This window comes from Clostridium sp. 19966, assembly GCF_032335695.1.
Classification (GTDB): domain Bacteria; phylum Bacillota; class Clostridia; order Clostridiales; family Clostridiaceae; genus JACTOJ01.
On sequence record NZ_JACTOJ010000005.1, the window covers coordinates 173015 to 230685 of the forward strand.

At 31.5% G+C, this 57671-nt stretch carries 62 protein-coding genes (2 of these 62 running past the window's edge); 4 read left to right on the plus strand and 58 right to left on the minus strand.

Features of this window, described 5'->3' with window-relative positions:
* The 24 genes from IAI10_RS07090 to IAI10_RS07205 all read right to left on the minus strand — a co-directional run.
* A protein-coding gene (locus IAI10_RS07090) for a polyribonucleotide nucleotidyltransferase (protein ID WP_315672594.1) crosses the window boundary here: on the minus strand, positions 1-1213 show its 5' portion. Its footprint begins 902 nt before the window's first position; the window shows 1213 of its 2115 coding nt (coding positions 1-1213); its start codon is at positions 1211-1213; the stop codon falls past the left edge of the window.
* A gap of 90 nt (positions 1214-1303) precedes the next feature.
* Complete coding sequence (rpsO, locus tag IAI10_RS07095) at positions 1304-1567, minus strand: 30S ribosomal protein S15 (RefSeq protein ID WP_315672595.1); 264 nt, start codon at positions 1565-1567, stop codon at positions 1304-1306.
* 119 nt (positions 1568-1686) lie between these two features.
* Entirely contained in the window at positions 1687-2616 is a 930-nt protein-coding gene (locus IAI10_RS07100) for a bifunctional riboflavin kinase/FAD synthetase (RefSeq protein WP_315672596.1), read from the minus strand.
* A gap of 10 nt (positions 2617-2626) precedes the next feature.
* A complete protein-coding gene (truB, locus tag IAI10_RS07105; protein WP_315672597.1) occupies positions 2627-3493 on the minus strand; it encodes a tRNA pseudouridine(55) synthase TruB in 867 nt (288 codons plus the stop codon).
* 2 nt (positions 3494-3495) lie between these two features.
* On the minus strand, positions 3496-4440 hold the full coding sequence (locus IAI10_RS07110) for a bifunctional oligoribonuclease/PAP phosphatase NrnA (protein ID WP_315672598.1): 945 nt from the start codon (positions 4438-4440) through the stop codon (positions 3496-3498).
* Between the two features lies 1 nt (position 4441).
* Positions 4442-4789, minus strand: a complete 348-nt coding sequence (gene rbfA, locus IAI10_RS07115; protein ID WP_315672599.1) for a 30S ribosome-binding factor RbfA — start codon at positions 4787-4789, stop codon at positions 4442-4444.
* Positions 4790-4804: 15 nt separating this feature from the next.
* A complete protein-coding gene (infB, locus tag IAI10_RS07120) occupies positions 4805-6895 on the minus strand; it encodes a translation initiation factor IF-2 (protein WP_315672600.1) in 2091 nt (696 codons plus the stop codon).
* A complete protein-coding gene (locus IAI10_RS07125) occupies positions 6883-7218 on the minus strand; it encodes a ribosomal L7Ae/L30e/S12e/Gadd45 family protein (protein WP_315672601.1) in 336 nt (111 codons plus the stop codon). The genes infB and IAI10_RS07125 overlap by 13 nt, the downstream gene beginning before the upstream one ends.
* Positions 7208-7477: an RNase P modulator RnpM gene (gene rnpM / locus IAI10_RS07130; protein WP_315672602.1), complete on the minus strand. Its 270-nt coding sequence runs from the start codon at positions 7475-7477 to the stop codon at positions 7208-7210. Before rnpM ends, IAI10_RS07125 begins: the two co-directional genes overlap by 11 nt.
* A 30-nt stretch (positions 7478-7507) precedes the next feature.
* Entirely contained in the window at positions 7508-8557 is a 1050-nt protein-coding gene (gene nusA / locus IAI10_RS07135) for a transcription termination factor NusA (protein WP_315672603.1), read from the minus strand.
* Positions 8550-9017 (minus strand): ribosome maturation factor RimP, encoded by a 468-nt coding sequence (gene rimP / locus IAI10_RS07140; RefSeq protein ID WP_315672685.1) that lies wholly within the window; start codon positions 9015-9017, stop codon positions 8550-8552. The genes nusA and rimP overlap by 8 nt, the downstream gene beginning before the upstream one ends.
* A gap of 244 nt (positions 9018-9261) precedes the next feature.
* Positions 9262-10311 carry a flavodoxin-dependent (E)-4-hydroxy-3-methylbut-2-enyl-diphosphate synthase gene (gene ispG / locus IAI10_RS07145; RefSeq protein WP_315672604.1) on the minus strand — a complete coding sequence of 350 codons (1050 nt, stop codon included), beginning with the start codon at positions 10309-10311 and terminating at the stop codon, positions 9262-9264.
* Positions 10312-10322: 11 nt separating this feature from the next.
* A complete protein-coding gene (gene rseP, locus IAI10_RS07150; protein ID WP_315672605.1) occupies positions 10323-11318 on the minus strand; it encodes an RIP metalloprotease RseP in 996 nt (331 codons plus the stop codon).
* Positions 11309-12481: a 1-deoxy-D-xylulose-5-phosphate reductoisomerase gene (locus IAI10_RS07155; RefSeq protein WP_315672606.1), complete on the minus strand. Its 1173-nt coding sequence runs from the start codon at positions 12479-12481 to the stop codon at positions 11309-11311. The genes rseP and IAI10_RS07155 overlap by 10 nt, the downstream gene beginning before the upstream one ends.
* Positions 12482-12611: 130 nt before the next feature.
* Positions 12612-13421, minus strand: coding sequence for a phosphatidate cytidylyltransferase (locus IAI10_RS07160; RefSeq protein ID WP_315672607.1), 810 nt, complete (start codon positions 13419-13421; stop codon positions 12612-12614).
* Between the two features lie 16 nt (positions 13422-13437).
* The gene (locus IAI10_RS07165; protein WP_315672608.1) at positions 13438-14196 is read right to left on the minus strand and encodes an isoprenyl transferase; all 759 of its coding nucleotides are present in this window, start codon (positions 14194-14196) and stop codon (positions 13438-13440) included.
* Positions 14197-14256: 60 nt separating this feature from the next.
* On the minus strand, positions 14257-14814 hold the full coding sequence (gene frr / locus IAI10_RS07170; RefSeq protein ID WP_315672609.1) for a ribosome recycling factor: 558 nt from the start codon (positions 14812-14814) through the stop codon (positions 14257-14259).
* Positions 14815-14825: 11 nt separating this feature from the next.
* On the minus strand, positions 14826-15536 hold the full coding sequence (gene pyrH, locus IAI10_RS07175; protein ID WP_315672610.1) for a UMP kinase: 711 nt from the start codon (positions 15534-15536) through the stop codon (positions 14826-14828).
* Between the two features lie 77 nt (positions 15537-15613).
* Entirely contained in the window at positions 15614-16537 is a 924-nt protein-coding gene (gene tsf / locus IAI10_RS07180; RefSeq protein ID WP_315672611.1) for a translation elongation factor Ts, read from the minus strand.
* A gap of 71 nt (positions 16538-16608) precedes the next feature.
* On the minus strand, positions 16609-17310 hold the full coding sequence (gene rpsB, locus IAI10_RS07185) for a 30S ribosomal protein S2 (protein WP_315672612.1): 702 nt from the start codon (positions 17308-17310) through the stop codon (positions 16609-16611).
* 157 nt (positions 17311-17467) lie between these two features.
* Positions 17468-18241 (minus strand): GTP-sensing pleiotropic transcriptional regulator CodY, encoded by a 774-nt coding sequence (codY, locus tag IAI10_RS07190; protein ID WP_315672613.1) that lies wholly within the window; start codon positions 18239-18241, stop codon positions 17468-17470.
* Positions 18242-18391: 150 nt separating this feature from the next.
* A complete protein-coding gene (gene topA, locus IAI10_RS07195) occupies positions 18392-20467 on the minus strand; it encodes a type I DNA topoisomerase (protein ID WP_315672614.1) in 2076 nt (691 codons plus the stop codon).
* Positions 20468-20525: 58 nt separating this feature from the next.
* Positions 20526-21596 carry a DNA-processing protein DprA gene (gene dprA / locus IAI10_RS07200; protein ID WP_315672615.1) on the minus strand — a complete coding sequence of 357 codons (1071 nt, stop codon included), beginning with the start codon at positions 21594-21596 and terminating at the stop codon, positions 20526-20528.
* Between the two features lie 41 nt (positions 21597-21637).
* A complete protein-coding gene (locus tag IAI10_RS07205) occupies positions 21638-21997 on the minus strand; it encodes a YraN family protein (RefSeq protein ID WP_315672616.1) in 360 nt (119 codons plus the stop codon).
* A gap of 234 nt (positions 21998-22231) precedes the next feature.
* Here IAI10_RS07205 and IAI10_RS07210 point away from each other — a divergent pair, with 234 nt between their 5' ends.
* Entirely contained in the window at positions 22232-23752 is a 1521-nt protein-coding gene (locus IAI10_RS07210) for a YifB family Mg chelatase-like AAA ATPase (RefSeq protein ID WP_315672617.1), read from the plus strand.
* A gap of 111 nt (positions 23753-23863) precedes the next feature.
* Here the strand turns inward: IAI10_RS07210 and IAI10_RS07215 are convergent, their stop codons facing one another.
* The 21 genes from IAI10_RS07215 to pta all read right to left on the minus strand — a co-directional run bounded on the left by IAI10_RS07215 (position 23864) and on the right by pta (position 42177).
* Complete coding sequence (locus IAI10_RS07215) at positions 23864-24664, minus strand: class I SAM-dependent methyltransferase (RefSeq protein WP_396334355.1); 801 nt, start codon at positions 24662-24664, stop codon at positions 23864-23866.
* A 21-nt stretch (positions 24665-24685) separates the two neighbouring features.
* Positions 24686-25501 carry a ribonuclease HII gene (locus IAI10_RS07220; RefSeq protein ID WP_315672619.1) on the minus strand — a complete coding sequence of 272 codons (816 nt, stop codon included), beginning with the start codon at positions 25499-25501 and terminating at the stop codon, positions 24686-24688.
* An 18-nt stretch (positions 25502-25519) separates the two neighbouring features.
* Positions 25520-26362 (minus strand): ribosome biogenesis GTPase YlqF, encoded by an 843-nt coding sequence (gene ylqF, locus IAI10_RS07225; RefSeq protein WP_315672620.1) that lies wholly within the window; start codon positions 26360-26362, stop codon positions 25520-25522.
* A gap of 117 nt (positions 26363-26479) precedes the next feature.
* Positions 26480-26824 carry a 50S ribosomal protein L19 gene (rplS, locus tag IAI10_RS07230; RefSeq protein WP_315672621.1) on the minus strand — a complete coding sequence of 115 codons (345 nt, stop codon included), beginning with the start codon at positions 26822-26824 and terminating at the stop codon, positions 26480-26482.
* Positions 26825-27011: 187 nt separating this feature from the next.
* Positions 27012-27728 (minus strand): tRNA (guanosine(37)-N1)-methyltransferase TrmD, encoded by a 717-nt coding sequence (trmD, locus tag IAI10_RS07235; protein WP_315672622.1) that lies wholly within the window; start codon positions 27726-27728, stop codon positions 27012-27014.
* Complete coding sequence (gene rimM, locus IAI10_RS07240; RefSeq protein ID WP_315672623.1) at positions 27718-28215, minus strand: ribosome maturation factor RimM; 498 nt, start codon at positions 28213-28215, stop codon at positions 27718-27720. The genes trmD and rimM overlap by 11 nt, the downstream gene beginning before the upstream one ends.
* Before the next feature lie 64 nt (positions 28216-28279).
* Complete coding sequence (locus IAI10_RS07245) at positions 28280-28507, minus strand: KH domain-containing protein (protein ID WP_315672624.1); 228 nt, start codon at positions 28505-28507, stop codon at positions 28280-28282.
* A gap of 49 nt (positions 28508-28556) precedes the next feature.
* Entirely contained in the window at positions 28557-28814 is a 258-nt protein-coding gene (gene rpsP / locus IAI10_RS07250; protein ID WP_315672625.1) for a 30S ribosomal protein S16, read from the minus strand.
* Between the two features lie 35 nt (positions 28815-28849).
* Positions 28850-30202 (minus strand): signal recognition particle protein, encoded by a 1353-nt coding sequence (gene ffh / locus IAI10_RS07255; protein ID WP_315672626.1) that lies wholly within the window; start codon positions 30200-30202, stop codon positions 28850-28852.
* Positions 30203-30213: 11 nt separating this feature from the next.
* Positions 30214-30561: a putative DNA-binding protein gene (locus IAI10_RS07260; protein WP_315672627.1), complete on the minus strand. Its 348-nt coding sequence runs from the start codon at positions 30559-30561 to the stop codon at positions 30214-30216.
* Between the two features lie 78 nt (positions 30562-30639).
* A complete protein-coding gene (gene ftsY, locus IAI10_RS07265; RefSeq protein ID WP_315672628.1) occupies positions 30640-31557 on the minus strand; it encodes a signal recognition particle-docking protein FtsY in 918 nt (305 codons plus the stop codon).
* A gap of 64 nt (positions 31558-31621) precedes the next feature.
* On the minus strand, positions 31622-35179 hold the full coding sequence (smc, locus tag IAI10_RS07270; protein ID WP_315672629.1) for a chromosome segregation protein SMC: 3558 nt from the start codon (positions 35177-35179) through the stop codon (positions 31622-31624).
* A 296-nt stretch (positions 35180-35475) separates the two neighbouring features.
* On the minus strand, positions 35476-35736 hold the full coding sequence (locus IAI10_RS07275; protein ID WP_315672630.1) for a stage V sporulation protein S: 261 nt from the start codon (positions 35734-35736) through the stop codon (positions 35476-35478).
* A 49-nt stretch (positions 35737-35785) separates the two neighbouring features.
* Positions 35786-36871: a radical SAM protein gene (locus IAI10_RS07280; RefSeq protein WP_315672631.1), complete on the minus strand. Its 1086-nt coding sequence runs from the start codon at positions 36869-36871 to the stop codon at positions 35786-35788.
* A gap of 4 nt (positions 36872-36875) precedes the next feature.
* Positions 36876-37568, minus strand: a complete 693-nt coding sequence (gene rnc, locus IAI10_RS07285) for a ribonuclease III (RefSeq protein ID WP_315672632.1) — start codon at positions 37566-37568, stop codon at positions 36876-36878.
* 66 nt (positions 37569-37634) lie between these two features.
* Complete coding sequence (acpP, locus tag IAI10_RS07290) at positions 37635-37868, minus strand: acyl carrier protein (RefSeq protein WP_315672633.1); 234 nt, start codon at positions 37866-37868, stop codon at positions 37635-37637.
* Positions 37869-37953: 85 nt separating this feature from the next.
* Positions 37954-38961, minus strand: coding sequence for a phosphate acyltransferase PlsX (gene plsX, locus IAI10_RS07295; protein WP_315672634.1), 1008 nt, complete (start codon positions 38959-38961; stop codon positions 37954-37956).
* A gap of 55 nt (positions 38962-39016) precedes the next feature.
* Positions 39017-39199, minus strand: a complete 183-nt coding sequence (gene rpmF / locus IAI10_RS07300; protein WP_315672635.1) for a 50S ribosomal protein L32 — start codon at positions 39197-39199, stop codon at positions 39017-39019.
* Between the two features lie 12 nt (positions 39200-39211).
* The gene (locus IAI10_RS07305) at positions 39212-39712 is read right to left on the minus strand and encodes a DUF177 domain-containing protein (protein ID WP_315672636.1); all 501 of its coding nucleotides are present in this window, start codon (positions 39710-39712) and stop codon (positions 39212-39214) included.
* Between the two features lie 252 nt (positions 39713-39964).
* Entirely contained in the window at positions 39965-41155 is a 1191-nt protein-coding gene (locus IAI10_RS07310; protein WP_315672637.1) for an acetate kinase, read from the minus strand.
* Positions 41156-41172: 17 nt separating this feature from the next.
* A complete protein-coding gene (gene pta / locus IAI10_RS07315) occupies positions 41173-42177 on the minus strand; it encodes a phosphate acetyltransferase (protein WP_315672638.1) in 1005 nt (334 codons plus the stop codon).
* Between the two features lie 251 nt (positions 42178-42428).
* Between pta and IAI10_RS07320 the strand changes: the two genes are divergently transcribed.
* Positions 42429-43649: a nucleotidyltransferase gene (locus IAI10_RS07320; RefSeq protein WP_315672639.1), complete on the plus strand. Its 1221-nt coding sequence runs from the start codon at positions 42429-42431 to the stop codon at positions 43647-43649.
* An 84-nt stretch (positions 43650-43733) separates the two neighbouring features.
* Complete coding sequence (ylbJ, locus tag IAI10_RS07325; RefSeq protein ID WP_315672640.1) at positions 43734-44918, plus strand: sporulation integral membrane protein YlbJ; 1185 nt, start codon at positions 43734-43736, stop codon at positions 44916-44918.
* Here ylbJ and IAI10_RS07330 read toward each other — a convergent pair.
* The 6 genes from IAI10_RS07330 to IAI10_RS07355 all read right to left on the minus strand — a co-directional run bounded on the left by IAI10_RS07330 (position 44901) and on the right by IAI10_RS07355 (position 50731).
* Positions 44901-45425: an ATPase gene (locus IAI10_RS07330; RefSeq protein ID WP_315672641.1), complete on the minus strand. Its 525-nt coding sequence runs from the start codon at positions 45423-45425 to the stop codon at positions 44901-44903. The two genes, ylbJ and IAI10_RS07330, sit on opposite strands and share 18 nt — an antisense overlap.
* A gap of 11 nt (positions 45426-45436) precedes the next feature.
* On the minus strand, positions 45437-45919 hold the full coding sequence (gene coaD / locus IAI10_RS07335; RefSeq protein WP_315672642.1) for a pantetheine-phosphate adenylyltransferase: 483 nt from the start codon (positions 45917-45919) through the stop codon (positions 45437-45439).
* A 15-nt stretch (positions 45920-45934) separates the two neighbouring features.
* A complete protein-coding gene (rsmD, locus tag IAI10_RS07340; protein WP_315672643.1) occupies positions 45935-46495 on the minus strand; it encodes a 16S rRNA (guanine(966)-N(2))-methyltransferase RsmD in 561 nt (186 codons plus the stop codon).
* Between the two features lie 135 nt (positions 46496-46630).
* The gene (gene recG / locus IAI10_RS07345; RefSeq protein ID WP_315672686.1) at positions 46631-48655 is read right to left on the minus strand and encodes an ATP-dependent DNA helicase RecG; all 2025 of its coding nucleotides are present in this window, start codon (positions 48653-48655) and stop codon (positions 46631-46633) included.
* Between the two features lie 74 nt (positions 48656-48729).
* Positions 48730-50370: a DAK2 domain-containing protein gene (locus IAI10_RS07350; RefSeq protein ID WP_315672644.1), complete on the minus strand. Its 1641-nt coding sequence runs from the start codon at positions 50368-50370 to the stop codon at positions 48730-48732.
* A 13-nt stretch (positions 50371-50383) separates the two neighbouring features.
* Entirely contained in the window at positions 50384-50731 is a 348-nt protein-coding gene (locus tag IAI10_RS07355) for an Asp23/Gls24 family envelope stress response protein (RefSeq protein WP_315672645.1), read from the minus strand.
* A 286-nt stretch (positions 50732-51017) separates the two neighbouring features.
* Between IAI10_RS07355 and rpmB the strand changes: the two genes are divergently transcribed.
* On the plus strand, positions 51018-51209 hold the full coding sequence (gene rpmB, locus IAI10_RS07360) for a 50S ribosomal protein L28 (protein ID WP_315672646.1): 192 nt from the start codon (positions 51018-51020) through the stop codon (positions 51207-51209).
* A gap of 304 nt (positions 51210-51513) precedes the next feature.
* Here the strand turns inward: rpmB and IAI10_RS07365 are convergent, their stop codons facing one another.
* From IAI10_RS07365 to rsmB, 7 genes are all read right to left on the minus strand, one after another.
* The gene (locus IAI10_RS07365) at positions 51514-51678 is read right to left on the minus strand and encodes a hypothetical protein (protein ID WP_315672647.1); all 165 of its coding nucleotides are present in this window, start codon (positions 51676-51678) and stop codon (positions 51514-51516) included.
* Positions 51679-51766: 88 nt separating this feature from the next.
* Complete coding sequence (locus tag IAI10_RS07370; protein ID WP_315672648.1) at positions 51767-52402, minus strand: thiamine diphosphokinase; 636 nt, start codon at positions 52400-52402, stop codon at positions 51767-51769.
* Between the two features lie 12 nt (positions 52403-52414).
* On the minus strand, positions 52415-53284 hold the full coding sequence (gene rsgA, locus IAI10_RS07375) for a ribosome small subunit-dependent GTPase A (RefSeq protein ID WP_315672649.1): 870 nt from the start codon (positions 53282-53284) through the stop codon (positions 52415-52417).
* Positions 53285-53303: 19 nt separating this feature from the next.
* Entirely contained in the window at positions 53304-55427 is a 2124-nt protein-coding gene (gene pknB, locus IAI10_RS07380) for a Stk1 family PASTA domain-containing Ser/Thr kinase (protein WP_315672650.1), read from the minus strand.
* Positions 55427-56146, minus strand: coding sequence for a Stp1/IreP family PP2C-type Ser/Thr phosphatase (locus IAI10_RS07385; RefSeq protein ID WP_315672651.1), 720 nt, complete (start codon positions 56144-56146; stop codon positions 55427-55429). The genes pknB and IAI10_RS07385 overlap by 1 nt, the downstream gene beginning before the upstream one ends.
* Before the next feature lie 15 nt (positions 56147-56161).
* Positions 56162-57199, minus strand: a complete 1038-nt coding sequence (gene rlmN, locus IAI10_RS07390; RefSeq protein ID WP_315672652.1) for a 23S rRNA (adenine(2503)-C(2))-methyltransferase RlmN — start codon at positions 57197-57199, stop codon at positions 56162-56164.
* Between the two features lie 9 nt (positions 57200-57208).
* Positions 57209-57671 carry the 3' end of a 16S rRNA (cytosine(967)-C(5))-methyltransferase RsmB gene (gene rsmB / locus IAI10_RS07395; RefSeq protein ID WP_315672687.1) on the minus strand. The gene runs 866 nt beyond the window's last position, so the window shows 463 of its 1329 coding nt (coding positions 867-1329); its start codon lies beyond the right edge, outside the window; the stop codon is at positions 57209-57211.

Below are 57671 nucleotides of genomic sequence, written 5' to 3' on the forward strand. Positions count from 1 at the left end.
CAGCCAAAGCACCGTGACCAATCTCTCTTCTTCCTGGTCCTCTTAAAGGTTTAACCTCTCCTACACTGTATGATGGAAAATTATAATGGTGCATGTATCTTTTAGATACTTCTTCACCTAGTCCATCTAATATCTGAACATCTCCCAGTGCTCCTAAAGTAGCTACTGTCATTACCTGAGTTAATCCTCTGGTAAACAGTCCAGTTCCATGTGTTCTTGGAAGTATTGATACCTCACAGCTTATTGGTCTTATTTGATCAAATCTTCTTTCATCAGGACGTCTCTTATCTCTTAAAATCATATTTCTTACAATTTCTTTTTGCATTCTATAAATCACATCTGCAATATCCGCTAGATTATCAGAATACTTTTCAGCAAAAGCTTCACTGATTTTTTTCTTTACTGAATCCATTGCTTCATTTCTTTTGTCTTTGTCAGCTATGTACATTGCTTCCTTTACCATATCGAAAGCGAATTCTCTTATTTCTTTTTCGATGTCTTCACTTACATGATAAACCTCAAAATCAGCTTTAGGTTTTCCTGCTTCTGCCATAATTTTCTTCTGGAATTCAACAATTTTTTTACACTCATTAAACCCAAATATTATAGCATCATACATTACATCTTCAGGAATTTCATCACCACCAGCTTCTATCATCATTACTCTCTCTTCAGTGGCACATACTGTAAGCGCTAATTTACTTTGTTCTCTTTCTTTTGAAGTAGGGTTTATTACAAAATTTCCATCAATAAGTCCTACTGATACGGCAGCTACTGGAGTTGTAAATGGAATACTAGAAATGCTTAATGCTATAGAAGCAGCATTAATAGCTAGAATATCTGGTAGGTTATCAGCTTCTACAGATAAAACTGTACAAACAATTTGAACATCATTTCTATATCCTTTAGGGAATAATGGCCTTAAAGGTCTATCTATAGCTCTTCCATTAAGAATAGCTTTTTCTGAAGGCTTTCCTTCTCTCTTGATAAATCCTCCTGGTATTTTTCCCACTGCATACAGTCTTTCTTCGTATTCAACACTTAACGGGAAAAAATCAATACCTTCCCTAGGTTGTTCAGATGCATTAACATTTGCTAATACAACTGTATCACCATAGCTTACAAAAATAGCACAATTTGATAGCTTACCTATCTTTCCATATTCAACCTTTAGCTTTCTTCCAGCAACTTCTGTTTCAAATATATAGCTCATAAATATACCTCCCCTCGAGCATTTATATTATTTACAAAAATATTCTAATTATTAATTTTTTAAAATAATAGAGCGGTTTAACCGCTCTAGCTATTTTCTTAAACCTAATTTTGCAAGTATATCACGATATCTTTCAATATCCTGTGACATTAAATAATTTAAAAGTCCTCTTCTCTGACCAACCATCATAAAAAGACCTCTTCTTGAGTGATGATCTTTCTTATGAACCTTTAAATGCTCATTTAAGTGATTGATTCTTTCAGTAAGTAAAGCTATCTGTACTTCTGGTGAACCAGTATCTCCTTCATGTCTTGCATAAGTACTTATAATTTCATTTTTTCTTGCCTTATCCATTAATAACACCTCCAAAAATAATCCCCTTACTCCAAGAATATAGTTGGCAATTCTAATTTCTTAGGGCGAGGCTCACAATTTAAATTATATCAAATTAATTACAAAATGTAAAATGTTTTTTATAGATCAACTTTGTTTTTACCTTGTACATACCCGCAGTCTTTATTCATTTGCAATATAAGCTCTTCTATACTGTCAAATTTTACTTCATCTCTAATTCTATTAATGAAAAATAATTCTATATTATCATTGTATATATTCCCATTAAAATCAAGTATAAATGTTTCTATTTTGATTGTGTTATCTGAGGACACCGTAGGATTAAATCCTATATTTGTCATTCCCTTATAAAGTGTATTATTATGTCTAACCATAGTATAATATACTCCAACTTTAGGTATTGCATAACACTTCTCCACTAATATATTAGCAGTTGGATAGCCTATTTTTCTTCCTAGTTTTTTACCATCTATAACTTTTCCACTCAATTTGAAAGGTTCATATAAAAGTTTATTGGCGTCTTCTATCTCACCCTGTTCTAACAAAGATCTTATTCTTGAACTGCTAATCAACCCATTGCTATCATTGTGCGGGGTAATAACTGTTACAGAAAATCCATATTTTATAGAAAGTTCTTTTAACAAATCAACGTTCCCTGTATTTTTATATCCAAATTTATAATTAAATCCAATTATAACACCGCTCATAGAGAAATTATTTAAGAGTTTCAAAACAAATTCTTCTGGACTTAATTTCATGAGCTCAGTATTAAATTCTGCCAAGCAAGTTATATCAATACCAGCTCTATTTAATATATCTAATTTAGTATCGTTACTCATTAATAGCTTAGGTACAAAATCAGGATTAACTACTGTACGTGGATGGTTTCTAAATGTATATACCATACTATAAGCTTCATTAGCCTTAGCAATTTCTATACAACCTTTTATAAGTTTCATATGTCCTAGGTGCAGTCCATCAAAGCTTCCTAATGCTATATAGGTTTTCTTACTTAATTTATCATGAAAATTGCCATCAATAATTAACATATTGCTACTCCTAAATTAATAATGTTTGTAATTTAAATTGATTTTCCCCCATTTTTCCGATACCGACTAAATTATTTTCTTCATCATATACTCTATATAGTCCATCTTGCAAATTGGCAATAAGTGATTTATCCGATACTTTTACACCATTCTTTAAAAGAGTGTAAAATTTTTTATTTACTGTAATTGGAGTGTATATCTTTAATACTTCCTCCATAGATATAATACTATCATAAATGTTATTTTCGTTCAAATCTAATACATTTATAGAATTTTCAATATTAAAAATCCCACTACTCTTTCTTTTTAAATTTCCCATCATAGCACCGCAGCCTAGCATATTTCCTATATCAAAACATAGACTTCTTATATATGTTCCTTTAGAGCATACTACATCAAACTTTACTGTTTTATTTTTTATGTTAATTATATTTATATCATATATAGTAACTTTTCTTGCTTGCCTTTCTACCTCTATACCCTTTCTAGCTAATTCATAAAGCCTTTTCCCATTGACTTTGAGGGCGCTATACATGGGAGGAACCTGCATAATTTCACCTTTAAAAGAATTTATTAAGCCTATTATCTCATTTTCACAAACTTCTACATCTTTAGTTTCTATTATTTTTCCTTCTTTATCATATGTATCTGTAACAGTACCAAGTATCAATTCTACTTCATACTTTTTATTTCCATTCATTATCAAATCAATTAATTTTGTAGCCTTACCTAAGCAGATAGGTAGGACACCACTGGCTGCAGGATCTAAAGTCCCAGTGTGCCCTACCTTCTTTTCTTTAGAAGTTTTTTTAATTTTTGCTACGGCATCAAAAGATGTTATACCTTCAGGTTTATAACAATTAATTATACCATTCATTTTCAAATTCCCTCATATATTTTTTTCATCAATTCATCTTTTAGTTTTGATAGTTCTCCTTCATATGTAAAGCCTGCAGCTTTTATATGACCACCACCGCCATAAAGTTCTGCAATTTTCCTCACATCGAAATAAGTTTTTGATCGTAAACTTACCTTGATTCTATCAGTTTTACACTTAAAGAACACTACTACCTCAACACCTTCGATTTGAGTACCCACTGATATAAGTTCAGACACATCCTCAGGATAATAATCTATACTTTTTTGCATTTCCTCATCTACTTGCATAAAACATACTTTTCCTAAAAAATGCAAAGTCATATCTTCAATCACTTTTGCAGATAGTTTTACCATCTGATATTTCTTATTTTCATACATGGATCTATGAATTGCTGAAAAATCAATACCTGTACTTATAAGTTCTCCTACTACATCGTGAGTAAGCTTTGTGGTATTCGAAAATCTGAATGAACCTGTATCAGTCATAATAGAAGTATACATGCAAATAGCCATTTCTTGATTAATATCTAAATTCAATTCTTTCATGAGCAAAAATACTATTTCACCCATGGAAGAATTTTTATCATTTACATAATTTATATCACCATATTTATCATTAGATATATGATGATCTATATTAACCAAAACATAATTTCTATCATTAATTAAATTGCAATTTACTCTTTCAACATTACCACAATCCAATATTATTAAGCAATCTGTATCAGAGGGAATATCTCCATTTTGTATAGAGTTGCTTCTAGGTAAAAATTTAAAATCCTCTGGTATTGCCTCATTGCATCTTATAGATACGTTTTTCCCAAGTTTTTCAATTCCCTGCATTAAAGCTAGGGAGCTTCCCAAACTATCTCCATCAGGTGATACATGAAAACTTATAGCAATATTATTACTATTTGTTATTATGTCAACTATTTGTTCAAACATTTCATTCACCCTTTATTTTATGCAATATTTCTTCTATGTGCATACCATTTTCTATAGAATTATCTTTTTCTATAATTAATTGAGGAATGTATCTAATATTTATTCTATTTCCCAATTCTTTTCTCATAAAGCCAGCAGAATTTTTTAGTGCAGCAAAAGTACCATCTATTTCTTCAGCATTTCCAAATATACTTACATATACTTTTGCATATCTTAAATCTTTAGTTACATTTACGTCAGTAATACTAACCATAGCTGTGATTCTTGGATCTTTAACATTATTTCTTATTATATCGCTTAATTCTTTTTTTATTTCTTCATTTATTCTACTATTTCTATAGTTTGCCATATTAATCACCCCTTTTTATAGATGATCTCTTTTTATTTCTTCCATTGTAAAAGCTTCAACAATATCTCCTTCTTTAATATCATTGAATCTTTCTAAGCTCAATCCACACTCATATCCTGCATTAACTTCTTTTACATCATCTTTAAATCTTTTTAAAGATGCTAATTTTGATTCCAACAATACTATACCATCTCTTATAAGTCTAACATCACTATTTCTTGTTACTTTACCATCCAAAACATAACAACCTGCTATTGTTCCTACATTTGATATTTTGTATATTTGTCTTATTTCTACTTTTCCAAGTATAACTTCTTTATATTCAGGATCCAACATACCTATCATTGCTGACTTTACGTCTTCAATAGCATTATAAATGATTCTATATGTTTTAATCTCAACTTTTTCTTTTTCGCTAGCTATTACAGCATTACCATCAGGTCTTACATTAAAACCTATAATTATGGCATTTGAAGCAGATGCTAGAGTAACGTCCGTTTCAGTTATTGCTCCTACTCCACTATGAAGTACTCTAACTTTTACATCATCGGTAGAAAGCTTCTCAAGAGACTGTCTAATAGCTTCAGAAGAACCTTGAACATCGGCTTTTACTACGATATCGAGTTCTTTTATTTTTCCTTCTTTTATTTGATTATACAAATCTTCAAGAGAAACCCTATGAGATTGCATTGCATTTTTTTGTTTCTCTTTTCTTGCTTCAGCCATATTTCTCGCAGTTTTTTCATCTTTTACTACATTAAATCTATCTCCAGCTTCAGGCACTTCAGACAATCCCAATACTTCTACTGGTATAGAAGGTCCTGCTGATTTTATCTTTTTTCCCTTATCATCAAACATAGCTCTAATTCTGCCGTAAGTTGATCCTACAATAATAGAATCTCCAGCGTTTAATGTACCATTTTGAACTAAAAGAGTTGCAACAGCTCCTCTGCCTTTATCAAGTTTAGCTTCAACTACAGTACCTTTCCCTTTTCGTTTCGAATTAGATTTTAGTTCTAATATTTCAGCCTGAAGTAAAACCATCTCTAAAAGATCATCTATACCTTGTTTATTACGTGCAGATACTGGTACAACTATAGTATCTCCACCCCAATCTTCTGAAACAAGCCCGTATTCTGTAAGTTCTTGTTTAACTCTATCAGGATTTGCATCTGGTTTATCCATTTTATTAACAGCAACTATCATAGGAACGTTAGCTGCTTTACAATGACTTATAGCCTCTACAGTCTGAGGCATTATACCATCATCTGCGGCTACTACCAAGATTACTACATCTGTTATTTGAGCACCTCTTGCTCTCATTGCAGTAAACGCTTCATGTCCTGGAGTATCTAAAAATGTTATTTTCTCTCCTTTAATATTTACAGTGTACGCACCTATATGTTGAGTTATGCCACCTGCTTCAGAGCTTGTAACATTTGATTTTCTTATAGCATCCAAAAGAGATGTCTTACCATGATCTACATGACCCATAACTGTAACAATAGGTGGTCTTTTTTCATTATTATAATCGTCTTCTGTGTCTATCTCTTCTTCGAATTCAGTATTTTCATCAGATGCAAGAATTAATTCAAGATCATATTTAGCTGCAACTTTTGATGCTGTTTCAAAATCAATTTCTTGATTTATACCTGCCATAACTCCGCAGAATATTAACTGCTTTATTACGTCTGTAGTAGGTTTCTTTAACTTCTCAGCAAAATCTTTCACTGTTATTGTTGCAGGTATTTCTACTTGCTCCAAATTTTCTCCAGCTTCATTTGTATGGCCGTTATTCTCTTTATTTTCCTGCTTTTTATTCTTATTTTTTTTAGTTTTTACAAAAGAATTTTTATCTAAATATTCTTCCTCATATATTTCTACTATATTACTTGTAGTTTCTTCTTTAGTTTTTGGCTTCTCTTCTTTATCCTCATCTGAATTGTTGTCTATAAGTAATTCTTTAATGAGTTCAGCATCTTCATCCTCTATAACACTCATATGGTTTTTAACTTCAACATTAAATTCATCATGTAATAATGAAATTAAGTCCTTACTAGAAACATTAAGTTCTTTTGCTAATTCATAAACTCTTATTTTGGACATATATTCACCCCCGATATTTTTTGTTTGTCCTGTAAATCCACTAAATTACAAGCCATATTTTTGTCCATTACACATATGATACTTATTCTTTCACAGCCTACACTTTCTCCAAGTTCTATACTGCTGTAACCTAAAATAACTTTAATATTATTTTTTGAGGCTAATAAATTAAATTTTTGAAAAGTATTAATAGAAACATCTTCAGCTAATATACAAAGAAAAACTTTTGAAGCTTTTATTTTTTCAAAACATTTGTTATAACCTAGCACCAAGTTTCCTGAGCGCTTAGCAATTCCTAAAAAGTTAAGGAACTTATCCTTCATCTGCTATTTCTCCCTTTAGCTTTTCATACAAATCTTCCGATATTTTTATTTCCAGGTTTCTTTCTAATCGTTTAGTTTTAACAGCCTTTTCAAAGCATTCAATGCTTCTGCATATGTACGCACCTCTGCCAGGTTTCTTTCCTGTAAGATCAATAGAAACTTCATTTTCTTTGCTCTTCACTACTCTAATCAATTCTTTTTTAGGTTTCATTTCATTGCAACCTGTGCACATTCTCAAAGGCACTTTCTTAACTTTCATACGCACACCTCCAAACTACTCGATTCTGTTTTAAGCTTCGCTTTGAGATTTACTCTTTATATCTATTTTCCAACCTGTAAGTTTAGCTGCAAGCCTCACATTCTGTCCTTCTTTCCCTATAGCCAAAGAAAGCTGATTATCTTCAACGACTACTTTAGCGCTCTTATTATCTTCATCTATAGAAACATCTATAGCTTTTGCAGGGCTTAAAGCATTAGCTATGTATTCTTCTGGTAACTTACTCCACTTTATGATATCGATCTTTTCATTTTTAAGTTCTTCTACTATATTTTGAACTCTTGTTCCTTTTGGGCCAACACAAGCTCCCATAGCATCAACATTTTCATCACTTGAATATACCGCTATTTTAGTTCTGGATCCAGCTTCTCTAGCTATGCTTTTAATCTCTACAACGCCTTCATAAATTTCAGGCACTTCCAATTCAAATAGTCTTTTTACAAGACCAGGATGAGTTCTAGAGACAACAATTTGAGCTCCTTTTGTAGTGTTTTTTACCTCTACAATATATAATTTTAATCTTTCGTTAAAGTTATAATTTTCACCTTTCATCTGTTCAGTTGGTCCAAGGATAGCCTCAATTTTACCTAAATCTATAAAAACATTTCCTTTGTCTTTTCTGATTACAGTTCCAGTTATTATATCAAATTCTTTTTCTATAAATTCATTATAAATTATATTTCTTTCAGCTTCCTTTATCCTTTGAACAACCACTTGTTTTGCTGATTGTGCAGCTACTCTTCCAAAAGTTCTTGGAGTAACTTCTATTTCAACAATATCCTCCAACTCGTATCTTGGACTTATTTTTTTTGCATCTTCTATTAATATCTCATTACCTAAATCAGTAACTTCCTCTACAGCTTTTTTCTGAGAATAAACATGAATTTCTCCAGATTCTCTATTCATGCTGACTCTAACATTTTGTGAAGAATTGCCAGTATTGGCATAATTCTTTTTATATGCTGCTACTAATGCATCCTCTATTGTGGTAAATAACAAATCCTCACTTATCCCTTTTTCTTTAACTATTTCTCTTAATGCACCAATAAATTCTTCATTCATTTTGATTCCCCTCCTTAAAACTCCCCTCTAAATTTATACTTTTAATTTTGTCTCTATTTATTTCTATAAGTGATTTATCTTGTTTAATAACAATGATATCTTCATTAAAATTTGTCAATTCTCCACGAATTTGCTTGTTTCCATTAATAGAGGATTTAAGTTTTGCACACACCTCATATCCTACATACTTTTTTAGATGTAAATCGTTAAAAAGAGTTCTATATATTCCAGGCGAAGAAACCTCAAGATAATATGCATCAGTTATAGGATCTTCTATATCAAGCATATCACTAATTGGTCTGCTCACTTTTTCACAATCTTCAAGGGTAATTCCTTTTTCATCATCTATATATACCCTAAGATAGTATTCCCCATCTTCCTTTACATAATCAATAAAGTATAATTCGTACCCTAATTCGTCTACAATAGGTTTTATTAACTCATTAAGCTTTTCAAGCAAAATTTCTCTTTTCAATCAAATTACCTCCAATGAAAAACGCAACTAATGTTGCGTTAAGATGTAAATAGAAAGAGCGGGTATTTTACAATCCCACTCTAATTCCTCAAAGTATACCAATTCAACAAATACATTGTAACATAGTAGCTAAAATATTACAAGTAAAATATAAATAAAGTTAACTTAACCATATAGTACCCAATAAATAATATAATTATAAATAATATTTTAAATATAAAACTATCTATTATATCTTTTCAATTTCCTCCAGAAGAGCTGTCAGAAGTTCCTCTTCCTTAACCTTTTTAATTATTTCTCCCTTTTTAAATATCAGTCCTTCACCTTTTCCACCAGCTATACCTATATCTGCTTCTTTCGCTTCTCCAGGTCCATTTACTACGCATCCCATAACTGCAACTTTTATATTTTTATCAGTATTTGCTAATTTATCTTCAACTTCATGTGCGAGCTTTATCAAATTTATTTGAGTTCTTCCACAAGTAGGGCAGGATATAAAAGTAACCCCACTTTTAATATAACCAAGAGCTTTCAAAATTTCTCTTGCGGTTTTAACTTCTTCTATAGGATCATCGGTTAAAGATACTCTTATAGTATCTCCTATTCCCTCTGCTAGGAGGGTTCCTATACCTATGCTAGATTTAATAGTACCTCTCCATGCTGTACCCGCTTCTGTAACACCTAAATGCAGTGGATAATTGCACTTTTCTGATATTAGCCTATAGCTTTCTATCATTTGCATAACATCTGAAGATTTTATAGAAACAACAATGTTTTCAAAATTAATGTTTTCTAATATTTCAATATGCTTAAAGGCGCTCTCAACTAAAGCTTCAGCACATACCTTTCCATACTTAGTCAAAAGATCTTTTTCCAATGAACCGCTATTTACGCCTATTCTTATTGGTACGCCATAGCTTTTGGCATATTCCGCCACTGCTTTAACCCTATCTATACTTCCTATATTTCCTGGGTTTATTCTTAAGGCAGATACGCCATTTTTTATAGCTCCTATGGCTAATCTATAATCAAAATGTATATCTGCTACAATAGGCACATCAACTTTAGATACTATATTTCCTAAAGCATCACAAGCTTCAGTATCAAGTACTGCACATCTTACAATGTCACAACCTGAATCTTTTAATCTATTTATTTGTTCTATGGTACTTATGTAATTTCTAGTATCTGTATTAGTCATAGATTGTACTGTAATAGGAGCATCTCCACCCACATACAAATTTCCGACCTTAATTTTCTTAGTATTCCTTCTCTGCATATACTCAACTCCTAAAAATTTATAGGATAAAAAATATCCTTAAAAATCACTACCACCATAAGCAGCATGAGAATGGCGAAGCCAACATTGTTAATGATAGCAACTTTTTCTTCGGGTATCTTTTTTCTTGTTATTATTTCAAATAAAAGCATGAAAATCCATCCACCATCCAGTGCAGGAAAAGGTATTATATTAAATATTGCTAACTGTATACTTATAAAAGCGCATATAAGCATAAGGTTGTATATTCCAGATTGAGCAGCTTCACTTGAAACTTTAACTATGGTAACAGGCCCACCTACATCGCTAGCTTTTATATTTTTAAATGCGCTTAAGGTTTCTCTTATAATATATTTTGATTCCTGAAATCCATAAACTATAGCTTCTGAAACTGTTGGATTTTTTACTTGCGTTCCTTCTATACCAATTATATACCTATTCATATCTTTATCAAATGTAGGAGTAACAGTTATTGGTATTTCCTTATCTTGTCTTTTCACTACTAATTTTATTGGGCTTCCATTATTGTTGGATACGGCCAAACTAAAATCTTCCCACAAAACTATCTTCTTACTGTTTGCTTGAACAATAACGTCACCTTTTTGAATATTAGCTGCCTGAGCTGGAGAAGAAGACATTACATTGCTTATAATAGGTTTAATAAATCCCTTTCCATAAGCAATTATCATTACAAATACAACAGCCAGTATTATATTCATAAGAGGTCCTGCAGCTACTATGCTTAACCTTCTCAACGGCGATTTATTTGACATAGCTCTTGGATCATCAGTCTGTTCATCATCGCCAAGCATTTTTACATATCCGCCTATTGGAAAAGCTTTTATCAAGTATTCTGTTTCTTTGCCTTTTATACCTACAATTTTAGGGCCCATGCCTAAAGAAAACTCTTCTACTTTTACGCCATTTATCTTCGCTAATAAAAAATGTCCAAATTCATGGCATAAAATTAATACACTCAAGCTCAATATAGCTAAAATTATATACATACATTACCTCCAAATATCTTTTTATTTATATATTCTTCAATAAGTACCTTAACTTCCATTATTCCTTCTACTGTAACATTATTAAAATAACTAAATTTATTCATGCAGTCCTCCACAATATAATAAATATCTCCAAAGGATATTTTATTATTAAGGTACAAACCAACTGCAGCTTCATTTGCAATATTTAATACTGCTGGCATAATTCCTCCTTTTCTTCCTGCTTCGTAAGCTATTTTTAAACAAGGGAAATTATCCATATCAGGCTTTTCAAAGGTTAAATTTCCTACCTCCGCTAGATTAAGTCTATCAACTACTCTAGGCAATCTTTCAGGATAATTTAATGCATATTGTATTGGCAGTCTCATATCAGTTACTCCCAATTGAGCAATGACACTGCCATCTATATACTCTACCATTGAATGAATTATGCTTTGCGGATGAATTATAACTTCTATATTATCATAGTCTTGATTAAAAAGCCAATGTGCTTCTATTACTTCAAGTCCCTTATTCATTAAGGTTGCGGAATCTATACTTATTTTTTCTCCCATATTCCATTTAGGATGCTTTAAAGCCTCTTCCTTAGGAATCTTACATACATCTTGAAACTTTCTTCCCCTAAAGGGTCCACCAGATGCCGTTAATATTATTTTATTTACTGACTTAATATCATTTCCTAAAAGGCTCTGAAATATAGCCCCATGTTCTGAATCTACAGGAATAATTTTAACATTATGCTCCGCAGCCTCTCTTGTTACTATTTCTCCAGCGGTTACTAATGTTTCCTTATTAGCTAGCGCTATATTTTTACCGCTTTTTATGGCTTCTAAAGTAGGAATTATACCTATCATCCCCATTACTGCAGTAACAACTATGTCTGCCTCGATAAGAGCAGTTATTTTTATCATTCCCTCCATTCCATACAAAATTGCAGTTTTTTTATCGTATAATGTACAATAACTTTTCACTTTATTATAAGCTGCTTCGTCTGTTAAAACCGCAAATCTTGGGTTGAATTCATCAATTATAGATATTATCTTATCCCAGCTTTTATTCGCACTCACTGCAACTAATTCATATATATCTCTATTCTTTCTTATTATATCCAATGTCTGTGTACCAATGGAACCTGTAGCTCCAAGTAAAATTATTTTCTTCATTTTTCCACCTCTTGTATGTAAACTAAACATATTATATATTTATAATATCCTTATATCAAAATTTAGGCAACAAAAAAGAGTATATGTCAAATTTAAAAATAGATGTATGACATAATACTCTTAAAATATTTTATAAATGAACTATGTAAGTTAGATAATAATAAATTACTACAGAAGTAAACAATATGCTGTCAAATCTATCTAATATTCCTCCGTGGCCTGGTATTAGATTACTGTAGTCCTTAACTCCAGCATAACGTTTTATAGAAGATGCCACCAAGTCTCCAAATTGTCCCAATATTCCACACAATAAGCCCATTATCAAATAATGCAGGGCAGGAATTGTATATATGTATGTATTTACTATATTTCCGAAAATATATGTTATAATAGCACTTCCGAGAACTCCGCCTAAGGATCCTACGACTGTCTTATTAGGGCTTACCTTCGGACATAGTTTTTTACCATTTAAAATCTTCTTCAAATGTCTGCCTGAATAATATGCTGCTGTATCGCAGGACCATGCTGTTACAAATACTAACCATACCAGTAAATTTCCATGTAATTTCATATTTATTAGAGGTATAAAACTAAAAAATATGGATACATATATAAAACCTAAAACTGTTAAACTCACATCAGTAATATTGTATTTTATATTAATTATCGGTATACATAGCATTAAAAAAGTAAACAGTACTAATATAGAGCTTAAATGAGCTACATTTCCATTTATAATAAGAAGAATATAATATAGAGCAGTAACTAAGTATCCACAATATTCTAATGGTTTATAACCTTTACTTTTGGTAACCTTATAAAATTCATAAATACCTATCATTGACAAAGCAGCAATAAAAATCTGAAGAAAATACCCACCAAGAAGCACAAAAATGAAAAATGGTGCTATAATAGCAGCACCTAAATATCTACTATTCATAAAAAATCCTCATTTCCTACTTTTTTACGCCACCAAAACGCCTATCCCTGTTTTGATAATCATATATAACCTTATGTAAATCTTCTTTTTTGAAATCAGGCCAATATATGTCCGAAAACCATAATTCAGAATATGCAGATTGCCACAGCAGAAAATTGCTAAGTCTCATCTCTCCGCTAGATCTTACTATGATATCCGGATCAGGCATATTAGCTGTATAAAGGTATTTTCCTATGATTTTTTCATCTATATCATTTTCCGTAATTTTATTAAGTCTAGCCTCTTTAACAATACTTTTCACAACATGAATTAGTTCATCTCTGCCACCATAATTTAGAGCCAAATTCATAATCACTCCAGTATTATTCTTGGTCCTTTCGTGAGCTTTTATAAGTTCAGCTTGACATTCCATTGGAAGCCTAGATATATCGCCTATAAAATTCACAACTACATTATTTTGGTGAAGTTCTTTTACTTCATTTTTTAGATATTCCACCAAAAGCTTCATTAATGTATTAACTTCATCGGCAGGTCTGACCCAATTTTCAGTTGAAAAGGCATATAAAGTAAGATACTTTATACCAATATTATTACATTCTTTAACTATATCTCTTATAGCTTCAACTCCAGCTTTATGTCCAAAACTCCTTGGCAAATTTCTAGCCTTAGCCCATCTTCCATTACCATCCATAATAATAGCTATATGTTTTGGCAATTTACCCTTAATTTCTATATTACTTTCATTATTACTCTTTTTCCTAAATAATTTCCACATACTCTTCACATCCTTATGGCAGGCTAATATAGATATAAAACCTGCTTTTGCAGGTTCTTATTATACTGACATTATTTCTTTTTCTTTGGCATCTATAGATTTATCAATTTCTTTTATATAGGAATCTGTTTTCTTTTGAATGTCATCTTCTGATTTTTTTAACTCGTCTTCAGATATGATTGAATCTTTCTTCAAAGCTTTTAATTTATCATTAGCGTCTCTTCTTATAGATCTCACAGCTACTTTTGTTTCTTCACCTGTCTTTTTCACTTGTTTTACTAAATTTTTTCTAGTTTCTTCTGTCAATTCTGGTATCACAAGTCTAATAACAGTACCATCATTTGTAGGATTTAAGCCTAAATCTGACTTTAAAATAGCTTTTTCAATGTCCTTAAGCGAATTCTTTTCCCAAGGCTGAATTAATATTATTCTTGGTTCTGGTGCTGAAACATTTGCTACTTGATTTATTGGCATCATACTACCATAATATTCGACTTCCACTCTATCTAATATAGTAGGGTTTGCTCTTCCAGCTTTCATAGTTGAAAGATCTGATTTAAGAACAGCAATAGACTTTTTCATTTTTTCTTCAGACTTAGCAATTATATCCTTTACCATGATTTTCCTCCTTATTCACCGCACACTAATGTGCCTATTTTATCTCCTATAGCAGCCCTTCTTATGTTACCTGGTTCATCTAATCCAAATACTAATATTGGTATATTATTATCCATACATAAGGAAGTAGCAGTAGAATCCATAACTTGAAGTCCTTTTTCTAAAACTTCTATATATGATAGTTTATCATATTTAACTGCATCAGCATATTTATGAGGATCCTTAGTATAAACTCCGTCTACCTTTTTAGCCAAAAGAATTACTTCCGCTTCTATTTCTGCCGCTCTCAAAGCCGCTGTAGTATCCGTAGAAAAATAAGGATTTCCAGTTCCAGCTGCAAATATTACTACTCTTCCCTTTTCCAAATGTCTCATAGCTCTTCTTCTTATGTAAGGTTCTGCAACTTCTTTCATTTCTATAGCAGTTTGTACTCTTGTCATAACACCTAATGATTCTAAAGAATCCTGTAGAGCCAAAGCATTTATACATGTGGCAAGCATTCCCATATAATCTGCAGTAGTTCTATCCATTCCTTCGCCGCTTCTACCTCTCCATATATTGCCGCCACCAACTACAGCTCCAACTTCTATGCCCATGTCAACCAATTCTTTAATTTCCTGAGCTATTCTATTAGTAACATCAAAATCTATTCCAAATCCCTGTTCGCCACATAATGATTCACCGGATAATTTAAGCATTATTCTCTTATACTTTGGATTCATTTATAATACCTCCATTTACTTTTTATAGAAAAAGGATTTTTTACCTTAAAAAAGAGAACACGCAGTGTTCTCTTTTTCTATTTAACCTGCTGCATTTGTTTTTTAACTTCTTCAGCAAAGTCTTCCTCAACCTTTTCTATACCTTCGCCTCTTTCGAATCTTACAAATTTATTTATAGTTATTGAAGATCCTACTTCTTTTGATTTTTCTTGAAGATATTTCGTAATTGTGTAATCAGGGTTCTTTACCCATACTTGGTCAACTAAACAAACTTCTTTGTAGTATTTCTGTACTCTTCCTTCAACCATTTTTTCAACAATTTTTTCTGGTTTTCCTTCATTTAAGGCTTGCACTCTATAGATTTCTTTTTCCTTCTCAAGAGTTTCTGCATTAACTGAACTTCTGTCTAAGAAAAGAGGATTCGCAGCTGCTACGTGCATAGCAATATCCTTAGCTACTTCCCTTAATACATTACTTTCAGCTTCGCATGCAAGTTCAACAAGAACTCCAATTCTTCCACCGCCATGAACGTAGCTTTGAATTATTCCTCTATCAATAGATAATCTTTCAAATCTTCTAACATTCATGTTTTCGCCTAATTTTGCAATCATAGCTGTAACGGCATCTTTAATAGTTACACTGTTATCTGCTATATATTTTTCTTCTACAAATTCCTCAACAGATTTTGAAGATGTGATTGCAGCCTGATTTGAAAGATTCTTAGCAAATGCAACAAAATCCTCATTTGCTGCAACGAAGTCTGTTTCACAGTTAAATTCAACTATACCAGCACTTTTTCCATCCTCTGCCACATATGTATCAACAATACCTTCAGCAGCTACTCTTCCAGCTTTTTTAGCTGCAGCAGCAAGGCCCTTTTCTCTTAGTACTTCAACTGCCTTATCCATATCTCCATCAGCAGCAGTTAGAGCCTTCTTGCAGTCCATCATACCTGCTCCAGTTCTTTCTCTTAGTTCTTTAACAGCTTGTGCAGTAATCATTAATACTCCTCCTAAATAATAAGTTAATTTAAAAGGTAAATGGATTTTAATCCACCTACCTTAATTAAGAATTACTCAGCTAATTGTTCGCCCTGTCTTCCCTCAATGATAGCATCAGCAATTTTAGCAGTTATAAGTTTAACAGCTCTTATAGCATCATCATTACCAGGAATTACATAATCTATTTCATCAGGATCACAGTTAGTATCTACAATCGCTACAACTGGTATACCTAAAATCTTTGCTTCTGATATAGCATTTCTTTCTTTTCTTGGATCAACTACAAATAAAGCTCCTATATTATTATCTGCCATATTTTTAATTCCACCAAGGTTCTTTTCAAGATCTTCTTGTTCTTTTTTAAGCTTTATAACTTCTTTCTTAGGTAGTACTTGGAATGTACCATCCTCTTCCATTTTCTTAAGATCCTCTAGCTTATTGATTCTTGTCTTGATAGTTTTAAAGTTTGTAAGCATTCCGCCTAACCATCTGTTTTTAACATAATGCATTCCAGATCTTATAGCTTCTTCCTCTATAGCTTCTTGCGCTTGTTTCTTTGTACCTACGAAAAGCACATCCTTTCCCTCAGCAGAAACTGATTTAACAAAATCATAAGCGTTTTCAATCTTCTTTACAGTTTTCTGTAAATCGATAATATATATACCGTTTCTTTCTGTAAAGATATAAGGAGCCATCTTAGGGTTCCATCTTCTTGTTTGATGTCCAAAGTGAACACCAGCTTCTAATAACTGTTTCATTGATATAACTGACATTTTTTACCTCCTAGGTTTTACCTCCATTATCTTCATGCTTACACTGCACCATACGGCACCTCAGTATAAATTAGATAATGTGTGTATTTTTCTTACTTTCGTAGTATAACATAAGTATTATTTTCATTCAATAATTTTTTATAAAATATATCGATTTTTAATTAATTTTTTCTAGCTCGTCCATTAATTTATCATTTAATATTTTAATGTGAGTTCCCTTCATTCCTAATGATCTAGATTCTATTACTCCAGCACTTTCAAATTTTCTTAAAGCATTTACAATTACAGATCTTGTTATTCCTACCTTGTCCGCAATTTTGGAAGCAACAAGTAATCCCTCATCTCCATCTAATTCATTAAATATGTGCTCTACTGCTTCTAATTCCGAATAAGATAATGTTCCTATTGCTAACTGCACAATAGCCTTTTTTCTTGCTTCTTCTTCAATCTCATCATTTTTAGCTCTTAATATTTCAAGACCGACTATAGTTGCACTGTACTCTGCAAGTACTAAATCATCATCAGTAAAAGGTTCCCCAAATCTAGCCAAAACTAAAGTTCCTAATCTTTCTCTGTTACCAATTATAGGCACTATAGTTGAAAGCTTATTATCCACATCACATGCTTCACTATCTAGGAATACGCAGTTTTGCTTATTTAATTGATTAGCTATTGATTCATTAACTGACAATAATTCATTATTATATGAATCTGGAAATCTCATATCGCTAATAATTTTATTTTTTACAGTTTCACATTCAAATCCGCCTGAAAAGTTATATCCCAACACTTTTCCCTTTCTGCTAACTACATATACATTACATGACAATACTTCGCTTAAAAGCTTGCATATATCGTTAAATACCACGGGCTCAGTGCCTGATTTTTGCAATATCTTATTTAGTTTTCTAGTCTTTTCTAATAATGACATGCTTAATACCTCCTAATTACTTATATGTTCCCGCAAATCAATTTCGAATTGTTGAAAAATTATAAAATTTCAGAATTGTTCCGTATCACCTAAAATATAATAACATACGCCTTTTTATTTTTCAACATTATTTTTTCTTTATTGACATTGCTATTCTTTATTTGTATATTTGCATTCATTATTAGAGCAAACTAAATAATCTCCTTTAGTCTTACTATACTTTTTAACCATAATATTGCCACATTTAGGACATTTTTCATTGGTAGGCTCAAACCAACTTACAAAATCACAATTTGGATAATTAGCACATCCATAGAATTTTTTGCCCTTCTTGCTTCTTTTGCCCAGTATTTTTCCTCCGCATTTTGGACACTTTGCATCTATTTCCTCTACAATTGGTTTTGTATTTTTACACTCTGGATATCCAGGGCAAGCCAAAAATTCTCCGAATCTTCCCTGCTTTATAACCATCATTCGGCCACACTTATCACATTTTACGTCACTTACTCTATCTTCTATGGTTATTTTATTTATTTCTTTTTCTGCGTTATCTATACTAATCTTTAGTGGTTCAAAAAAATCCGAAACTATTTTTTGCCACTTCTCTCTGCCTTCTTCAACATTATCTAACTTGTTCTCCAATTCAGCTGTAAATTCTACATCAACTATTTTTTTAAAATGTTCACACATTATACTATTAACTATATTTCCAAGTTCTGTTGGAGATATAGTTTTTTTATTGCGTTCTACATATTTTCTTTCAAGTAATGTAGTTATAATAGGAGCATAAGTACTTGGCCTTCCTATACCGTTTTCTTCTAAAGTTTTAACTAAGGAAGCTTCTGTAAATCTAGCTGGAGGTTGAGTAAAATGCTGTGCACCATCTAATTTAACTTTATCTAACCTTTCCTCTTGCTCCAAATCAGGTATTTTAGTGCTTTCTTCTTCTTCTTCCATTAAATATTCATAAACTTTCATAAATCCATCAAATTTAATTTTTGAACCTGTTGCTCTAAATCCATAATCTCCATTCACTACTTCTACTGATTTCATATCTATTACGCAGGATGACATCTGACTAGCAATAAATCTATTCCATATAAGGTTATATAACTTATACTGATCCGAATTTAAACTTTCTTTTATGTCTTCTGGAGCTAACTCTACGTATGTTGGTCTAATACCCTCATGAGCATCTTGAATATTTTTCTTACTTTTGTATGTTCTGGGGGATTTAGGAACATATGCTTCTCCAAATTTTCCGTTTACATATTCGGCTGTAGTTTTTTGTGCTTCATCCGATATACGTACTGAATCTGTTCTCATATATGTAATAAGTCCCAGCATACCTTTCCCTTTTATTTCTATTCCTTCATACAATTGCTGAGCTACAGACATAGTCTTCTTGGTAGCAAAATTAAGTTTTCTGTTAGCATCTTGCTGGAGTGTACTAGTAGTAAAGGGCGGTAAAGGATTCTTATTTTTTTCGCTGCTTTTTATACTCTTAACTGCGAATTCACCAAGTTCTAACTCTTTTATTATATTATTATTTTGCTCCTCATTTAAAACTTCTATTTTCTTTCCTTTATAAGTAGTCATTTTTACATTAATTTTATCATTATTATTAATCTTTTTTAATGTACATTCAATTGTCCAATATTCCTTAGGTATAAATTTATTTATTTCATTCTCACGGTCACAAATCATCTTTAATGCTACTGACTGAACTCTTCCTGCACTTAATCCCCACTTAACCTTTCTCCAAAGTATAGGGCTTATTTCATATCCTACAAGTCTATCAAGTATTCTTCTAGCTTGCTGTGCGTCAACAAGACTTTCATTAATTTGTCTTGGCTTTTTAATAGCATTTTTTACGGCATTTTTAGTTATTTCATTAAATTCTATTCTACACAATTCTTTTTGATCTATGTTTAGTGCTTTTGCTAAATGCCAAGATATAGCCTCACCTTCTCTATCAGGGTCGGTAGCGAGATAAATTTTTTCACTTTTTTTAGCAGCTCTCTTTAATTTATCTAAAAGCTCACCTTTTCCTCTTATAGTTATATACTTTGGTGCATATTCATTTTCTATATCTACTCCAAGCTGGCTTCTAGGTAAATCTCTTATATGTCCCATAGACGCCTCTACCGTAAATGTACTTCCTAAATATTTTTTTATAGTTTTTGCCTTTGCAGGTGACTCCACAATAACTAGTTTATTTCCCATAATTATCTTCAGCAAAATGTTTACTGAAGTTACACCCCCTTATGTTAATATTTATATTCTACAAATCATTAATTCTAACATAATAGCATCCTGAAATGCATCTAATAACATTTCCAAGTTGCATTTCCAATAATAACGCATATAATAGCTTAATGTCAATATTGGTTATTCTTATTATATCATCTATATGCATTGGCGTATCAGTTAATACGCTGTATATTTTCTTCACATCTCCTTTGATTATATTATTTTTAAAATTATTATTGCCAGTTTTATTTAAATTCAAAAGTTCTAATAAGTCATCAATGCTGCAAAACGGAGCTCCTCCATCTTTCAAAATTTTATTGCACCCTATACTTTGTGTAGAAAAAATGGAACCAGGTACAGCTAAAACATCTTTTCCCATATCTAAGGCAATAGAAGCAGTTATCAAAGATCCGCTTTTTTCAGATGCTTCAACTACGACTACTGCGTCACTGAGAGCGCTTATTATCCTATTCCTTGCTGGAAAATTACCTGCATAAGGTGGAGTTTTTAAAGTAAACTCACTTATTATGCAACCTTTTTCTTTAATGCTTTCATATAAACCTCTATTTTGATATGGGTAAATAACATCGATTCCACTTCCCAAAACGGCTACAGTATTTCCTCCATTTTCTAAGCATGTTTTATGTGCAATACCATCTATTCCCTTAGCCATACCGCTTATTATATTCACACCAAGCTGAGCTAACTCTCTAGATATATATCTTGTGGCATCTATTCCATAATTTGTGCATTTTCTTGATCCAACAATCGCTACATTTTTATTAGTACTAAGCTTATCTAAATTTCCATAATAATATATTATATATGGAGGATCCATTAGCTGCTTTAACGTCATTGGATATTCTTCATCCGTGTAGCATAATAATTTAATTCCTTTTTCTTGTATTTTATCATACAATTTTTCAATTTCAATCATATTTGTATGTTGTCTCATAATTTTAAATACTTTATCTTCATACATAGCATCATTTTTCAGTAAAAATTCATAAATATTTTGTGCATTTATGTAATTTTCAATAAGTTTTTTCTTTATACTATTAGATATAGATATATTACCAAACCATAAATCATATAAATTCAATTTATCACCACTCCTTTAAATCAAAACATTCCTATTTTATATTAAAAAATGTTTTTAATATGATTAATAATAAAATTGTCGTTATCATAATTTAATACTATTTCTATTAAATCAAACTCTACATTAGTTTTAAAAAATTTATATTCATAAATATATTGCTGAGTAGTGGTAATTATATTTTGCATTTTTATTTTATTAATACATTCGCTTGGAAATCCAAATTTTAATGAATACCTGCTTTTTACTTCAAATATATGTAGCACCTTATCCTTTAAAGCTATTATGTCTATTTCTCCAAACCTAGTTCTATAATTTCTACATAATATCTTATATTCATTCTGGATTAAATAATTACAGGCTAATCCTTCTCCGTAATCACCTATAATTTTATTATTGCCCATGTTTCACCTCAAAATTTATTTTAATATTTCACCTTAGTAAGAAATATTTTATATTGAATTATAGCCATTAGACTTTAAAAATAATCATAATAATAATTTAATTTTAAAATCTAAAATTATTTTATTCGAATCACTTCATAAAAATAATTATGTTAAGAATTTATAATATTATTGATTAATTTTAAAAAAATAGTCAATTATTATAATATTTAAAGACGATAATGAGGTGTAAAAATGTCTGTAAGAATTTTAAGTTCAACTTTTAATGGTATTAATGGAATTCCTGTATTTGTAGAGGTTGATGTGAACAGAGGGTTACCTTGTTTTAATATTGTTGGGCTAGCTGATACTTCTGTCAAAGAAGCAAAAGAAAGGGTAAGATCAGCTATAATCAATTCTGGATATGAATTTCCTTTGGGGAGAATTACGGTAAATCTTTCTCCTGCTGATATTAGAAAAGAGGGATCACTTTTTGATCTTCCCATAGCCTTAGGAATATTGAGTGCAACTAACCAAGTTCGGTATAAAGAAAAATATATGATCATAGGTGAACTATCGCTAAGCGGAGATATAAACAAAATAAATGGGGCTTTGCCCATTGTAATCTCAGCTTTAGAAAAAGATTCCTATAATTTTATTATCCCTGAATCTAACGAATGTGAATGTGCCGCAGTAGAAAATGATAATATTTTTGTCTTTTCCACCCTTACTGATGTGATTAATTTCTTTAATCACGGCTGCATTCATAGCCTAAAAAAGCATAATTCATATAAAAATTATGAAGAAACATATATCGGTGATTTTGCAGATGTGAAAGGACAAAATTCCTGCAAAAGGGCCTTTGAAGTAGCCGCAGCGGGTCACCATAACATGATTATTTTTGGTCCTCCAGGATGCGGAAAATCCATGCTTTCTAAGAGATTACCATCCATATTGCCAAAGCTCACCAGAGAAGAAGCATTAGAAATAACTAAAATTTATAGTATAGCTGGATTACTAAAAGAAAATGAAGGACTTGTTAATAAACGACCATTTCGTTCTCCACATCACACTTCTTCTACGGTGTCAATAATAGGCGGAAGCTCAAAATTACTTCCTGGGGAAATAACCTTATCTCATAATGGAATATTATTTTTAGATGAATTCCCCGAATACGAAAGAAGAGTTATAGAAGCTCTACGAGAACCCTTGGAAGAGAAAAAAATTACTATTACAAGATCAGTAGGAACAGTATGCTACCCTGCAAATTTTATGCTCATATGTGCTTTAAACCCATGCCCGTGCGGCTTTTATGGCAGCGGAATCAAAGAGTGTAATTGCAGTGACTCTGAAAAAAGGAAGTATCTCTCAAAACTTTCAGGACCTTTTTTGGATAGAATTGATATATTTTCTTTTGCTCAATATCAAAAATATAAAGATATTATATGTACAAATCCAGAAGAAACATCTTCTTTAATTAGGTCACGAGTTGAATATGCTAGAGAAATACAGCAAAAAAGATTTAAAGATGATATTTTTTTATGCAATAATGATATGAATGAGAAAAGTATAAAAAAGTATTGTAAACTAACTAGCTCAGCTGAAAATATACTGGAAAAGTTCTTCAATAAATATCCATCGAGTACTCGAGCTTATATAAAAATTTTGAAACTATCAAGAACTATTTCCGATATGGAGGAAAGCAATTTAATTCATTCCAAGCATATAACTGAGGCTATAAAATATAGGCAATTTATTAATAACGAAGTAATTTAATATAACAAATAGTCTGTTGCATAATTCATAAAAGTCATAAATAATACGAAAACCATGCATAATAAATAGGGATATAACCCATCTATTTTGCATGGCTTTATTGGTATTGCACTAATAGCTATTTTTTGCAGATAGAGTAAAAGTCTTAGGTATTCCTCTATCAAAAACTTCAGAAGATAAATTTGGTTCTTCCTCTAAAGACTTTATCACAAATCCAGCACCAGCAGCTGCTGTTATTATTTCTCCAAGATTCCACCTTCGGATCAATACCCTCTGCTTTTCCTGCTTGTCATCTAGATACTTTGAAAAAGCTACATTGAGTTCCTGTAAAGTAGTATCGAAATAATCACCTGTTACTTTATGTTTTCTTGTCTTCGCAGTAGATCCTTTAGAGGAAATTAATTTTGTAGAAACTGGGTGAAAATCTCTTAATATAAAGATTCCATCATGCTTTAAAGCCAATTTTGCAATATTAAAAAACGGCTCTAAATCTAAAAAATAATGTAATATCCCCATCTCTGCAAATACTATATCATATTGCCCTTTAAGCACATCATCGTTTAACTTAAGAACATCTTCCAAGATATATTCAATTTTTACTCCTGCTTCCTTGGCTAGTTCCATGGCATATTGCCTGTTTCCATGAGAAAAATCTACTACAGTAACTTCTGCCCCTAGAAGTGCCAATGCAACAGCTTTATTACCGTTAGATCCCATGAGATTAATTATCTTTTTACCTCTCACATCTCCAAATTTGCTATATAATACTGATAAATGCTTAATGGGATCTTTTTTTATTTTTTCAACAGCTTCCTTAGGAGTCCCGAATCTTCTCACCCAAGCCTCATAATTTTCTTGATTCCAGGCATTTTCATTCTCATCTACACTTGCTTTAATATTATCTTCCTTCAAATAAATCATTCCTTTTGTTTATTACTCTTCCCCTAATATACTTTTTAAAAAAGATTTTCTATGAATTGGTGTTATTCCATATTTTTTTATTGCTTCTATATGTTCTTTAGTTCCATATCCAACATTTTTATCAAATCCATATTCAGGATACAATTTACTATATTCTTTCATAAGTTTATCCCTATATACTTTTGCTATTATGCTGGCTGCAGCTATGCTTGCACTCTTGGTATCTCCCTTTATTACAGCCACATTATTAACAGTGTACCCTCTTATAGGATAACCGTCAGTAAGTACAAGCTTAGGTGAAACACTTAACCCCTTAAAAGCTTGTATAAATATATCATTATTACAAAATGCTATACCTTTTTCATCAATACCTATATTGTCCCAAAGTGCTATATTATAACTTTCTGCACTTTCAATTATAATATCACTAAGATATTCTCGCTTATCTGCCTGAATCTTTTTAGAATCATTCAAGCCAAGAATTACTTCATCTAAATCAGAAATATCATTTTTTAAAACCACTGCTGCAGCAACAATAGGACCTGCCAATGGTCCTCTTCCAACTTCATCTATTCCTGCTATTACATCAAATTTTCCGAAACTCAAATCAAAAGAATACATTTTTTTAACTCTTTCAACTTCTTTATTATATTTATTTATACTATTATTAAGTCTTTCTCCTAGCTTATTCACATTTTTTCTTTTGTCTTCTTTTAGAAAGTTACTAATTTCTTCTACAAATATATCATCATGGAACTGCTTTTCTTTAATTCCATCAACAAACTCCTTTATTTCATTATAGCTTTTGAATTTTAAATCCTCTATCATAGAAAATAATCCCCCTATTTAAGGAAGCTCAAGGCATATTCTACCTATCTTCCCTCCTCTAAATTCATCTAATATAATATTAGATATTCTGTTATAATCTATTTTTCCTCCTGATATAACAGCACCTCTTTTAAAAGCAATTTTATCCAGATTCTCTAAAGCATCTTCGCTTAATTCATTAAGTTTATATCTCTCCATAAGATTTTTGGGATAATTTTTTTCAAGGCGTTTAATAAGCTCTAAAGCTAATTCTTCTACATCCATAATCTCATCCTTTATAGCACCTGTAAAAGCTAAGTTTAAAGCTACTTCATCATCCTCAAATTTAGGCCATAGTATCCCAGGAGTATCCAAAAGCTCCAGTCCTAACTGAGTTTTAATCCACTGCTTATTCTTTGTCACACCTGGTCTATCACCTGTTTTAGCTATATTATTTTTAGCCATTTTATTTATAAAAGAAGATTTCCCCACATTGGGTATGCCAACTACCATAGCTCTTGTAACTATATTCATGATTCCCTTATTTTTAAGTCTTTCATGCTTTTCCTTTAGTATCTCGTTTATTACAGGTTTAATATCATTCAAACCTTTGCCACTGATACAATTTACTGGTATTGCTCTAACGTCCTGGGATGTTAAGCTTTTGCACCAATCCTTTACAACCCTATCTTCACACAAATCACTTTTGTTTAGCAATATAATTCTAGGTTTTCCAGCACATATTTTATCTATTTCTGGATTAGCACTAGACCTTATTATTCTAGAGTCTCTTATTTCAATAACAATGTCCACTAATTTAAGATTAGCTATAATTTCTTTTTTAGTTTTCAGCATATGACCTGGAAACCAATTTATCTTCATTAAATATCACTCCATTTATAATCAAATATCATTATTATATCAAGATATAATAATTTCATACTTATTAACTATAACAAAAAAATGGGACTGGAAACAGTCCCATTTCATATTACCTTATTAGATTAATTCCTTAACCTTAGCAGCCTTACCTACTCTATTTCTTAAGTAGTATAACTTAGCTCTTCTAACTTTTCCTCTTCTTACAACTTCAATCTTTTCTATGCTTGGAGAATTGATTGGAAAAGTCTTTTCAGTTCCTACACCATAAGCAACTCTTCTTACAGTGAAGTTTTCTCTTATTCCGCCGTTTTGTTTCTTAAGTACTGTTCCTTCGAAAACCTGAACTCTTTCTCTCTGGCCTTCTTTTATTCTTACGTGTACTTTGATAACATCTCCTACATTAAAGCTAGGAAGATCGTTACGAATCTGTTCAGCTTCTATAGCTCTTATTAATTCATTCATTGTGCATTCCCTCCTTAATCAATTTAACGTTCATACCATGAAATACGATAGAGGAACGTTCGTACTAGCACAAACTAGATTTTAACATATTATTTTATTATTATCAACATAATATTATATTATTTTTAAACTTTTAACTATGTTTTAAATCAGTGTTGATTTTTCACTGATTTAAAACCACCTTTTATTAGTCCTCAAGGTTTTTAATAAGTTTCTTGTCCTCAGAAGTAAGATGAATTTGTTTAAACAAATCCACCCTCCTATCCCTAGTTATTATAAGAGATTTTTTTCTGCGCCATTTTCTTATATTTTCATGGTGACCTGAAAGCAAAACCTCTGGTACCTTATGTCCTTCAAAAATTGGTGGTCTTGTATATTGAGGATATTCTAAAAGCCCCTCATAAAAAGATTCATCCTTAAAACTTTCATCATTAGATAATACGCCGGGAATAAGTCTGCAAATGCTATCAACAATAGGAATACAGGCATTTTCTCCTCCTGTAAGAACAAAATCTCCAAGAGATATTTCCATATCAATATACTCATAAGCTCTTTCGTCAATTCCTTCATAATGGCCGCAAAGAAATATCAATTCACTTTCTAGACACAGATCTTTAGCTATCTCTTGATTAAAGGTTTTCCCTCTTGGCCCTAAAAAGATAACTTTTCCCTTATTATTTTCTTTTACGTGTTTTATGGTATCTACCACTGGTTGAACAGCCATTACCATTCCTGCTCCCCCTCCATAAGGGTAATCATCAACCTTTCTGTGCTTATCTAATGTAAAATCTCTAATATTTACAGCTTCTATATTAATTATCCCTTTTTCTATAGCCTTTCCCATTATACTGTGATTAAATATTTCAAACATTTCCGGAAACAATGTAAGTATACTAATCTTCATAATTCCATACCTCAACAGGCTTTATAAGAATTTCTTCCTTTTCAATGTCTATATTCAATACCACATCCGCTATAGCTGGAATTAAAATATCTTTTTCACCTTTTATCCAATACACATCGTTGCTGCCAGTGAATACAACTTCGTCCACCTTACCAATTAATTTTCCATTGGTATCTATAACCTTACAGCCAACTATATCCACTACATAATACCTTCCTTCTGGAAGTTTAGTGGCATCTTCTCTATTAACTGTAAGATAACTTGACTTCAATTCATTGGCCTGTTCCATAGTGTCTATGCCCTCAAGTTTTAATATTACCTTATCACTTTGAAGCTTAACCCATACAACCTTTCTCTCTATATCATTTACAAAAACTCTCTTTAATTTCTTGAATCTTTTTATATCATCTGTAAGTGGATATATTTTTAATTCACCTTTAACTCCATGAGTATTTATTATTTGACCAATAGTCAGTATATCTTTCATAATACACCTCATTGTTATATATATTTAGGTAAGAAAAAGAGCTAGGAATCTCCTAACTCTAATTCTATATTATTTCAACCACTACTCGCTTATTTTCTTTAATAGCAGCTGCCTTGACCACAGTTCGTATAGCTTTTGCTATTCTTCCCTGTTTGCCAATAACTTTTCCCATATCATCAGGTGCAACTTTTAGTTCAAGAATAATTGACTGCTCTCCAACTATTTCATTAACAATCACTTCATCAGGATTATCAACAATAGCTTTAGCTAAAATCTCAACTAGTTCTTTCATAAATATTTCTGCATAAAAATAACCTTATGCAGAATTCACCTCCTAATAACTATTTTGCAAGCTTTTCATTGATTCCGCTCTTATCAAATAGTCTCTTAACAACGTCGGATGGTTGAGCACCATTCTTTATCCATTTAGCAGCCTTTTCTTCATCAATTTTAACTAGAACTGGCTCAACTATTGGATTATAGTAACCTATTTCTTCTATAAATCTTCCATCTCTTGGAGATCTTGAATCTGCTACTACTATTCTATAAAATGGAGCTTTCTTAGCACCCATTCTCTTTAATCTTATTTTAACAGCCATTATAAATTCACCTCCTTCAAAGTGTACAATTAATATTACATGAAAGGTAGTTTTCCAAACAAGCCTTTTTTAGCTGATTTTTGAAACCCCTTCATTTGCTTCATCATTTTTTTCATATTATCATATAATTTCAATAACTTATTTACATCTTGTACAGTATAGCCTGATCCAGCTGCTATCCTCTTTTTTCTTGAAGGAGAAGAGCTTATGATGCTAGGGCTCAGTCTTTCTTTTTTAGTCATTGAGTGGATTATTGCTTCTGTCTTTTTAAGTTCCTTTTCTCCTTGGCTAAAATCAGCACCTTTTAATTCCTTAGAATTCATTCCCGGTACCATTTCAATAAGTTTATTTAATGGACCAAGCTTTTTCATTTGCTTCATGGCACTTAGATAATCTTCAAAGTTAAATTCTTGACTAAGCATTCTTTCTCCAAGTTCTTTAGCCTCTTTTTCATCAATATCAGCTTGAACTTTTTCAATTAAAGAAAGCACATCGCCCATACCTAATATTCTTTGAGCCATTCTATCTGGATGGAAAACTTCTATATCATTCATTTTCTCACCCATACCTACAAACTTTATAGGTTTCTGTGTCACTTCTCTTATGGATAGAGCAGCACCGCCTCTAGTGTCACCGTCCAGCTTTGTTAGTATTACACCGCTTACGTCTAATTTATCATTAAAGGTTTCAGCAACATTAACAGCATCCTGACCAGCCATGGAGTCTACCACTAATAGTATTTCATCAGGGTTAGCCACGGATTTAACATTCTGAAGTTCTTCCATAAGCTCTTCATCTATATGAAGTCTTCCTGCAGTATCTATTATAACTAAGTTATTATCATTTTTTGCAGCATGCTCTAGAGCAGCTTTTGCTATATCTACAGGATTTACCTTATCTCCCATGGAAAACACAGGAATATCAATCTGCTTTCCTATAACCTGTAATTGTTTTATAGCAGCGGGCCTATATATATCCGCTGCAACAAGCAAAGGACGCTTATTGCTTTTTCTGGATAGGAGTGCAAGCTTTCCTGTCATAGTAGTCTTACCAGCACCTTGAAGCCCTACCATCATTATTACTGTAATTCCATTATTTTTGTAATTTAATTTACTTTCACTAACTCCCATAAGATTAGTAAGTTCTTCATTAACTATTTTTATAACCTGCTGTCCCGGAGTTAAGCTTCCTAGCACTTCATTACCTAGACACTTTTCGCTAACAGTGCTTATAAATTTTTTAACAACTTTAAAGTTTACATCAGCCTCAAGTAAAGCTAGCTTTACTTCTCTCATGGCTTCTTTTATATCGCTTTCTGTAAGCTTTCCTTTACCCTTTAACTTCTTAATTGTGTCTTGCAATCTGGATGCTAAACCTTCAAAAGCCATGTCTAACCTCCCTATAATACCATATTAATTTTTTCTTTTATTTCATTAATAATATTCTTTTTTTCAAGTCTATCTTCAATCTGCTCTAGCTTATCCAGTAATTCAAAAGAACTTTTTTTTAATTTTTTAATTTCTTTAGAATTTTTTATAAGCTTTAGCTTTTCTTCGTATGCAGTGAGCTGCTTATTACATCTCTTGATAATATCATGTATTGCCTGCCTACTGGTACTTGTTATTTCACTTATCTCTGCTAAGGACAAGTTTTCGTTATAATACATGTCAAGAATATTAAATTGTTTATCTGTAAGTAACGAACCGTAAAAATCTAATAACAAAGATCCTTCTACAATATCTAACATATTATCACCACAACATAAAATATAATATCAGAGTATTTTATAGCTGTCAAGTATTTTTACTTAACAGCTATAAAATAATTAAAATAGGGCATCCACAAACATTTTAGCGTCAAACTTTTGTAAATCTTCTATTCCTTCTCCAACGCCTATAAATTGAACAGGTATATTTAATTCCTTAAAGATAGAAATCACAACTCCACCCTTAGCTGTGCCATCCAGTTTAGTAAGAATTATTCCATCAATATTACATATTTCCTTAAATTGCTTAGCTTGTATTACTGCATTTTGTCCTGTTGTAGCATCTAATACTAAAAATGTCTTCTTATTTGCTTCTAAATATTCTCTATCAATAATTCTATTAATTTTAGATAATTCATCCATAAGATTCTTTTTATTATGAAGCCTTCCTGCAGTGTCACATAAAAGTATATCTGCATTTCTAGCCTTTGCTGCCTGTATAGCATCATAAACCACTGCTGCAGGGTCTGCTCCCTCCTGCTGCTTTATTATATCTACTCCTGATCTTTTGCTCCATATATCAAGTTGTTCGATAGCACCAGCTCTAAAAGTATCCGCAGCAGCAAGTAATACTTTTTTTCCCTCACCTTTATATTTGCTTGAGAGCTTACCTATAGATGTAGTTTTTCCAACTCCATTTACACCTATTATTAAGAATACATTTTTTCCTTCTTTTATTAGCTCCTCTTCTTCATTTTTCTCTGGTGTAAGCATTTCTACTAAAACTTCTTTAAGACAGTCATTTACTAATGAAACTTCTTTTATCTTTTTTTCTTTTATCTTAGCTTTTAATCTATCAATAATTTCCATAGAAGTGTCCATACCTATATCTGCAGTTATAAGGATTTCTTCTAGCTCATCATACATATCATCATCGATTACAACAGATAATTTTAACACTTCATTCACTTTATCCGTTAGAGAGTTTTTAGTTTTAGAAAGTCCGCTTTTTAATTTATCAAATATACCACCAAACATACTTATCACCTTCCATGATTTATTTTTACTAGTAAATGTGTTGTAAGTTATTAATATAAATTTATTATCTATTCAAATCTACAGATACTATTTTAGAAACTCCTTTTTCTTCCATGGTGACACCATATAAGATATCACTTGCTTCCATGGTACCTTTTCTATGCGTTATAACTATAAATTGCGTATTTCCAGAAAAGCTTTTAAGAAATTCTGCATATCTCGATACATTAGCATCATCCAAAGCTGCTTCTATTTCATCCAAGATACAAAAAGGAGTAGGTTTCATTTTTAGTATTGCGAATAAGAGAGCAATTGCAGAGAGCCCCTTCTCTCCTCCAGACATAAGGTTTATATTCTGAAGTTTCTTACCTGGAGGTTGAACATTTATATCTATTGCTGCAGTAAGCTCATCTCCATCACCTAATATCAAATCTGCACTTCCACCTTTAAATAATTCTCTAAAAGTTTCATTAAAATAAAGCTTAAGCTTATTGAAATTTTCATTAAATACTTCTTTCATCTTAGATGTCATTTCGCCTATAACATCAATAAGTTCTTGCTTTGCGTCCATTAAATCATTTTTTTGTGAATTCATAAAACTATACTTTTCTGATATATCTTTATATTCTTCAATAGCACCTAGATTCACTACTCCTAATTTTGATATCGCAAACTTTAACGAGTCAATTTCTTTTTTAATACTTTCTTCTTCTAGGATATCTTTCTTATATTTTTGAGCTTCCGCAATGGTCATTTTGTAATCTTCATTTAATCGGGTTAATAGTGCGTCCATCTCAATACTTATTTTAGTTAAAGTTATTTCTAACTTATGCTTTTCATTTTCTTTAACACTTAAAGCTTTTTCTAAATCTTCCAATTCTACTTCATTATTTTTTATATTTCCCTTTAAATTTATTCTTTGGACTTCATGTTCCTTAAATTTATCTTCAAAAACCTCTATAATTTGAGATAACTCCTTAAGTTTAGAATTATTCAATTCTATATTATCTTTACTTATATTTATGTTTTCTTCAGAATTAGAAATATCTTTTCCCATATTCTTTATTTTAATTTCAGATTCTTCTAGCTCTCTAGACATTCTCTCCAGCTCTCTTATATTGTTACTAACAATTTCATCTATTTGAGCCTTATTTATTTTAAATTCTGTATGCTGCTCTCTTATTTTATTTAATTCAATTCGTTTTTCTTCCAGCTTATTTTGAATTGACAAAAGACTGTCTTTATTATTCTTTTCAGCTATTTCGAACTTTTCAATCTTTATTTTTAGCTCTTCCATATCACCAGTATATTTTTTAAGTCTTTCGTCTAAGGATGCCATTTCAGTATCCGAGGACTTTATACTGCTTGCCAACCTGTCAGTTTCTTTTACTATACTGCTTATTTTACCATGGAGCTTTGTTATTTCTATTTCATTAGAATGAATTTCATCCTTAAAATTTAATATTTCATTATCTAGTTTTGATATATCATTCTTAAGTTTATTATTATCATCATTTAGTATTTTGATTTCCTCTTTTACCTTAGTAAGCTTTTCACCTAATTCTTCAATTTCTCTTTTTCTTCCTATTATATTATTTCCTTTATATTGAGCACTACCACCTGTTAATGAACCTCCAGAGTTTACCACTTCACCCGTCAAGGTTACAATTCTATAACTATAGGAAGTCTTTTTAGCTATATTTAAGGCATTATCTAGTGTATCGCATATAATAGTCCTTCCCAATACATATTCTATAGCAGCTCTAAATAAATTTTCGTATTTTACTAAGTCACTTGCTACTCCAATGTATCCTGACATACTAGTTATGTTTTTATCTAATTGCAGCTTTTTTGCTTGTATTATGTTCAAAGGAAGAAAAGTTGCTCTGCCTAGCCTATTTGCTTTAAGATAATTAATAAGAACTTTGGCAATACTGTCCTCTGAAGTTATTATATTAGAAATAGCACCACCAATAGCAGTTTCCATAGCGGTTTCAAATTTACTTTCTACTCGTATTACTTCTCCTAATAAGAAAGTATTATTTTTTGCTTGAGGTATTTTACTATTTTCAATATCCCCCATAAGTATTTTAACTGCCCTGTTATATCCCTCAAAGTTTTTTTCTAAATTTATTAGAGCATTTCTATTAGCTTCTATCACATGAGAATCTGTTATTATTTTTTTATAGATTGATTCTTTTTCAGCTAGTAGCTTTGTAAGCTTTTGCAATTCCTTTCGCTTACTTTGTATATTAATTTCAGCATCATTAATTTTCTGATGAAGATTGCTTTCTTCAGTTCTTAGTCCTTCCAAAGTTAAGGTATTTATCTTTAGAGAATTAAAATAATCTTCTTTAACTGATTTTATTTGTTCTTGTCTTTTAATAATGTTATCATAATTTATTTCAGAGGCATTTACTGCATTTTTTAAATCTGTTATTCCTCTAACTATTTCCACTTGATCATTTTTACGATTTTCTATTTCTTTCTCATAATTCTCAGATTCTCCCGTGACAGATACTATACTGTTTTCCAAACTTTTTATTTGCTCATTCAAATAGATCTGCTTTTGCTTGTTTATTTCAAGTTCTTTTTCAGAAGAGTCCTTGCGAAGCATCTGTTCCTGCAGACTTGATTTTAGCTCTCGTATATCAGCTTCATATTTACTTATGTATTCCTTTAAATTGTTTATTCTTTCCTCCATTACATTATTATTAGCTGTTATTTTTTGTTTCAAATCAATAGAAGAGTAATATTCTTGTTTTTCCTGTGCATTTTGATTATCAAGCTTTTCTAGTTCCACATTAAGTTCACTTATATTATCTTTAATATCGTCTTTCTTTATATCTATATCATAAATTTCCTTATCGAAATTTTCTTTTCTACTTTCCAGCTCTTTTATTTCTTTTTCATTTTTGCTATGCAAATGTATTATTACTGCTACTTCTTTTTCCTTTAAATGATTTGATATTTCCAAAAATCTCTCGGCTTTTTCATTTTCTATCCTTAGAGGTTCCAATCTTTCCTCATAAGTAGATAATATATCGTTTATTCTAACAAGATTTTGTTCAGTATTATCCAATTTTTTTTCTGCTTCTTCTTTTCTTGTCTTAAACTTTACTATACCAGCTGCTTCTTCAAACAGTGTTCTTCTCTCTTCAGGTCTTCCGCCTAGTATTGCTTCAATTTTGCCTTGTCCTATTATAGAATATCCTTCTTTTCCTATTCCAGTATCCATAAATAATTCTTGTATGTCTTTCAGCCTGCACTGAGTATTATTTATATAATATTCACTTTCCCCAGATCTATATAGACGCCTTGAGACAGTGACATCTGAATATTCTAGCGGCAATTCATAATCACTATTATCAAGTGTTATTGATACCTGTGCAAGCCCTAGTGGCTTTCTATATTGTGTGCCGGCAAATATTACATCCTCCATTTTGCCACCACGCAAACTCTTAATACTTTGCTCTCCTAAAACCCATCTTACAGCATCAGAAATATTGCTTTTTCCACTGCCATTTGGTCCAACTACTGCGGTAACTCCATTTTTAAATTTTAATTCTATCTTATCAGCAAAGGACTTAAATCCTCTAATCTCAAGTGTTTTAAGAAACATAAGTTCACTCCTATTCTAGAATATGCTGGCTATAATTGATAGTAACAATGATATAACAACCAAAATGATTATTGCAAAAGTTATATTTTTTCTAGTTTTCACTTTCATATTTCATTAACCTCCTATGATACTAGAAGAATATTTCCACATTATATAGTTTATAGTATACATAATAAAATATCAATTACTTGAATAAATTGATGCTAGTATTTTAATAGGTTTTTAAATATTTATTCTTACTAAGTCTCACGATAAAAATAGCCTCATGCATAAAGCATGAGGCCTTATTTTTACCATTATCTTGGTTCTACGATAAATTTTATTGCTGTCCTTTCTTCTCCTTCAATAGTTATTTCAGAAAATGCAGGAACTACAACAAGATCAATTCCATTAGGTGCTACAAAACCTCTAGTGATTGCTATAGCTTTAACAGCTTGATTAACTGCTCCAGCACCCACAGCCTGAACCTCTGCTGCGGTATTTTCTCTAAGCACTGCTGCCAAAGCACCTGCTACGGATTTTGGTTGAGATTGAGCTGACACTTTTAATACTTCCATAAAAAGAACCCTCCCTAAATATATAAATAGATAATGTTATAGATTAATTCTATAAATTGGGAATAATTCCTTCTTTAACTTTTCTCGCTATGTGCTCTTCAATCGACACATTCCAGCATCTATCATTTGTATGAAATACAAGACTGCCTTGCATAGTTTCATGTGCAGCTTCAATCGTAAGCTTTTGTGTTGTAAGTTGCTTTTTCATGTCGTTAAAAATTTCTTTTTTATTAGTATAAAGTTTTGATATATCTTTCCAATTAATCAATACTTTTACTTCAGAACTTATATTGTCAAGTTCTTCTTTAATGGTTTCAGAGTAAATAGTTCCTTCAACTAATTCTCTGAAAGCAGGATGATAAGGACCTGTTACTATGTCTCTTCCCTCAGCAATATTTTCAGTAGCTTGGAGTCCAACTCTAAGTATCTTAATATTATTAAAAATAAGAAGAGAATAGATATCTTTTGATATCTCAACCGCTTGTTTTAATGAATAGGGTTTATAGATGCCTTGTTCATACATTCGTTCCATAGGTGTATCCTTTAAAACTAGAGCTGGATATATTCTGAACATATCAGGCTGAAGCTCTATACACTCAAGTGCACTTTTAATATCTTTCGTATGATTGTCACCAGGAAGACCTATCATAAGTTGATGACCAAGAGTAAATCCATATTCTTTAATTAATCTGGAAGCCTTAATAGTATCCTCTTTAACATGTCCCCTTCCAGAAAGCTTAAGTACCTCATCATCCATGGATTGAACTCCTAGTTCGATTATATCTACTGAATACTTCTTTAGTCTGTCTAGTGTTGCTTCATCTATACAGTCAGGTCTAGTAGATAATCTAATATAATCAACAAAGCCTAACTTTTTATATTGATAAGCTACAGCCAAAAGTTCCTCTTGCTTTTTATAGTTTATAGCTGTAAAGGTACCTCCAAAAAATGAAACCTCTACAGTGGAATTGTCTCTAACTATAGTACTTAAATATTCCTTCACTATGCTATCTACATGTTCAGCTGTCACACTGCTATCCATACCTGTTATGGAATTTTGATTGCAAAACACACAATTATGAGGACATCCTTCATGCGGAACAAATATCGGAATAATGTAATGTGACTTACCCATGATTTCACTCCATTCTCATAAGAGCATACTTAGCGGCCATTTGTTCTGCCTCTTTCTTACTAAAGCCCTCTCCTTTTCCTATAACTTCCTCGTTTACAAAAACACTAACAAAAAATTTTCTTCTATGAGGAGGCCCTTCATATTTGTCAAGACTATAGTTTATAGATACTTCTCCATTTTTCTGTAATAATTCTTGAAGCTTAGTTTTATAATCTAAAATTATTTGATTTTTATTAGCTTTTTCAATTATTAGCGAAAATACATTTATAATAAATTCTTTTACGGTCTCAAAACCTTTATCCAAATATATTGCTGCAATAATGGCTTCTACGCAATCTGCTTGGATAGAAATTCTTTGCCTCCCACCGGTAAGCTCTTCACCTTTACTCATAAATATATATTTTCCTAGATTCCATGTTAGCGCAATCTCATAAAGAGAATTTTCGCATACTATAAGTGATCTGACTTTTGTAAGCTCACCCTCACTTTTATCTTTATAATTTCTATATAAGTATTCTGTTATAACTAATTGAAGAACCGAATCTCCTAGAAATTCTAATCTTTCATTATACACAACATCTTTTTTTTGATTAGCATAGGAACTATGAGTGATAGCAGCTACTAAAAGTGTTTTATCCGAAAACACTATATTTAACTTATTCTCAAGTTCACTAACATTTCTAACATCATATTTCATATGAAATCCTCTTTCTTTACGGAATAATTTATATAATTAAAGCCCCGTACTTCACGGGACTTAATACTATTCCTCTGTATGAGACTTTATGTATTCCACTACATCAGATACAGTGGTGATTTTTTCAACTTCCTCATCAGGAATTTCTAAATCAAACTCATCTTCAAGTGCCATAATAAGTTCAACCAAATCAAGAGAATCTGCACCTAAATCATCTATGAAAGCTGCTTCCAGTGTTATCTCATCTTTTTCTAGACTTAACTTATCAGCTATTATTTCTTTTACTTTTTCAAACACCATGATATCACCTCCTAAAGAAATCTACAATTAGATAATAGTATATAAGCCCCTGTACGTCAATATAATAATTAATTATTCATTAAAATTATTGCGCATCTTTCAAATTATTTTCTAATATTTTTTGCTTTATTTTAAGTATAATTCCATTTCTATGTAATAATTCTGCTTGTTTTACTGCATTTTTAAATGCTCTGGCATCAGAGCTTCCATGGGCTTTTATGCATATTCCTTCCACACCTAAAAATGGAGCTCCACCAACTTCTTTGTAGTCAAATTTTTTCTTAAACTTGCTAAATACGGGTTTTAGCATTAATCCGCCTAATTTTGTTCTTGTACTGGACATTATCTCCTGTTTCAGCATGTCAAAAATATTAGCAGCTACACCCTCATAGGTTTTTAATATGGTGTTTCCTACAAAGCCATCGCAAACTAAAACATCCACATCTCCAGTAGGAATATCTCTTGGTTCTACATTACCCACAAAATTTAGATTTGAATCTTTTAAAAGCTTATAGCTAGCTTTAGTAAGTTCATTTCCTTTTTCTTCTTCAGTACCAATATTCACCAGTCCAACTTTAGGATTATTTATCATCATTACATTTTCCATGTAAATTTGACCCATAATCCCAAATTGTACAAGATTTTCAGGATTCATATCTACATTAGCTCCGCTGTCAATAACCATGAAGGATTTGTTTTTTCCAGGCATAATAGGCGCTAATGCAGGCCTTTGTATCCCTTTTATTCTGCCCACTGTAAACAGTGCCCCAGCTAAGAACGCTCCTGTACTTCCTGCAGATATTACAGCATCACAATCTTTTTCTTTAACTAATCTTAAGGCTATAGCCATACTAGAATTTTTCTTTTTTCTTATAGCCATGGCAGGATGCTCATTAGGATCTATAACTTCAGCAGACTCTAAAATTTCTATTTTAGATTGATCAAATTGATATTTAGATATCTCCTGCTGCAATCTATCCTTAGGGCCCACCATTACTATAGTTACATCCAATTCATTTAATGCTTGAATACAACCATCTACTACCGCTGATGGTGAATTATCTCCTCCCATAGCATCAACTGCTATTCTCATAAAATCATCCCTCTTCCCTATTTTTTCTAAAATAAAAGAAAGTCAATGACTTTCTTTATTTTTCAGTACTAACTATTTCTTTTCCCTTATAAAAACCACAATTCTTACATACTCTGTGTGCAAGTTTCATTTCGTGGCATTGTGGGCATTCAACAATACCAGGTGCACTTAATTTAAAAGTCTGTGCTCTTCTTGAATCTCTTCTCGCTTTAGAGAATCTTCTAGCTGGATTTCCCATTGTTACACCTCCTTATTCACTAAAAAAAAGATCTTTAAGCTTAGCCAATCTAGGATCAATTTCTGCGGATTCGCATCTACAATCAGCATGATTTTTATTACCACCACATACTGGACATAAGCCCTTACAATCTTCGCTACACAACTTCTTAATGGGTAATGATATTAAAATATCATTCTCTATTATCTCAGTTATATTTAATTTATCACTATCAACAATGACTAAAGTATCATCATCGTTGTTAGGAACTAATGAAATTTTTTCGTGTATTTCAAGATTCAATGGAGACTCAAATATTTCCAAACATCTCGAACACACCAATTTTAAGCTACCTGTTACATTTCCATCCAGATATATAATATCACTTAATAAGTTTAAACTTCCGACGAAGTTTATAGGTAATAGTGTACTAACTTCTGGGTTCTCAATAAATATGTCATTGGGTTCAATAACAAAAGCTAAATCCTTCTTTACTTTCTTATTTTTTACTATATCGTCAACGTAAATAAACATATGTTAAAACTCTGAAGAATTCTCTCCTTACGCATAAGCGTTTATGTAGTAATCTACATAGCTCGAGTAAAGCTTGAATTTCACCCCTTATATAATTATTTTTTCAGTAGCCACAATTTATTATATAAAGGAGATTGGTAAAAGTCAAGTTATATAATTTTATTTAAGGAAAATCGATGATTAAAAGTTTTTATTTATAAAAAATAGTTGTGCTTGTAAAAATATTTACTTTGCACAACTATTAAATCTAAATTACTTTGATAAATTTAAAGTGTCTCTTGCAATCATTAATTCCTCATCAGTAGGAATAACAAATACTTTGACTTTAGCATCCTTAACGCTGATATCACAATCTTCTCCTGGTGCTTCGTTCTTAACTTCATCAATTGAAATTCCTAAGAATTCAAGTCCTTCACAAGAATATTTTCTTATTATTGATGCATTTTCACCAAGACCTGCTGTAAATACCACAGCATCAACTCCACCCATAGCAGCTGCATAAGCACCTATATATTTTTTTACTCTATAAGTAAAAATCTTTATAGCAAGCTGTGCTCTTGGATTTCCCTGTTCTGCAGCAGATCTAACATCTCTAAAATCACTGCTGACACCTGAAATTCCAAATATTCCTGATTTTTTATTAAGTATTTCATCTACTTCTTTTATGCTATATCCATCATCCAATAAGTATTTTATTATAGCTGGATCTAAATCTCCGCTTCTTGTTCCCATAGCAAGCCCTTCAAGAGGAGTAAATCCCATACTTGTATCTACAGATATACCGCCTTTTACAGCAGCTACACTAGCACCATTTCCTAAATGGCAAGTAATTATTTTTGTATCTTTTACATCTTTTTTAAGAAGATCTGCTGCTAATTTTGAAACATATTTATGAGATGTCCCATGGAAGCCATATCTTCTTATTTTCTTTTGTTCATATAATTCATATGGCAAAGCATAAAGATAAGCTTCTTCAGGCATATTTGCATGAAAAGCTGTATCGAAAACAGCTACCATAGGAACTCCTGGCATAATAGCTTTACAAGCCTCTATTCCAATTAAATTCGGTGGGTTATGAAGAGGTGCTATTTTGATGCATTCCTCAAGAGCTTTCATTACAGCCTCATCTATAAGAACGGACTTAGCATATTTTTCTCCTCCATGAACCACTCTGTGTCCAACTGCCCCAATCTCATTAGTGTCCTTTATCACTCCATGCTCAACATCTACAAGAGCTTGTATAACTGTTTCTATAGCCTCCTTATGGTCTTTAAGAGGTTTTTGAATTACAAAATTTTCTCTTCCACTAACCTTTTGAGTTAATATAGATCCCTCTATGCCTATTCTTTCAACTAAGCCCTTAGCTAAAACACTTTCATTATCCATGTTAAAAAGTTGATACTTCAAAGAAGAACTTCCGCAGTTTACAACTAATACTTTCATAATTTCACCTCATTATGTTAAATATTTTTTTGAGCTTGAACAGCAGTAACAGCAACAACATTAACTATATCATCTGAGCTGCATCCTCTTGATAAATCGTTGATAGGTCTAGCAAAGCCTTGACATATTGGTCCAATAGCCTCAGCTTTAGCAAAACGCTGAACAAGTTTATATCCTATGTTTCCAGCCTGTAAGTCAGGGAATATAAGTACATTAGCGCCTCCAGCTACCTTACTGTTAGGAGCCTTTTGATCAGCAACCTTTCTTACTATCGCAGCATCTAACTGAAGTTCACCATCTATTAATAAATCGGGTCTCTTTTGTTTAGCTATTTCAGTAGCATTTCTAACTTTAGTAACCACCTCGTGATCTGCACTTCCCATGGTTGAGAAGGAAAGCATAGCTACCTTTGGTTCTTCAATTCCACATAAACTTCTAGCTGTCTCAGCTGTAGCAATAGCTATGGAAGCTAATTGATCTTCATTAGGAGAAGGATTAACTGCACAATCTGAAAACACTAATAAACCTTCCTCACCAAATTGACAATCTGGAACCATCATTATAAAAAAGCTGGATACTACAGAAACTCCTGGTGCTGTTTTTATTATTTGAAGACCTGGTCTTAAAAGATCTCCAGTAGTATGAACTGCTCCAGAAACCATGCCGTCTGCATATCCAAGCTTAGCCATCATAGTACCAAAGTATAAAGGATCTCTAACTATCTTATCAGCTTTCTCTATAGTCATGCCTTTATTTTTTCTTAATTCATAAAATTCATTCGCAAAAATTTCAGTGTATTCACTGTCAGCAGGATCCACAATTTCTACGCCTTCGATATTAGCGCCTATTTCCTTTGATTTATTTAATATGCTTTCTCTGCTGCCTACTAATGTTAATTTTGCAAGTCCATTTTTAACTATTTTTTCACAAGCAAGAAGAGTCCTCTCTTCATCTCCCTCTGGCAGCACTATCTTTTTTATATCTTGTTGTGCTAATTGCCAAATCTTTTTCATTAATTCCATGTTCATATCTCCTTTCAAAACTTCTGCACATATATAAATATACTCCTCATATCGTATATTTTTCAACAAAAATTAATAAAATACTTTGAAAGAGACAATGTTTTTTAATTCAGAAAATTATTAATGTTCTTTTATTTGAATAATACTTTAAAAAATCTATTTTTAATACGCTTTACAATATTGTATTTATAAATGTATATTATATAATATCAGTAATTTTAATAATTAATATGTATATAGGAGATGTTTTAATGCGAATATCCGCTATAGTTAGTGAATATAATCCTCTTCATGCAGGTCACAAATATCATATAGAAAAGACAAAAGAAATTACTCAATGTGATGCTGTTATCTGCATAATGAGCGGTAATTTTGTACAAAGAGGCGAACCTGCTATAATAGACAAATGGCATAGAGCAGAAATGTCTTTAAATGAAGGTATAGATTTAGTAATAGAACTTCCATGCATATACTCCTTAGCAAGTGCAGAACTGTTTGCTATGGGCGCTATAAAAATATTAAATAAACTATCTGTAGTAAATTATTTGTGCTTTGGGAGCGAATCCGGAAATGTAAATAAACTAAAAAAAATTGCTTATATACTGCATAGTGAGCCAGAGGAATTTAAAGTTAACTTGAAAAAAAATTTATCTTATGGAATGTCTTTTCCTTCAGCACGTGAAAAATCTCTTTTTCATTATTTATCAAATAATGAAAACCTTATTGATGATGACTTATCCAATGTATTAAAATCTTCTAATAACATATTAGGTATAGAATATTGCAAGAGCCTTATAAGGAGTTCATCAAATATAACCCCTTATACCATAGAGAGAATAGGCAGTGACTACAACAGTGAAGAAATACAAAAAACCTTTTCAAGTGCCACAGCTATTAGAAAATATATAAAGAATAAGAATGTGAAAGAAGTAGAACCATACCTAACAAAAGTAAGTTTGAATATGATTAGAGAACTTATAAATAAAGACTATGATTTTGCATTTTCAGAAAAAATCTTTGATTTTATTAAATACAAGATGCTTACAGAAAAGTATCCTACAATAAAAAATTTACCCGATTGCAGCGAAGGTTTAGATAACAGAATTTATTCAAGTCTAGTTAATTCAGCATCTTTAGCAGAATTAATAAATAATACAAAAACCAAAAGATATACTTATACTAGGATAAGCAGGCTCCTTCATCAATATTTCATAGGTTTTGAAACCTTTGATATACAAAAAATAATTAATTCAGATATTGATTACATAAGAGTGCTTGGACTTAACACTAAGGGTGCAGAAATATTAAAAAAATTAAAACAAAATACTAATATAAATATTATTAATAAAGTTCCTAAAAATATATTATCTCCTATGTTGAACCTTGATATACTTAGTACAAAGGCCTATAGCGTAGTAAATAACTCAATAAAATATAATGAAGATTATTTAAAAAGTCCAATAATTTACTAAATGATATAATAAATCTTAAAAGTTGTAATAAATAATTTTCTCCTTAATTATATATAACTAGATAAATAAAATTAAGGAGGATTTATGTTAGCTATACTAATTTGCTTAATTATCGCCATTATTATATTAGTCTTGTATTTATCAAAGTCATTAAACATCAATAGAATAATTATTTTTATATGTACTTTCTTTATAATATATTTTATAGCTCTTCCTAAAACTTGTATTAATTCCACCATATCTGGTACTAAAATGTTTTTTGTATCTGTTTTTCCTTCATTATTCGCATTTCTTATAATCTGCAATATATTAATAAAATATAACGGAATTAACATATATGCTAAAATTATAGGAAAACCGCTTTGTGCCCCACTTAGGTTGCCGGCATCTTGCAGCCTTGTACTTATTATAAGCGCATTATGCGGATACCCTCTTGGAGCAAAATACAGCTCTGAACTTTATGATAAAAAAATTATAGACTTTAATACTTTTGAGAGATTAATAAATATCGCCAGCAATGCTAGTCCAGTATTTATAGTTGGCACGGTAGGTATATCCATGCTTAATAGTAATATTATAGGTTATTTACTTCTAGCCACAAGTTACATGACTTGCATAATTATGTCTTTAATATTACCAATAAACAACAAAAATCATAATTTTAGATCAGAAAACTCCTTTAAAAAAAATAATAACGAAGATAAATCTTCGTTAAATATAGGTATAGTGCTTAAAGAAAGCATAGAGGGTTCTATTAAAAGTTCTCTTTCTATAGGCGGATATATAATATTTTTTTCCGTTATAATTGACACACTAAAAAACAGTTTTGCATCAAGATATCTATTATACCATGTGTTTGGCAATAGTATTTTCAGCAATATAATTTATTCATTATGCTTAGGATTAATCGAAATAACCAATGGCTGCAAATTGCTTTCTGAACTATCCATTCCTCTATATACTAAAGGAGTTATTATTAGCTTTCTCATGAGCTTTGGTGGACTATCAATCTTATCACAGGTATATTCTTTTCTGTGTAAGTACCAAAATATTTCAATAAAAAAATATATAAGAAGAAAATTATTGCAGGGATGCATATCATCTATGGTTTTTTCAATACTATTCTTTAGCTTTGAAAGCTACAGTACTCTCTCAACATTTTATGCAGAAAAAACTAATAGCATTTCTCCATTATACATACTGCCATTATTGATTCTGATTATACCTATGCTGCTATTTAGGATGAAAAGGTTATTTCATATTTCTTAATTCCTTTACATTATCCCTTATGGTGTTAGAAGTGCTGGCAGAACTATCTGCTATGCTCTTCATAAACCCTTCAATATTTTCTTTCATACTTCCCATCATGGTTTTTATCTTCTCTTGAATTTCATTATCTAATTGGCACAATATTTCATCAGCATAATCTCTAGCTCCTAATCTAATAGCTTTTGCATCCCTCTGTGCCTGAGATATTATTTCTTGAGATTTTATGGTAGCCTCTTTGGTAATATCATGATTTTCAACTTGTTTTCTAAGCATGTCCATGGTCTGCTTTTTAACATCTTCGTACTCTTTATTTGCTTCTGATAATATTCTCTCTTTTTCAGAAATCACCCACTGTGCTTTTTTGAATTCATCTGGAAGATAATTCACTATTTGATCAATTATGTCAACCACTTCATTTTTATCTACTAGAACTTTACCTGTCATAGGAACCTTAGATGCATTTTCTAATATATCCTGAAGATATTCCAATAACTGGAGAACGTCCATTTATAACCCTCCTACTTGCTATTAATTTTTTTTATGATATCATCTATTATTTCGTCAGGAACAAGTCCTTTTATGCACCCTCCGAACATAGCTACCTGTTTAACTGAAGAAGAGCTTAAATAGGAATATTTAGCATTAGTCATCATAAACATGGTTTCAATGCTGGAATCAAGCTTATTGTTCATAAGAGCAGTTTGGAATTCATACTCAAAGTCAGACAAAGCTCTAAGACCTCTTATTATTACTTTACACTCTTTTTTCCTCATAAAACTAGTAAGTAATCCGCTAAAGCTTTCAACTTTAACATTGGAATACGGCTGTACAACTCTCTTAATAAGTTCAACCCTTTCCTCGATACTAAATAATCCTTTTTTATCCGGATTTATAAGAACGGCAACTATTACTTCATCAAACACCTTAGAAGCTCTCTTAATGATATCTTTGTGTCCATTGGTTACTGGGTCAAAGCTTCCTGGATAAACTGCAACTTTCATTTTGTCCTCCTAATGTTACTCTTCTATAAAATATTTATAAAAGCAAACTATTGTATGACCATATTTTCTATAATTAATTAATTTAAGGTTAAGATACCCCTCATAAATTTCTTCTGTAGAATCAATCTTAGTAACAATCAGTCCATCATAATTTAATAAACCATTGTTAAAAACTAATTCTATAGCCTTTGGAATCATATTTTTAAGATATGGAGGATCTATAAATATTAAATCTAATTTTTCTCCTTCTTTACCTAAAAAATTTAGAACATCATATGAATCCATATTAAGGCATCTGCATTTATCTTCAAAGCCCAAATTAGTCACATTTTTCTTAAGCAGGCTAAAGGTTCCTGAATGCTTATCTACGAGTATACAGCTTTTAGCCCCTCTGCTTACAGCTTCTAGACCTAGGCTTCCTGTTCCCGCAAAAACATCTAATGCTCTGCTAAAAGGTACCTTATTTTGAATTATATTAAACATAGCTTCTTTTACTCTATCTAGAGTAGGTCTGGTCTGCATGCCTTCAGGGGGTAATAAATTCCTACCCTTTGCAATGCCAGCAATAACTCTCATTTATTTTCCTCCTGAATATTTATTAATGTCACTATATTTAAATTGGTAACAAACAATGCCATATTTGATATTTTACCATATAGCTTTTACATATACAATTAATCTTTGTTTTATTTATATCATTTGATAAAAAACCTAATTAAGACATATGTATTTCGTGTCTTCTGCAATACTATCATAAACATCTGATAATAGCTTTATATGCTTCTCTCTATGCTCTAATATATTTCTTGCTTCCTGATTAGCTACTTTAAGTATTTCAGCATCTTCATATATATCAGCTATAGCGAGTTCTGTCATATCACCGCTCTGTTTTATTCCAAATATGTCACCAGTCCCTCTAATTTTCATATCTTCCTCTGCTATTTTGAACCCATCTGTATTTTCTGTCATTATCTTCATTCTTTTTTTAGTAATATTGTTTTTGGATTCAGAAATAAGTATGCAATAAGATTCGTACTCTCCTCTTCCAACTCTTCCTCTCAATTGGTGTAATTGAGCAAGCCCGAATCTTTCCGCATTCTCTATTAACATAACAGAAGCATTTGGTACATTTATTCCTACTTCTATAACAGTTGTAGAAATCAATACTTTTATTTCACCAGCCTTAAAAGCTTGCATTATGCTATCTTTGTCGGCATTTTTCATTTTTCCGTGTAAAATTGAAATTGAATCCTTAATAAAATATTCTTTTTTTAGTTCTTCGTATAATATTTCCGCTGACTTTAGAGGTAATTCTTGATTTTCCTCTATTAATGGGCATACTACATAAGCCTGTCTTCCTGCATCTATTTGTTCTTTAATAAATTTATAAGCTTCAGCTCTCTTATTATCGTTTATTAAAATTGTTTTTATACTCTTTCTTCCTTTTGGAAGTTCATCTATTATTGATATATCCATATCTCCATATAGAAATAAAGATAATGTCCTAGGGATAGGTGTAGCACTCATAACTAGCATATCTATATTCTCACCTTTATTCATAATTTTAGCTCTCTGATGAACTCCGAACCTATGCTGTTCATCTGTAACTACCATACCCAACCTTTTAAACTCTACATTATCCTCCAATAAGGCATGAGTTCCTATTATTAAATCTAAAGTTCCTTCCTGCAGCTTCTTTTTTATATCTTCCTTTTTTTTATTTGTTATGCTTCCTGTTAATAATTCTATTTTAACTCCATAGTTTTCAAAATATTTGCAAGCTTCTTCATAATGCTGCTTAGCTAATACCGCTGTAGGCGCTAGCATTACCCCTTGGTATCCATTTTTCAGCACATTTAAAAGTGCTATTAATGCTATAACAGTTTTTCCACTGCCTACATCTCCTTGTAGTAATCTGTTCATAGGATATATGCTTTTTTGATCTAATAATATTTCCCTAATAGCTCTTCTCTGAGCATTCGTGAGCTGAAAAGGCAAACTATCCCTAAATGTGGTAAGTTCCTTACATATTTTAAAAGGTATTCCCAAAGCTTTTGTCTTATTATAATTTTTAATCATAAGAACCTTTAAAGAATATATAAAAAGTTCTTGAAATTTTAACCTATATATTGAAGCTTTAAGACTAAAGTCATCCTTAGGAATGTGTATATTATGAATTGCATCATCTAGTGGAAGCAATCTAAATTTATTTACTAACTCTTCTGGAAGATTTTCATTAATTTTTACTTGTGATAGTATTTGTCTAACAAACTTTAAAATGACTATAGATGATATGCTCTTGTTGGCCGAATACCTTGGCATAATATCTTGAACAAAATTATTCTCATGTATAGTTTTGGGATTGGATATAATTTTTTTAGATCCAAAATAAGAAAGCTTGCCATAAAGTCTATAGCTCTCACCTTCTTTAAATTTACTTTTCATATAAGGCTGATTGAACCATTGTGCATATATAAGTACATCTTCATGTTTGAAGATTAAAGTTGTCATTTTCTTACCAGTTTTAGTGATTTTATCAGAATCAAATCCTATAAATATGCAATCCAATATGGTTATCCCTTGCTGTATCTCTTCTTTATTGTTACCTGAAAATTCGTAGTTTTCAGGATAATAAAGCATTAAATCCTTAATGGTATAGATATCTAATTTATTGAAGGCTTCTTTTAACCTTGGACCTACACCTTTAAGGTTCTCTATACCACTATTTAAATCCACTACCATCATCAACTCCAAAATAATAATTAATCATAAAACTAGTCATAAATAAAAAAGCCCGAAGGCTTTTTTATTTATTCTATAGCTGCAATGAAATAATAGAGAGGCTGGTTGCCCTGATACATTTGTACATCTATATCAGAATATTGCGCTTCTAATTTTTCAAGCAATTTATTTACCTTTTCTTCTTCGCAATCTTTTCCATAAAAAATTGTTATAAGCTCGCTATCTTCATTAACAGATTTATCTATGAGCCTATTACACATTTCATATATATCATTGCCTACTTCGGATATTTTGCCTTCTACAATTCCTAAAATGTCGCCTTCTTTTATGTTTACTCCATCCATTTCTGTATCTCTCACAGCATATGTAACAGATGCTGTAGTAACTCTAGTCATAGATTCTGCCATTTTTTCGCTATTTTCACTGCACTCAGCATCAGCATTAAATTCAGTTAAAGCAGTCACTCCTTGAGGTATAGATTTAGATTCTATTACTATTACATTTTTTTCACTTATTTCAGCCGCCTGTTTAGCTGCCATAATTATATTTTTATTATTCGGCAAAACGAAAATGTTTTCTGCATTTATGCTGTTTACTGCTGCCAAAATATCTTGAGTGCTAGGGTTCATAGTTTGACCACCTTCAATAACTACATCCACGCCCAAGTCTTTAAAAATACTGCTTATTCCATCTCCCATAGCAACTGAAATAAAACCATATTTCTTTAATTCCTGAACTTCTTCATGTTCTTCTGATGCAGCTTCAACTTCAGCGTCTTCCACTAAAAGATGTCTGTGCTGTTCTCTCATATTTTCAATTTTTATCTTTGTAAGCTCTCCTGCAGATAAAGCTTTTTGCAGCACAGTTCCAGGCTCATTAGTATGTATATGAACTTTAATTACATCCTCATATCCTACAACAATTATAGAGTCTCCAAAAGATTCTATCTTGCTTCTGAATTCTTCACTAGTAGTTTTTGCTGAAAGCACCATAAATTCTGTACAATATCCAAACTTAATATCTTCAATATTTATAGATTGCTGAGCAGAACTATTTACATTAGAAGCCTTTGTGCCTTTCCCTGCATCTGCACTTATATTTCCTTTTAAAGCTTCAAGCATTCCAGTTAATATAACAAGAAGTCCCATTCCACCTGCATCAACTACCTTAGCCTTTTTTAGAACAGGAAGCATATCTGGAGTTTTGTTAAGCATGACTCTAGCATGATTACAAACCTCTCCCATAAGTTTTATTATATCTTCTTCTTCACTTCCTACAGCACTCTCTCCCGCAGCTCTTACTATTGTTAGAATAGTTCCTTCTGTAGGACGCATTACAGCCTTGTAAGCGCTTATAGAGCCTTCCATAAGACTCTCTGCAAATTCTTTAGCATTAACTTCTGTCTTATTTTCTAATCCTTTGGCAATTCCTCTTAATATCTGAGATAGTATAACTCCTGAGTTGCCTCTTGCACCCATCAGTGCGCCTTTAGCTAAAGCTTTAGATATGTCATTTAAGCTTTTATCTTTCATATCCTTTATTTCATCTACAGCACTTCTGAGAGTCATAGACATATTTGTTCCGGTATCACCATCTGGTACAGGAAAAACATTCAAGGAGTTTACATACTCCATTTGATCCTCAAGGCTATTACCTGCATTTATCATCATATTATAAAAATTTTCACCATCAATTTTAACTAAACTCATTATGTCCTCCCCCTTAGACTCTTACACCTTGAACATTTACTGTAACAGATGATACTTTTATTCCTGTATGATTTTCAACATTATATTTTATTTTTTGTATTATATTATTTGCAATAACAGATATCTTGGTACCATATTGAACTATAACAAAAAGTTCAATAGCAAGTTCGTTTTCCTTATAAGCAATTTTAACTCCCTTACTAAGGTTTTCTCCTTTTATTGTTTCCCAAATTCCATCCTTTGCGCTCTTGGAAGCCATACCAACTACTCCGTAGCATTCCATAGTTGATAAGCCTACAATATTTCCAATTACATCCTCTGAATAGCTAAGTAAGCCATTTTCATTAGAAATACTAATCATTAAACTTCCTCCTTATATAAACGATTCTAAGTTAAATATCATTATTATCAACGATTTAACAGTAATAATAAATTATGTTATTTATATTACATGATATAGTCTATTTTATATTAATTGATAGATATATTCAAGTCAATTATATATTGAATATAAACCCATACAGTTAAAAAATACTGTTTCACTATTAATTTTATATTTTACTTGCATAAATTATACATTGTATGCTAAAATAATATTTGTTTGAAATGGAAGTATGTTTCTTGAGGCTAATAAGGAGGTGTTTTCAATGTCAAGAAAATGTGAAATTTGCAACAAAGGTGTTGTTTTCGGAGTACAATATAGCCATTCACACCGTCAATCAAAGAGAACATGGACTCCAAATATAAGAAAAGTTAAAGCTGTAGTAGATGGAACTCCAAAGACTGTTCATGTTTGTACTAGATGCTTACGTTCCGGAAAGGTTCAACGTGCAGTATAAGAATAAAAAAATGCAATTTTAATGATTGCATTTTTTTATTTTTGGATCTACTTTAGTGTTGAGTTTTCAATTAACTTATATTTATTTGGTATGAATAAACCACTTTTTTACCCGATTTATAAAAGAAAGCTAGAAAACTTATTGCTTTTTCATAAATTAAGTATGAAGTGGTTTATCCATATATGTTAGCTTATGTCACTTCTTAATTGTCATAGGTCATTTTCTGAGAAAAAATTTTAATATTGAAGATAAAAATTTGGGAAGCTTTACTGCTACTATTTTCATAGTACCTCCTAAAAAAATACTAATGACGGCGTGACATCAATTGCCACCCACAGTATATAAGTGCAATTCCACCTGCAGCTATCCAGCCCCATATGGGGATTATAACTGCCATTAATACACCTACTCCTACACATGTGGTAATGAGACCTACTTTTCTTCTTAATCTACAATTTAATCTCCACATGAGCCATACATCCTATCATTGTTCTATAATTATTATATTATGAAAAATCTATTTCGTGACAAAAAAATTAAAAACGGACAAGCCATTTTTAATCTTTGGTAAAAGCTACAATTATAGTTCCAGTCTCAAAATCTATTCTTACATCTTTATCCTTAAATTCATTGGAAATAGTTATTGTACTATAAGGAAACAAATCATGATTATTCAAATCATATTTAGCATTTTTAATGCTCAAGCCTTTAACCATTCCTCCAAAAGCCACTAAAGAAAAATACTTGAAGTTTGAAGGTTTAAGAGTGATTCCCTTGTTAATCATAAATATTTTATTATTTTCATCTATTATACAGGCTTCTATATTTTTTTCTAAGTAACGATATAAGAGCCCTATGTTTCCTAGAGTATGATCCATTCTAGTGCCTATGCACCCTAAAATAGTTACAGCTTTTGCCCCTAGTTCTATAGATTTTATGACTGCTAATTCTGTATCTGTATAATCTTTTTCTGCTGGATATCTTATATATACATTATTATTTTTAATATAATTATTTAGCTTTTCTTCATCTATGGAATCAAAATCTCCCAGCATTAGATTAGGGATCATATTGCTTTCGTATAGATACTCATTTCCTTTATCCACGCCTATTATATAATCCGAATCCATAGCCTCTTCTTCAATTAATTTCTTACAAGGTCTATTTCCTGCTGATACTATAAGTACTTTCATTTTTTTGCCTCTTTACGTATATTGTTGTCTTGCATTCATAATTTCGCTTAACATAGCTATATAACTTTCATATCTTTGCTTGCTGATTATACCTTCTTCCACAGCAGCTTTTATAGCACAATGTGGTTCTTTATTGTGGATACAGCTAGTAAATTTGCAAGTTTCCTGTACTCTATTAAACTCAGGGAAGCAGTATTGAAGCTCTTCTTTTGGTATACCTTTAATATCCAAGGAAGAAAATCCTGGAGTATCAACAATAAACCCATGCTCTACCTCTATGAGTTCACTGTGTCTTGTAGTATGTTTTCCTCTTCGAATCTTATCACTTACTTCACCTGTTTCCATATGATTCATACCTACAAATTTATTAATGAGAGTAGATTTTCCTGCTCCGGATGGACCGCAAAGTACTGTAACATTATCCTTTAAATTATCTATAAGCTCCTCTAAACCAATTCCTGACTTAGCTTGTATAAATATATACTTATATCCGCTTTGCCTAAAAAACTCCTCTACCTCTTTGATTTCCTCTTCATTGGCTAAATCAGATTTATTAATGCCTATCATTATTTTCAGATTTTTTCTTTCACACATTACTAAAAATTTATTTAGCAAATCGAAATTAAGATCTGGATGTTTAATGGAAAAGACTACATAAGCTTGAGTTACATTAGCTACATTAGGCCTTATAAGCTCCGAGCTTCTTTCATATATCTTTTCTATTACTCCCTTGTTGTTATTTACCTCAATTTCTACCTTATCGCCAACTAAAGGAGTAAGTTCATTATGTCTGAACTTACCCCTAGCCTTACATTCTATTACATCCGTTGATGTTTTTATATAGTAGAAACCGCCTATTCCCTTTATGATAGTTCCTATCATGTTTCCTCCTTGCAATTGTTTACTGTTGTTTCTTATAGTAAAATATATCTACAATCTTACTTCCTGCTCTTTGTATAGCTTTTGCTACTGTGCCAGGTTGTTTTCCTGGAATCACAGCAATTTCAGTTTCAAGTCCAATTTGAAAATTATCATTCTTTAGTGTTTGCTCAGCAGATGCTAAATCCATACCCTCTACATAAGTAAGTTCTTGAGTCTGCTGCTGTGGTGCTTGATAAGTATAATATACCAAATCTACTGTAGCTCCACTATTAGCCTGACTTCCACCTGTAGGAGTTTGCTTTGCAACTATATTATTCTGACTATTATCCGTTGTGGTAGTTGTAGATACATTTCCTACTTTAAAGCCTGCATTAGTTAATGTAGCTTTAGCAGTGTCAATATTCTGACCAACTACTCCTGGCACATAGCTTGGAGTAAATTTATTAACTGTCACATCCACACTCTTGCCCTTTTCAAGCTTTGTACCTGAATCCACAGATTGAGTTGCTATAAGTCCATCCTGACTTTGATCTGTAGTAGCCACCGTAGTCTGATTTCCAAGCTTTAATCCCTGAGCCGATAATGCATTTTGAGCATTAGCCACATTCATTCCTTTAACATAAGGGACTATTGCATACTCAATTTTCTTTCCTTTACTTACAGTTATAGTAACAGTATCTCCAGGATTAGCCTCACTATCAGCATCTGGGCTCTGCTTCATTACATTTCCAGCATCTACTGTATCGCTATAATCATAAGCTGATTTTGGATTAAAACCTGCGTCCTTAAGCTGTTGAGTAGCTGTAGCTTCATCTTCATTTTCTACATTAGGTACAGTAGTTTTTCCAGGGCCGGTACTTATGCTTACCCTTATTTCATGATTTGCTTCTACTTTGGTCCCTGCTGGAGGATAGGTCTGTATAACAGTGCCTGCAGGTTTATCATTAGCAACTTTTTCAGCCTCAACAAACTTAAGGTGTGCTTTATCTATTATATCTTTCGCTTCATCCTCAGTTTTTCCTACTACGTCAGGCACTGAAATTTGTCCGCTGGAGCTGCTTGTATTATTGCTGCTGCTTGATCCCTTCAATAAAAATGCTGCAGTACCGCCAAGAGCTAATGCCAAAATACATACGAGAACTCCTATGATTATTCTCTTTGTTTTCTTACTAACTTTATCCTCACCGTAATTATAATCATCAGAAACCTTATTTTTATTCTTATTTTCCTCAGGATTTTCATCATTTTTTTCTGGAGTTACATTTACAGCATCCATGACTCTAGTAAATTCTTCTTCTACTTTTTTAGGAATAACCTCATAATTTAAATCCTTCTGTATTCTTAAAAGATCATTAATCATATCTCTTGAAGACTGGTATCTATTGTTAGCATCCTTATCTATAGCCTTCATTACAAGATTATTTAAACTATCTGGTATTGATGGGTTTATGCTTTTAGGCAAAGCAGGTGTATCTTGAATATGTTTTAATGCTATACTAACTGGGCTCTCACCATCAAAGGGTACCTTGCCAGTAAGCATTTCATATAAAACTATGCCTAAGGAATATATATCGGTTCTGGCATCAACAAAATTTCCTCTTGCCTGTTCTGGAGAAAAATAGTGCGCAGAACCTATTACTTTATTTGAATTAGTTATTGTTACATTGCTGGACGCTTTAGCTATACCAAAATCAGTTACTTTTACTACGCCTTCTTCAGTAACCAATATATTCTGCGGCTTAACATCTCTATGTATTATATTATTCCTATGAGCACAATCTAGAGCTCTTGCTATTTGAATAGATATATCTATAGCTCTCTCATGGCTTAATCGAAAATTTTCAACTATTATATCCTTTAGAGTTTTTCCTTTTACATACTCCATAACAATGTAATGTATATCACCCTGAGTTCCTACATCATATATATTTACTATATTATTGTCAGATAAATTAGCTACAGCTGTGGCTTCTCTTTTAAATTTTTCTACAATAGAAGGGTCATTGGCATATTCTTTTTTTAGTATTTTAACAGCATCAAATCTATTGAGTTTATGGCATTTTGCTTTATAGACCTCTGCCATGCCACCTTCTCCTATTTTTTCTAACAGCTCATACCTGTTATTCAATATGGTTCCTATCATTATCTATCTCCTCCTATAACCATAACAGTTATATTATCTGTTCCGCCTCTTTCTTTAGCAAGTTCCACAAGAGACCTGCAGGCTTGTAAGCTAGTATCACTCTCTATAACTATCTTATTAATTTCCTCATAGTTAACTTCGTTGGTTAGACCATCTGTACACAAAACAAATCTCTCAAAGTTTTCCCAATCTATTTTGAATGTATCTACCTCTACTTCTTTACAGGTACCCAGAGCTCTAGTGATAATATTTTTATTAGGATGAGTCTTAGCCTCTTCTTCTGTTATGCTTCCCTCATCTACTAATTGCTGAACCAAAGAATGGTCTTTCGTAACTTTTTTTATTATTCCGTCTTTAATTACAAAACAACTTGAGTCACCCACATTAGCAATTATATATACATTCCCATCCGTTATGCAGGCTGTAATAGTTGTCCCCATCCCGTTTAGTCCTTCATCTTCTTGGGCTCTTTCATAGACTTCCTTATTAGCCTCTTTAATAGCCTCAATAAGGACAACTTCCATATCGTCTATTTTTTGTTTTGATTTTATAAAATCGATTATTTTATCACCAGCGGTCTTGCTAGCGATTTCTCCTGCATTGTGACCTCCCATACCATCAGCTACCACATATATACCTATATTTTCACATTCATAATACGATATATAATCCTCATTTGTTTCACGTTTATTTCCTATATCAGATAAAGCACCAATCATTCTACTCACCTCCACTCATTTAGAAGATTGATTTTCAATATAACTTTTCCTAAGCTGGCCACAAGCAGCGTTTATATCTGATCCTAATTCTCTTCGTATAGTTGTTTGTATCCCCTCTCTCTCCAGTATGCTTTTAAATGACTGTATATTCTCTGCATTTGATTTTTTAAGACTACTTTCTTTAACTTCATTCATTGGTATTAAATTAACATGACAAAGCATTCCTTTAATTAGGCTGCTTAATTCCAGCGCATCACTTTTACTGTCATTTACACCATTTATAAGCGCGTATTCAAATGTGATTCTTCGTCCTGTCATATTTATATAATATTTACATGCATCCATAATGTCAACAATAGAATACTTATTTGCTATCGGCATAGTCATTTTTCTTACATCATCATTAGGAGCATGTAAAGATATAGCAAGAGTTATCTGATACTTATTATCTGCAAGCTCATATATTTTAGGTACCAATCCGCAAGTTGAAACTGTTATATGCCTTTGACCAATGTTGAGTCCCTTTTCAAAATTTGAAAGCTCAATAAACTTAATTATGTTATCATAGTTATCCATGGGTTCTCCACTTCCCATTATGACTACATTAGATATTCTTTCATTTATTAACTTAGATGCAGCTATTATTTCTCCAATCATTTCTCCTGCTGTTAAGTTTCTTACCATTCCATTTAATGTAGAAGCACAAAATTTACACCCCATTCTACATCCCACCTGAGAAGAAATGCATATAGTATTTCCATATTTATATTTCATAATAACAGCTTCTATGACATTTCCATCTTTATATTTTAGAAGAAGTTTTCGAGTATCATCCAAATCAGAGTGAAGAGCTTCAACTATATCAGGCAATCCTATGTAGAAGTTATTTTGCAAAAGCATCCTAAGTTCATTATTAATATTTTTCATGTCTTGAAAGCTTGAAACACCTTTATAAAGCCAATCAAAAACCTGCTTTGCTCTAAAAGTACTTTGTCTTCTTTCTTTAATCCAAGTTTCAAGCTCTTCTAAAGTTAAATCTAATATGTTTATCATATCAATCTCCTAAGCTTTTCTTTTAAGTTTTGATATAAAAAATCCATCCATTTCTTTGTTAGGCAGAATTGTTATCATGCCATTATAAGGATAGAGTATATTCTCTCTTGATCCATAGTCTATATTTTGCAATTCATAATTAGGATGATCTTTAAGAAATTTTATTATTGTTTCTTCATTTTCTTTCTTATTTAAAGTACAAGTAGAATATATCAGTGTACCTCCTCCCTTAACATACTTACAAGCATTATTTAAGATATTTTTTTGTACCTTTAATATATCTTCTAAATCTTTCTTGTCCTTAAACCATTTTATTTCAGGTTTCTTTTTTATTATTCCAAGACCAGAACAAGGGACATCCACAAGAAGAGCATCAAAGCTGTCTACATATTGAGGAGAAAATTCTTCGGCATTCATTATTTCAGCTGTTAGATTGCTTATCCCTAACCTCTTAGCATTGTTTTTTATAAGC

Coding starts and splice junctions, on each gene's coding strand:
- rpsO (WP_315672595.1), bottom strand. CDS start 1,567: ATGGATAAGGCAAGAAAAAATGAAATTATAAGTACTTATGCAAGACAT.
- IAI10_RS07100 (WP_315672596.1), bottom strand. CDS start 2,616: ATGTTAATTATTGATGGCAATTTTCATGATAAATTAAGTAAGAAAACC.
- truB (WP_315672597.1), bottom strand. CDS start 3,493: ATGAATGGTATAATTAATTGTTATAAACCTGAAGGTATAACATCTTTT.
- IAI10_RS07110 (WP_315672598.1), bottom strand. CDS start 4,440: ATGTTTGAACAAATAGTTGACATAATAACAAATAGTAATAATATTGCT.
- rbfA (WP_315672599.1), bottom strand. CDS start 4,789: ATGGCAAACTATAGAAATAGTAGAATAAATGAAGAAATAAAAAAAGAA.
- infB (WP_315672600.1), bottom strand. CDS start 6,895: ATGTCCAAAATAAGAGTTTATGAATTAGCAAAAGAACTTAATGTTTCT.
- IAI10_RS07125 (WP_315672601.1), bottom strand. CDS start 7,218: ATGAAGGATAAGTTCCTTAACTTTTTAGGAATTGCTAAGCGCTCAGGA.
- rnpM (WP_315672602.1), bottom strand. CDS start 7,477: ATGAAAGTTAAGAAAGTGCCTTTGAGAATGTGCACAGGTTGCAATGAA.
- nusA (WP_315672603.1), bottom strand. CDS start 8,557: ATGAATGAAGAATTTATTGGTGCATTAAGAGAAATAGTTAAAGAAAAA.
- ispG (WP_315672604.1), bottom strand. CDS start 10,311: ATGCAGAGAAGGAATACTAAGAAAATTAAGGTCGGAAATTTGTATGTG.
- rseP (WP_315672605.1), bottom strand. CDS start 11,318: ATGTATATAATTTTAGCTATATTGAGCTTGAGTGTATTAATTTTATGC.
- IAI10_RS07155 (WP_315672606.1), bottom strand. CDS start 12,481: ATGAAGAAAATAATTTTACTTGGAGCTACAGGTTCCATTGGTACACAG.
- IAI10_RS07160 (WP_315672607.1), bottom strand. CDS start 13,421: ATGAATAGTAGATATTTAGGTGCTGCTATTATAGCACCATTTTTCATT.
- IAI10_RS07165 (WP_315672608.1), bottom strand. CDS start 14,196: ATGTGGAAATTATTTAGGAAAAAGAGTAATAATGAAAGTAATATAGAA.
- frr (WP_315672609.1), bottom strand. CDS start 14,814: ATGGTAAAGGATATAATTGCTAAGTCTGAAGAAAAAATGAAAAAGTCT.
- pyrH (WP_315672610.1), bottom strand. CDS start 15,536: ATGAATCCAAAGTATAAGAGAATAATGCTTAAATTATCCGGTGAATCA.
- tsf (WP_315672611.1), bottom strand. CDS start 16,537: ATGATTACTGCACAAGCTGTTAAAGAACTAAGAGAAAGAACTGGAGCA.
- rpsB (WP_315672612.1), bottom strand. CDS start 17,310: ATGTCAGTTATATCAATGAAACAGTTATTAGAAGCTGGTGTTCACTTT.
- codY (WP_315672613.1), bottom strand. CDS start 18,241: ATGTCATTATTAGAAAAGACTAGAAAACTAAATAAGATATTGCAAAAA.
- topA (WP_315672614.1), bottom strand. CDS start 20,467: ATGGGAAATAAACTAGTTATTGTGGAGTCACCTGCAAAGGCAAAAACT.
- IAI10_RS07205 (WP_315672616.1), bottom strand. CDS start 21,997: ATGGGCAATAATAAAATTATAGGTGATTACGGAGAAGGATTAGCCTGT.
- IAI10_RS07210 (WP_315672617.1), top strand. CDS start 22,232: ATGTCTGTAAGAATTTTAAGTTCAACTTTTAATGGTATTAATGGAATT.
- IAI10_RS07220 (WP_315672619.1), bottom strand. CDS start 25,501: ATGATAGAGGATTTAAAATTCAAAAGCTATAATGAAATAAAGGAGTTT.
- ylqF (WP_315672620.1), bottom strand. CDS start 26,362: ATGAAGATAAATTGGTTTCCAGGTCATATGCTGAAAACTAAAAAAGAA.
- rplS (WP_315672621.1), bottom strand. CDS start 26,824: ATGAATGAATTAATAAGAGCTATAGAAGCTGAACAGATTCGTAACGAT.
- trmD (WP_315672622.1), bottom strand. CDS start 27,728: ATGAAGATTAGTATACTTACATTGTTTCCGGAAATGTTTGAAATATTT.
- rimM (WP_315672623.1), bottom strand. CDS start 28,215: ATGAAAGATATACTGACTATTGGTCAAATAATAAATACTCATGGAGTT.
- IAI10_RS07245 (WP_315672624.1), bottom strand. CDS start 28,507: ATGAAAGAACTAGTTGAGATTTTAGCTAAAGCTATTGTTGATAATCCT.
- rpsP (WP_315672625.1), bottom strand. CDS start 28,814: ATGGCTGTTAAAATAAGATTAAAGAGAATGGGTGCTAAGAAAGCTCCA.
- ffh (WP_315672626.1), bottom strand. CDS start 30,202: ATGGCTTTTGAAGGTTTAGCATCCAGATTGCAAGACACAATTAAGAAG.
- IAI10_RS07260 (WP_315672627.1), bottom strand. CDS start 30,561: ATGTTAGATATTGTAGAAGGATCTTTGTTATTAGATTTTTACGGTTCG.
- ftsY (WP_315672628.1), bottom strand. CDS start 31,557: ATGTTTGGTGGTATATTTGATAAATTAAAAAGCGGACTTTCTAAAACT.
- smc (WP_315672629.1), bottom strand. CDS start 35,179: ATGTTTCTTAAAACACTTGAGATTAGAGGATTTAAGTCCTTTGCTGAT.
- IAI10_RS07275 (WP_315672630.1), bottom strand. CDS start 35,736: ATGGAAGTATTAAAAGTGTCAGCTCAATCTCAACCAAAATCCGTAGCA.
- IAI10_RS07280 (WP_315672631.1), bottom strand. CDS start 36,871: ATGGGTAAGTCACATTACATTATTCCGATATTTGTTCCGCATGAAGGA.
- rnc (WP_315672632.1), bottom strand. CDS start 37,568: ATGAAATATGATGTTAGAAATGTTAGTGAACTTGAGAATAAGTTAAAT.
- acpP (WP_315672633.1), bottom strand. CDS start 37,868: ATGGTGTTTGAAAAAGTAAAAGAAATAATAGCTGATAAGTTAAGTCTA.
- plsX (WP_315672634.1), bottom strand. CDS start 38,961: ATGAGAATAGCAGTTGATGCTATGGGAGGAGATAATTCACCATCAGCG.
- rpmF (WP_315672635.1), bottom strand. CDS start 39,199: ATGGGAAATCCAGCTAGAAGATTCTCTAAAGCGAGAAGAGATTCAAGA.
- IAI10_RS07305 (WP_315672636.1), bottom strand. CDS start 39,712: ATGTTTATTTACGTTGACGATATAGTAAAAAATAAGAAAGTAAAGAAG.
- IAI10_RS07310 (WP_315672637.1), bottom strand. CDS start 41,155: ATGAAAGTATTAGTTGTAAACTGCGGAAGTTCTTCTTTGAAGTATCAA.
- pta (WP_315672638.1), bottom strand. CDS start 42,177: ATGGAATTAATGAAAAAGATTTGGCAATTAGCACAACAAGATATAAAA.
- IAI10_RS07320 (WP_315672639.1), top strand. CDS start 42,429: ATGCGAATATCCGCTATAGTTAGTGAATATAATCCTCTTCATGCAGGT.
- ylbJ (WP_315672640.1), top strand. CDS start 43,734: ATGTTAGCTATACTAATTTGCTTAATTATCGCCATTATTATATTAGTC.
- IAI10_RS07330 (WP_315672641.1), bottom strand. CDS start 45,425: ATGGACGTTCTCCAGTTATTGGAATATCTTCAGGATATATTAGAAAAT.
- coaD (WP_315672642.1), bottom strand. CDS start 45,919: ATGAAAGTTGCAGTTTATCCAGGAAGCTTTGACCCAGTAACCAATGGA.
- rsmD (WP_315672643.1), bottom strand. CDS start 46,495: ATGAGAGTTATTGCTGGCATTGCAAAGGGTAGGAATTTATTACCCCCT.
- IAI10_RS07350 (WP_315672644.1), bottom strand. CDS start 50,370: ATGAGTTTAGTTAAAATTGATGGTGAAAATTTTTATAATATGATGATA.
- IAI10_RS07355 (WP_315672645.1), bottom strand. CDS start 50,731: ATGATTAGTATTTCTAATGAAAATGGCTTACTTAGCTATTCAGAGGAT.
- rpmB (WP_315672646.1), top strand. CDS start 51,018: ATGTCAAGAAAATGTGAAATTTGCAACAAAGGTGTTGTTTTCGGAGTA.
- IAI10_RS07365 (WP_315672647.1), bottom strand. CDS start 51,678: ATGTGGAGATTAAATTGTAGATTAAGAAGAAAAGTAGGTCTCATTACC.
- IAI10_RS07370 (WP_315672648.1), bottom strand. CDS start 52,402: ATGAAAGTACTTATAGTATCAGCAGGAAATAGACCTTGTAAGAAATTA.
- rsgA (WP_315672649.1), bottom strand. CDS start 53,284: ATGATAGGAACTATCATAAAGGGAATAGGCGGTTTCTACTATATAAAA.
- pknB (WP_315672650.1), bottom strand. CDS start 55,427: ATGATAGGAACCATATTGAATAACAGGTATGAGCTGTTAGAAAAAATA.
- IAI10_RS07385 (WP_315672651.1), bottom strand. CDS start 56,146: ATGATTGGTGCTTTATCTGATATAGGAAATAAACGTGAAACAAATGAG.
- rlmN (WP_315672652.1), bottom strand. CDS start 57,199: ATGATAAACATATTAGATTTAACTTTAGAAGAGCTTGAAACTTGGATT.